A 57,671-nucleotide genomic window follows, 5' to 3' on the forward strand; every position below is an offset into this window, starting at 1 on the left:
TGGATAATGGATAATGGATAATGGATAATGGATAATGGATAATGGATAATGGATAATGGATAATGGATAATGGATAATGGATAATGGAAAACTCTTTAGCTAATTATTTATTGTGTTAATTGTTAATTATCAATTGTTAATTATCAATTAGTTACTTGTTAATTAAATTGTTCAAAACAATTACTCTTTTTTCTCACAAAACAAACTAAGTTACCTACTTTTATTAAGGATAATTTTAAATATTAAAGCTATGCATTTGGAACACGAAGAAGAAGACTACAATTTATCCTTATCAAAATTTGAATCAATGTTGAAAACCAACAAGGTATTCTTTTTTGACTCAGAGGAATTTGAGGAAATTATTCTTCATTACCTCGATATGGGTAAAGCCAGCTTAGCAAAAAAAGCACTAAAATTAGGATTAGAACAACACCCAAAATCAACTGGACTTAAACTGGTTCAGGTTGAAATGTTAGTATACGATGACAAACTCGATATGGCTGAAAAATTGCTTAACGAATTGTATGCTATTGAACCGACTAACGAAGAAATTTTTATTCAAAAAGCCAATATTTATTCCAAACGAGACAATCACGAAAAAGCAGTAGAATTGCTTGAAGAAGCGTTAAAATTCACTGATGATTTTGCCGATGTCTACAATTTGATTGGAATGGAATACTTGTTCATGGACAACCTTGAAATGGCTAAAGAAAATTTCATCAAATGTTTGGAAGAAGACATTAACGATCAATCTGCCTTATATAATGTAGTGTATTGCTTTGAATTTTTAGATCAAAACGTTGAAGCAATTGAATACCTGAAAACCTATATCGACCGAAATCCCTACAGCGAAATTGCCTGGCATCAATCAGGTCGCTTGTATTACGGAATAAAAGATTACGAAAACGCGGTTCGAGCATTTGAGTTTTCAACGTACATCGACGAGTATTTTTTAGGTGCGTTTATGGAAAAAGGCAAAGCACTAGAAAGACTAAAACGCTACGAAGATGCTATTGAAAGCTACAACAGAACCATCGAGTTGGATGACCCAACTTCGTATGCATTGTTGCGTATTGGTAAATGTTATGAAAAATTAGGCAATAAAGCCGAAGCACTAAAATACTTCAACAAAACCGTTCATGAAGATCCGCTTTTAGACAAAGGCTGGATTGCCATAACCGATTTTTATGTTCGCCAAAAGAACTTCCAAAAAGCGTTGTTTTACGTTAACAAAGCCATTGCCATTGACGACCAAAATCGTGCGTATTGGAAACGCTATGCAACCATCAACAAAGCAATGAATTTCTTTGAAGAAGCCGAACATGGTTACCGTAAAGCCGTTGAGTTTGGGGATGGAAATTTAGACACTTGGCTATTTTGGGTGGATATTTTACAATTCCTTGGAGAATTTGAAAGTGCTATACAAACCTTACTACAAGCTTCTGAATTTTTCCCAGAAGAGTACCAAATCGAATACCGTTTGGCAGGTTTGTATTTTACTCAATCCGACGATAAAAAAGGAACGTTTCATTTGAGTAATGCCTTGCGCTTGAACTTCAACAATCGTTTTATTGTTGAAGAACTTTATCCTGCAGTTTGGAGTAGAAAAAAAGTGCAGAATTACATCAAAAAATACGAGAATTAATGGAACAAAAAAGCCTAAAACGTTTTGGTTTGATAGGCAGAAACATTTCCTATTCGTTTTCAAAAAAATATTTTAAAGAAAAATTTTCTGCCGAACTTTTTAACGATTGTACCTACGAAAATTTCGACATTGAATCAATCGAATCATTTCCTGATATCATCAAAAAAAAATCCGATTTAAAGGGATTGAATGTCACTATTCCTTACAAAGAAACCATCATTCCGTATTTGGATAAATTGTCTAAAAAAGCCACTTTGATTGGTGCTGTAAACGTCATTCGTTTTACCAAAAAAGGAAAATTAAAGGGCTACAATTCAGATTATTATGGCTTTAAAAAATCCATCGAACCTTTACTAGAACCTCACCATAAAAAAGCCTTGATTCTAGGAACCGGAGGCGCTGCTAAAGCCGTTGCATTTGCCTTAGAAGAACTGGACATTTTCTACACTTTTGTATCGCGAGAAGCAGGTGAAAACAGCATCGATTACAATCGGGTAAACATTACTTCATTTGATAATTATCAAATCATTATCAATTGCACTCCATTGGGAACTAAACCCAACACTAAAGACTTTCCTCCTATTCCTTACGAGTATTTTACTCCACAGCATTTGGCGTACGATTTGATTTACAATCCCGCCGAAAGTCAATTTCTAAAAAAAGCTAAGAAAAAAGGTGCTGTTATAAAAAACGGCTACGAAATGTTGGTTTTACAAGCCGAAAAAGCTTGGAATATTTGGAATAAATAATTCAATCTTTTTTTGAAACACTCTTTTTTAACGTTATGAATCTTAAAAAGTTTCGAGAAACCGTTGATTTTCTTTGAATTTTCGTAGGTGTTTACTATCTTTCGCCCTCAAAAATTGTATAACCTTACACATTTTATAATGTTAGAAGAAAAGAATGATAACCTGCCTGTGAACGAAAATGAGGCAGACGGAAATGCAAACAACGAAACTCAAGAAACAATTTCTACTGAAAACCAAGAAGTTGAAGCAGTTTCTAATACTGTTGAAGCTACAGAAAATTTAGTTCCTGACACAGAAGTAGAAGCTCCATTAACCGAAGAAACGGAAGTTCAGGCGCAACCTGAAATCGAAGATTTGGTTGGTGAAGAGATTGAAAGTGGCACTGAAACCGAAGTACTTGATGAAGTTATTGCTGAAACTACTGCAGAAACGTCAGAAGAAGTTAAAGAAGAAACTCCAACTGTGGAAGCAGAAGCTGAAAATGTAATCGAACTTACTGACGAAGAAGTAGCTGACGACAGTGTGGTTTACGAAAGTGAATCGGATGTGGTGATGAACGCCATTTCGAACGTAAACGCAGAAGAAAGCGAAGATGAAACCTTGAAAGATCGTCATGATATTCCGATGGAAGATTATGAGGCAATGTCGATGGAAAAACTTGTTGATGAATTAGAGAAGTTGGTTGCTGTTGAAAAAGTAATGTCAGTAAAAGACCATGTTGAAGAAGTAAGAAAATCATTCTTAGAAAAATACCATCATTTTATTGATGAGAAAAAGGATGAATTTCACGCAGAAAATCCAGACACAACTGAAGATTTCCACTATCATTTGCCATTAAAAACCAATTTTGATAATTTATACAATCAATACCGAACCAAAAAAGCGGCTCATTTCAAATCACTTCAAAGTAATTTGGAAGCCAATTTGAAAAACCGTTTGGATTTGGTAGAAGAATTGAAAAATCTAGTGAACAATCCAACTGGAAATATCGCTAATTCGTTGAAACAATTGAACGACATTAGAGAACGCTGGAAAAACGCCGGACCAATTCCGAAAGACAAATACAACCACGTTTGGAACAATTACCATTTTCACATTGAAAACTTTTACGACTTTTTACACTTAGACCGTGAAGCACGTGATTTGGACTTCAAACACAATTTAGAACAAAAACAAAAAATCATTGCTCGTGTTGAAGAATTGTTGCACGAAAGTGATATCAATAAAGCGTTCAGAGAATTACAAGATTTACACCGCATTTGGAAAGAAGAAATCGGACCTGTTTCTCGTGATCAACGTGAAGCAATTTGGGTTCAGTTTAGCGACTTAACCAAACAAATGCACGACAAACGCGAAGCTTTCTATGAAGGTTTCCGTGAAAAAGAGAACGAAAATTTAGCTAAGAAAAAAGAAATCATTGCTCAAATTGAAGTTTTAGCTACTGAAAAAGTAGATTCACATGCTGCTTGGCAAGCGCAAATGGAGAAAGTAGAAGCATTACGCAATACGTTCTTCGCTGCAGGAAAAGTTCCGAGTGAAGTGAACGAACAAACGTGGGCCGAATTCAAAAAAGCTGTTAAAGATTTTAATGTGCTTAAAAATTCGTTTTACAAAGAAATCAAAAAAGATCAAAACGATAATTTAAGCAAGAAACAAGCCTTGGTTGCTAAAGCCAATGAATTGAAAGACAGCGAAGATTTTGCTGCCACTACTCCAATCATGAAACAAATTCAGGAAGAATGGAGAACCGTTGGTCATGTTCCAAGGAAATTTTCGGATAAGTTATGGGGCGAATTCAAAGCGGCTTGTAATCATTATTTTGAACGTTTGAAAGACAGTAAAAAAGAAGAAAATGCCGAAGAAGTAGCTGCTTTTGAAAAGAAAAAAGAATACTTAGAAACCTTGAAATCATTCGAATTAGTTGGTGATCACAAAACTGATTTGGATGCCATCAAAGCACATATCGAAGCATGGAAATCAATCGGACGCGTTCCATTCAACAGAAGACATATTGAAGGAAAGTTCAATAAAATTCTGGATGCCTTGTTTGAAAAATTAAGTTCAAGCAAAAAAGAAGGCGAAATGATGCGTTTTGCCAATCGCTTGGATCAATTGTCAAGTTCAGACGATAGCAGAAAATTGGATAACGAAAAAATCTTCATGATGCGTAAGATTGACGAGATTCAAGGAGAGATTTTCCAATTGGAAAACAACATTCAGTTTTTTGCCAATGCCAAGGCAGACAATCCGATGGTGAAAGAAGTTCGCAAAAACATCGAACGCCAAAAAGAGGAATTGCAAGTATGGAAAGACAAATTGAAACAATTGAGAAATCTCAATAAAGAACAATAACCAACCAACCTTTAAAAGCTCTTCTTCGGAAGGGCTTTTTTAGTAAAATAAATTACCTTTGCAAAAAATTTCATCAATGTCAAATGTATACATCGGATACCATTTTAAAGTGGAACCAAAAGAATTAGGAACGGAAATATTAATTGCCGAATTAGGTGAAAAACCCTTCGAAAGTTTTATTGAAACCGAAGAAGGATTTTCGGCTTACATTCAAAAAGAATTTTGGACTGAGGATGTACTAGAAGATGTATACCTTCTGAGTTCACCTGAATTTACTATTTCGTATGCATTTGAAGAAATCGAACAAGTGAATTGGAACGAAGAATGGGAAAAGAACTTCGAACCGATTGATGTAGATGGGAAATGCCATGTTCGCGCTCCATTTCACCCAAAAACTTCGGCTGAATTTGACATTGTAATCGAACCAAAAATGAGTTTCGGAACGGGTCATCACGAAACGACACACATGATGATACAACATTTATTGGATATGGATGTTGCTGACATGAAAACTCTGGATATGGGTTGCGGAACGGCAATTTTGGCCATTTTAGCCGAAATGAAAGGTGCTCATCCGATAGATGCCATCGATATCGATAATTGGTGTTATCTGAATTCTATTGAAAATGCTGAACGTAACAATTGCCATCAGATTTCGGTTTACGAAGGCGATGCTGCATTGTTAAAAGGAAAAAAATACGACTTAATCATTGCCAACATCAATAGAAATATTTTGTTGAACGATATGCAACAGTATGTAGATTGCATGAATCCGAATGGCGTTTTGCTTTTAAGTGGATTTTACAATGAAGACATTCCGTTTATCGATGCATCATGTACCGAAAAAGGGTTGACATTTGTTAAAAAATTAGAACGGAATAATTGGGTTTCTCTAAAATATGTAAATTAGTACCATTATTTTTTCAAATTCATTATGAGCACGATAGAGAAAGTAAAAGAAGAAGTACTTGTTGAAGAATTAACTGGAATCAACAATGAAATTGTTTTGTATAACGACGACGTGAATACGTTTGACCACGTAATTGACACACTTATTCGCGTTTGCAAACACACTTCAGAACAAGCAGAGCAATGCGCAATACTAGTTCATTACACTGGAAAGTGTACTGTAAAAACTGGCCATTTTGATGAATTAAAACCGCAATGCACCCAACTTTTAGAAGCGGGTTTGAGCGCCGAAATCATTTAATTAACTCATTCTTCCAATAGCACAACTTACAAACGATTTGGCTTTCGTTCCAAACGGATTGGCTTCACCTACTTGAGGATAACCATTTAATTTTAATGTTTCTTTGGCATTGAGTAAAGCCAACTCATCAGTGTAATCAAAAGTTACCGAACCGTTTTCTACATCCACTACTACATTTGAAACATTGATTAAATCGGATAGTTTATTGGTGATTGTGTTGGCACAACCGTTGCATTTTACGTTTTGAATTTGTAATGAAATAGTTTTCATAATCGAATCATTTATCTGACTACAAAATTAATTCAATCGCAAGAAACAGAATGTGACAAATGTCACACAAAAATGATTAGTGAGGTAAATAATCTTTTATTACTCCGTAAATAAAGGTTCCCAAAAGTGCGCCAATAAAAACCAAAAATACAGTAGAAAAACCAGCACCAATTAAGATAAAAATGGGGCCAGGACAAGCGCCAACTAACGCCCAACCCAACCCAAAAATCATTCCGCCAATCCAATAACGAAACGTTCCTTTTTCTTTATCTTGAATGACGATCGGAAGACCTTTGATGTCTTTTAATTTATTTCTTTTGATGATTTGAATTCCGATCAAACCCGTTGCAATCGCCACCATAATAATCCCGTACATATGAAACGACTGAAATTGAAACATTTCATAAATGCGGTACCATGACACTGCTTCACTTTTGGTTAAAACAACACCAAATACAAATCCGACTAGTAAATATTTAAGTAAATTCATGATTTAGAACAATAAGGGTAAAACAAAATGCGACATGATTAATCCACCAATAAAAAATCCGATTACCGCTTTTAATGATGGTTTTTGAAGATTACTCAAACCTGATATAGCGTGTCCTGAAGTACATCCGCCAGCATAACGCGAACCGAATCCGATTAAAAATCCACCAAAAATTAGGATAAAAATCAATTTTGCAGAAGACCAAACCGAAGAACCAAAAAGTGCTTCGGGAAGTAATTTACCATTCGGACTTTCGATTCCCATTTGATTTAATTGCTCAATAGTATCCGGATTTATACTAACATTTGAAGCATCGGATAAAAAGTGAACGGCAAAATAACCGCCGAGCATTGCTCCGAAAACTACCGTCAAATTCCACCGTTGCGCTTTCCAATCCCAATCAAAAAAAGGAATGCGTTTACCAATTCCGGTCATCGAACACAAACTTCGAAGATTGGAAGACATTCCGAAATTTTTACCGAAATACGTCAATAGTAATAAAACCATCCCGATTAAAAATCCTGATATTGACCAATGCCATGTATTTTTTAATAATTCCATTTAATTAGGTTTTGGTTACAAAAATAAATATCCAAATCTAAACATTTCCCAAAATCCTGTTATAATAATTAAGAAAAATATCTAAAATGGCAGTATTTTTGTACTCATCATAATAAAAAACAGCATGAAAAAAATTATAGTATTAGGATTGGTTTGTTTTACATTATTCTCGTGTGTAAGTACTAAGTTGACCATCAAAAACATAGACGATACAGCGGTCAAACCCGCTATTAAGAACAATCGATTTGTGATTACCGAATACAGTTCGGATAAAAAATACGGTTATGATCCTGACTATCCTATTAATTTAGGTTTTAATAAAGAAAGTGAAGGTCCGAAGAACATTCAGTATTTCTTTAATGCATTATTAGGAGAAAAAAAAGAAAAATTCACTTTTGTTAAAATTGAAACTTGTTGTCCATTTCCATCCAAAAAATCAGTTATGGGCGCAGGAACATTAGATATTTATGAAGTCACTTTTGAACCATCTGGAAAAAAGGTTCAATTATATTTTAATGTATTCGAAAAAGGAAAAGTTATGTGTCCTAAAGGATTTGAAATCAACACTTCTGACAATTAAGCTTAAATTTCAATTAATTAACTTTTTACTAAGGTTTTCTCATTCGTTTTAGCCGTATTTCTTATTATCTTTGCACGGCAAATAAAAAGCTCATTATGAACATACAATCTATTCCACAGATACAACATACTTCAAGCGGAAACTTCTTTATTTTAGCCGGTCCATGCGCCATTGAAGGAGAAGAAATGGCAATGAAAATTGCTGAACGATTATTAGAAATCACCAACAAATTGGAGATTCCTTTCGTTTTTAAAGGATCATTCAAAAAAGCCAATCGTTCTCGAATTGATAGTTTTTCTGGAATTGGAGATGAAAAAGCCTTGAAAATTCTGAGAAAGGTTTCTGAAACATTTAAAGTTCCAACGATTACTGACATTCACACTAATGAGGATGCGGCAATGGCTGCCGAATATGTAGATGTGCTTCAAATTCCGGCTTTTTTGGTTCGTCAAACCGATTTGGTGGTAGCTGCGGCTAATACTGGAAAAACGGTAAATTTGAAAAAAGGACAATTCATGAGTCCGGAAAGCATGAAACACGCAGTGCAGAAAGTTTTGGATTGCAACAATCAAAATGTGATGGTTACTGATAGAGGAACCATGTTTGGTTATCAGGATATGATTGTTGATTTCAGAGGAATTCCAACCATGCAAAATTACGCTACAACTGTTTTGGATGTTACCCATTCGCTTCAACAGCCTAACCAAACGGCAGGCGTTACAGGCGGAAGACCTGATATGATCGAAACGATTGCCAAAGCAGGAATTGCAGTGGGTGTTGACGGATTATTCATTGAAACCCATTTTGATCCCGCCAATGCCAAAAGTGATGGTGCTAACATGCTTCATTTGGATTATTTTGAAGATTTAATGACCAAATTAGTTGCCATCAGAAAAACAATTAATCAATTTTAAAACACATAATAGCACTATTGGTTTAAATTATCTTTTTAGCTCTTACCTTTTATTATCTAAATAAGTTTTCTACACCAATCCGATTTTATACAACTATCACAAATGAAAGTTCATTATTTACTTCCGCTCTTATTTTTAAATTTTGCTTTTTCACAAGAAAATCCAATTTCAAAAGACAGATATACTGCTCACAACAAAGGGAAATTTTACTTTTTTTGGGGCGGAAACAGAGAAAGTTTCTCCGATTCAGACATTACATTTAAAGGAGAAAACTACAACTTTACAGTTGAAAATGCACAAGCAGAAGACAAACCAAAAGGCTGGCATATTGATTATGTTAATCCGAAACGAATAACCATTCCGCAAACCAACTTCAGAATGGGATATTTTATTAGTGACAAATACAATGTTTCTATCGGTCTAGATCATATGAAATATGTGATGACCCAAACTCAAACAGCAATTGTAAATGGATATGTTAATCTTCCATCTTCTGACCCAGGTTCAATTTACAACGGAACTTACACGAATACTCCAGTAAACTTTCTGACTAATTTTGATGAAAATGATCAAGGGCCATTACCTCCTTTTTTAACTTTTGAGCACACTGATGGTTTAAATTACATCAATACTGAATTTTGCCGATTTGATGATGTTTCAAAAATTTTCAAAATAAATAATACCGATAAAGTCCAATTTAATATAACGGAAGGAATTGGTGCTGGAATTTTATATCCTAAAACCAATGCAAAAGTTTTAGGAAAAGAGCGCCATGATGAATTTCATGTTTCTGGATATGGTATTTCGGCCAAAGTAGGATTGAATGTAACGTTATATAAACATTTCTTTTTTCAAGCTGAATTAAAAGGAGGTTACATTAATATGAATGATATTCAAACTACTAGCTCATCAAGTGATTCTGCGCAACAAAGTTTTTACTTTTTACAGAGAATAATTGCATTTGGTGGAATTTTCAAAATTTAATAATTAAAATGTAATTTTTTTTTCTATTTTTGGTATTCTTTAGTTAATCGAATCAAACAAAACTATATTACCATTTTTATGAAAAAAAAATTTCTACTCTCATTTTTTTCATTGCTTTCATTTTTAGGCTACTCTCAATTAGCACTAGAAGGCTTTGAAGGTCCTACTTTCCCACCAACAGATTGGGCTGTTTTTGACATCGGTGTTGGAGGTGCTGTCAATTGGTCAACCAACCTTACCAATCAATGTCAAGGCACTACTGCAGCCTACATGAATAGGCAAAACATTGCTCAAGGTGTTACTTCTGAAGAGTATTTGGCAACAAAATCGTTCCAAGTTCCAATTAATGGACAACTCCGATTTTTTTCAAGAACCTTCACTGCAGGAAATCAAGGAACTCTTTATCAGGTTAAAATAGCTCCTGCTTCGTCACCTCAAAATGTACCTGGCTCTTATACTCTTCTTCAACAGTATACTGAAGATGAATTATCAGCCGTTTTTAATATTTGTGATGAGAAAGTAATTGATTTATCGGCTTATGCTGGAACCAATGTATACATTGCGTTTGTAATGGTTTACACACAACCAGGAACTGCTTTAAGTGGTGATAGATGGATTTTAGATAATGTTCAGGCAATTGAGCGCTGTCTTGACCCAACTGGCTTAGCTGCCGCTCCATTGGCTACAGGCGCAACATTGAGTTGGACTGGTTCAGCTACAACTTTTGAGATAGAAAACATTTTAGGTACTGGTACTCCAACAGGAGTTGCTACAGGCACTTCAACAACTACTTCATTCAGTCAAACTGGTTTAACTCCAAACACAAATTATTGTTACTATGTTAGAGCAGTATGTGAATTTTCTTCTAGTGCATGGGTTGGGCCATTTTGTTACACTACAACTACTTTACCTCCAGTTTGTGGTGGTAATTATGTAGATAGTGGTGGTACAACGGCCAATTATCCTAACAATGCCAACGATACAGTAACAATTTGTCCGGACGTTCCAGGTGATGTTGTAACGGTTTCGTTTACTAATTTTAATACAGAGGCTTTTTGGGATGGTATGTATGTATATAATGGTAGCGTAATATCAGGAGCTACTCAAATTGCCAGTAATAACCCTGCTGGTAACGGACCTTTAACAACTCCAGGAGCTTTTTGGGGTAACACACTTCCAGGTCCGTTCACATCTTCAAGTCCTGATGGATGTTTGACTTTTGTATTTTTAAGTGATGCTTTTTTCAATAATCCAGGTTGGATTGCCAATGTAACTTGTGGTCTTCCTCCTACTTGTCCAAATCCAAACGGATTGAGTGTTAACGGAGTAACATCAAATTCTGCTACTGCTACTTGGACATCAAACAGTTCAGCTACTACTTTCAATCTAATAGCATTACCATGTGGATCGACACCTCCAAACGCGTCAACTACAGGCTATCAAACATCTGCAACCAATATTGGCGCATTATTAACAGGATTAGACCCTGATACGTGCTACGATATATATGTAAGAGATGAATGTGGCCCTAGTGATTTTAGTATTTGGATTGGTGTTACTAATGTAATCACTCAACCTATTCCACCAGCTTGTGGCGGTATATTTACTGATCCAGGAGGTTCAAATGGAGATTATGCAGGTAGTACTGATTATACAGTTACTATTTGCCCAGATGTTCCTGGTGAAGTGGTTACTGTAACTTTTACTGAATTTGACACAGAAACCAACTGGGATGGTTTATATGTATTTAATGGAAATGTTTCGGGTGCAAACCAAATTTCAAGTGGTAATCCGGCAAATAATGTACCTGGCGGAGTTCCAGGTGCTTTCTGGGGTAACACAATACCTGGTCCATTTACATCTTCAACTCCAGACGGTTGTTTAACATTCCGCTTTAGAAGTGACTTTTCAGTTAATTTTTCAGGATGGATTGCTAATGTAACTTGTGGATTACCACCAACCTGTCCAACTCCTAACAGCTTAACTGCATCTACTATTACATCAAATTCAGTTACTTTAAACTGGACTTCGAACAGTACTGCTACAACATTTAACATGATAGCATTACCTTGTGGATCTACCGCTCCTGATGCAACGACTACTGGATACCAAACATCTGCAACCAATATTGACGCATTATTAACAGGATTAGATCCTGATACTTGCTACGACATCTATATTAGAGATGAGTGTGGTCCAAATGATTTCAGTTTATGGATTGGTCCAAGAACAATTACAACTCAAATCGCACCCCCAGTATGTGGAGGATTATTTACAGATTTAGGTGGTTCATTCAATAACTACACTAGTAATACTGACTATATTGTAACCATTTGCCCTGATGTTCCTGGCGAAATAGTTACTGTAACTTTTACAGAATTTGATACAGAAACCAACTGGGATGGATTGTATGTGTTTGACGGAAACTCTATAGGAGCTCCTCAAATTGCAAGTAACAACCCAGCAAACAATGTCCCTGGTGGACTTCCTGGATCATTTTGGGGAAATACTATACCCGGTCCATTTTCTTCATCAAGTGCTGACGGATGTTTAACTTTCAGATTTAGAAGTGATGGTTCGGTTAACTTCTCAGGTTGGATTGCCAATGTGACTTGCGGTCCACCACCATCATGTAGAAAACCAAATGCTTTAACCAATTCAGATATAACTTTAACTACTGCGACGTTTAACTGGAACCAATTACCAAATCCTGATAGTTCAACAGCTACCGCATGGCAAGTTTTAATTTTACCTGCAGGTTCTCCAGCTCCAGATGCTACAACACCAGGCTGGGTAGATGCAACATCTACTACATTTAACGCAACAGGACTAACAGAAGCAACATGTTACGATTATTATGTAAGAGCTGTATGTAGTCCTTCTGATTCAAGTTTATGGGCTGGTCCTTCAAGTTTCTGTACGCTAATTCCAAATGACGACTGTGATGGAGCTATTGATGTTTTAACAAATCCTGATCAATCATGTACCAATTTTGCAAATGGTTCATTGATTGGCTCTACTCCGTCAAGTCAGGCTAATGCTTGTGCGGGTCAACCCGTTGATGATGTTTGGTTTGAATTCACTGCAACATCTGCCAATCATTCGGTAAACTTGAATAATATTGTTGGAAACCAGTTTAACTTAGGATTTGCTGTTTACTCAGGCGATTGTAATAATTTAACTGAGATTGGCTGTTTCTTTGATATTGATGGAACTTTGCCCGGTTTAATAATTGGTCAAACATACTTTATAAGAGTATTCTTAGATTCTTTTGCAACAAACCAAAACATTACTTTTGAGGTTTGTGTTGGAACAATTCCTCCTCCAATTATTACAAATGACACTCAATATACAAACGTTGAACTTGTAGAAGATGTATTATTCAACTCTACTTGTGCCTCTGTAACCAACGTAACAACTTCAACGGGAACAAACTTTGGAAGTGTTAACGGTATAGGTTATTTCAACAGAAATGGATCTACTTTCCCTTTTGAAGATGGTGTGATTTTGTCAACGGGAGATAATTCTCGCGCTCCAGGACCGAATACAGAAGGTTTAAGTGATGGCGCATTTGGATGGCCTGGTGATGCACAGTTATTCAATTACATACAAGGCTTAGGTATCGATCCTAACTTACAGGATTATAATAATGCCTCTATTTTAGAGTTTGATTTCATTCCTCTAATTGATAATATTAGTTTTGATTTTATCTTTGCTTCAGAAGAGTACGGTACGTTCCAATGTGATTTCTCTGATGCCTTTGCTTTCTTCCTGACAAATAACAGCACTGGTGTAACTACCAACTTAGCAATTGTTCCTAATACAACAACTCCAATTTCGGTTATTACGATTAGAGACAATACTTATAACGCAGGTTGTGCTTCTGTTAATCCACAATATTTTGATGAATTTTATCAATTGCCTGCTGGTGTAAACCCACTTGGCGCTCCAATTGATTATAATGGTGTTACTGTGCCTTTAACAGCGACATCACCAGTTATCCCTGGTCAGCAATACCATATTAAATTGGTTATTGCAGATAGAAATGATACTGCTTTTGACTCTGCTGTATTCCTTGAAGGAGGTAGTTTCAACTTTGGGTTAGAATTAGGAATTGATTTCCTAATCGAAACTGGAAATGCACTTTGTGCTGGAAATACAAATCAGTTAACAAGTGATTTAGATCCTAATCAATATACTTTTGTTTGGTCAAATCAAAATGGCGTAATCGATGGTGAAACTGGACCAAACTTATTGATTAATCAATCTGGTACCTATACTTTAACAGCTACATTAAATAATACTCAATGTAGTGCAACTGATACAATTACAGTTGAATACTACGATCCAATTGTACTATCAACTCCAAATAACCTAACAGCATGTAACAGTAGTGGCTTTGCTCAATTTACATTAAGCAACAACAATGCTTCAGTATTAGGAACATATCCTGCTGCTCAGCACACTGTAACTTATCACTTAACTCAAGCTGATGCTACTGCTGGTGTGAACCCATTACCTAACTTATATACCAACGTAACACAGTTTACTCAAACTATTTATGCTAGAGTAACAAATGTAGCGGGTTGTTTCGGAACTTCTCAATTTGACTTAATAGTTCAAGATTTGACTCCACAGTTCACTCTTACACCTGAGACTACAATTTGTTCTGGTTCAAGTGGAACTCTATCTGTTACACCTGGTAACTTTAATGTTAATGATGTTACTTACACATGGACATTCAACGGAGGTCCTTTTGGTGGAAATACTAGTTCAATTACTGTATCTCAAGCAGGAACGTATGGTGTAACCGTTAATAATTCAGGTTGTACAGCTTCAGCAACTACCACTGTAATTGTAAATGTTTGTGAAATCAGCATATACGCTTCTGCAGTTTGGATGCAAGATTGTACTACTGAAAATGATGGTAAATTCTTTAATACATCAGGAACTGGTGCAGACTTAATTAATCAAGATGGCAGTACATTTGCTATGAATTACGGGATACACGTTCAAAATTCTAATACCTTGATTATGCGAGGCGCAGAGTTAAAAACTCAAAAAACCGCTTCAAGTAATGTTTGTGACGCTACAATGAATTACCGCGTTTTCCCAACTGGCAATACTCCTGGCGTATTTACCGAATGGCCATTACCATTCTTTAGTGATTGTAATACTGGAACTGGAACTTTTGATGTTGGCGGTGGTCCATGTACAACGGGTCAACAAAAATGGCAATGTGTATCTCAAGCTGGATGTACTCCTCCATTAGATTTAACAACATTACCTCCAGGTAATTATACAATTCAAGTATATTATGACATTAACGGTAGCTTTAACACAAGCACTGGTTGTGCCGACAACTTAACATTAGACAACGGTGGAAATTATTATGTTGCTAACTTTACCATTCAAGCTCCTGCTGCCATAACAAGCACAGATCCTTTGAGCTGTAATGGTAATAATGGAACAATAACAATTAGTAATTTAGTACCGAATCAAGCGTACTCTGTAACGTATACAGATGATACTGCTCCAGTTGGTCCAACAACATTAACTTCAAATGCTAATGGGGAAATTGTAATCAGTGGATTAAATGCTGGTGTTTACGCTAATTTCAACTTTAATGTTAATAGTTGTAATACTCTATTAAGTCCTTCTGTAACTCTAGTTGACCCAGGAGCTCCTGTAGTGACAGTAAACAATCCTGTAATTTGCCAAGGTGGATCTGCAACTGTAACAGCAACTCCAGTAGTTCCAGGAAATTACAATTACGTATGGACCGTTCCTGTTGGATTCCCTGATCCAGGAAACGTAGCTAGTTTTACTACTTCAATTCCTGGTGACTATACAGTAGTCATAACCGGTACAAACGGAGTCAATGCATGTAATTTAGATTTTGAAAGTCCAACTGTGACCGGTCAATTCCCATCATTGATAAATGAAAACACGGTTTCGTGTTGGGGAACAAGTGCGTCAGATGGAATAATGGAATTCTGGCCTTCTCCAAATTATGAAAATGTACCGGCTTACTCAGGAACCCAATTCCTTGAAATGAATGCTAACTTTACTTCAACCATTTCACAAGATTTCACCGTTGAGCCAGGTTCGACACTAAATATCGGATTTGCACATAGAGGACGTCAAGGAAATGACACAGTTGCAGTAGAAGTAGGACCAGTTGGTGGACCTTATACAAATTTAGGTCAATTTACAGATGGAAATACAGCATGGGTGCTACATAATTTGAGTTACTTGGTTCCTAATAATGCAGGTAATAATTATACTCTTCGTTTTGTTTCAATATCTAGTGCTGGTGGAAGTCCATCAGTAGGAAACTATCTTGACGCAGTATCAGTATCTTCTGTAGCATGTAGTTCTGAACCAACAACCGGAACAGTAAGTTTATTACCAAGTGTTACCTTAGCATTAACATCTGGAAGTGCTGAGCAAAATATTTGTATCAATACTCCTATTGAAACTATTGTTTACACTTCAGTTAATGCAACTGATGTTACCGTGACCGGATTGCCAAGTGGTGTTACTGGAACTTATGCTGATGGTGTTCTTACCATTAGCGGATCTCCAACTGAATCTGGAACCTTTAACTACACAGTAACCACTGTTGGTGGTTGTAATGTAGTAACTTTAGGTGGTTCAATCATAGTGAATCCAGATTCAACATTGAACTTAACTTCTGGTAACAATACACAAACGGTTTGTATAAACACTCCTATTTCGGATATTACCTACAGTTCAACTAATGCAACTGACGTTACTGTGACTGACTTGCCAAGTGGTGTAACTGCAACTTATGCGAGTGGTACACTAACTATCAGTGGAACTCCAACTGAATCAGGTGTATTTACATATACAGTAACTACAACTAGTAGTTGTGCAAGTGTAAGTTTAACTGGAACTATCACAGTTAATCCAAATGTCACTCTTACGTTGACATCTGCAAATGAAAACCAAACGGTTTGTATCAATACAGCAATTGCTTCAATAACTTATTTAGCGACTGACGCAACTAATGTTACTGTTTCTGGCTTACCAAATGGAGTAACTGGAACATACAATGCTGGTACATTCACCATCAGTGGCACTCCTACTGAAACGGGAACATTCAACTATACTGTTTCTACAGTGAGTACTTGTGGTAGTGCAACTTTAACTGGAACATTAGTGGTAAATCCAAATGTTACACTGGCTCTTTCTAGTGGAGATGATACACAGACATTGTGTGTTAATACGGCAATTACTAGTATTGTTTATCAATCAGCTAATGGTGCAACTGGAATTACTGTTACAGGTTTACCAACTGGTGTAACCGGATCGTTAGCAGGTGACTTATTAACCATCAGTGGAACACCAACTGTAACAGGTACATTCAACTATACAGTTACAACAACTGGCGGATGTAGTAGTGCTTCATTAACAGGAACAATTGTTGTAAATGCATTGACTACACCAACTTTCAGTTTTGGAACAAGTATCACATTGTGTCCTGGTGCTACTCCACCATCATTACCAACATCATCATCTACAGGTATAACTGGTTCATGGTCACCAAGCACAATAAGCACTTCTGTGAGTGGAACTTACACCTTTACTCCTGATGCTGGTCAATGTGCTACAACAACAACTCTAACGGTTACTCTACAAAGTGCCTTTAGTTTTGCAATAGACGGTGCATGTCAAGGAAATGCTTTCATCTTAGAACCATTTGCTACTGAGAATAGTTTTGATGAAAACACCTCATCGTATAGCTGGGTGTATAATGGTACCATAGTTGGAACTGATTTTGATTTCAATGCAACTGAATACTTATCTGATAATACTTCTGTAACTCTACCAATGGTTGTAACATTAACAATTACAACAGCAGATGGCTGTTCAAATACTGCTATCTACACGGTTACTAGAGTATTCTGTGATATTCAAAATGGTATCTCTCCAAACAATGATGGTAAAAACGAATTCTTCGATTTACGCTTATTGAATGTAAGAAACCTTAACATCTACAACCGTTACGGTACTGTTGTTTACAGCAAAGGTAATTACACTAACGAATGGAAAGGTCAATCAGACAAAGGTGAGGAATTACCTGACGGTACTTACTACTATGTAATTGAGTTTAATGATAATCAAGCTGCTAAAACAGGCTGGATTTACATTAACAGAGAAAACTAATTTTAAAATTAGTATATAAATAAAAAGGAGGTTGAAATTCAACCTCCTTTTTTATTACAGTAATTTAGCCTCTTTTATAATTTCTCTCAGCACTTTATCTTCAACAGAATCTATTTTGAAATAACGAAGTGACTTAACCGTATTTCGATTTTCATCTACTAAAATATCCTGATGTAATTTCAATTGAAAACCTTTTGCAAATCCAACATCTACAAAACTTCTTCTTTTATTGGGAGCTAAATAACAAAATGGCTTTTTTTTATAATAAAAATAAGGAACACCCCATTTCAACAACAATTCTGCTTCGGGTAACTCTTGTTCAACAACTGTAATTACATAAAAAAGTATTTGTTGAAATTCTTCTGATTGTCGAAGTATGTATTCTTCGGTTGGTTTCATGATTTAATTAATTCCATATTTATCAAACAAATACATTAGTGAAGCCATAGCTGCCGCACCTAATTCTAATTCTCTTTTATTAACCGAATCAAAAGTATCGTTGGCGGCATGATGATAATCAAAATAACGTTGTGAATCGGGTTGTAAACCTACTTTAACAATTTTCTCTGATTGAAGCGGACCAATATCAACACCAGTGTGTCCTTTACTCCTTCTAAAAATATGAATCAGATAAGGTTCAAATAATGCTTTCCACGAAAGAATCTTATCATAATTGGCATCATCACAATCTATTGAAAAACCTCTCGGTGTAAATCCGCCAGCATCACTTTCTAGAGCGAAAATATGGTTCTCTCCTTTCCTATTTGACTCTTTCTCGTATTGCAAACCACCACGAACACCATTTTCTTCGTTCATAAACAAAACAACTCTAATGGTATTTTTAGGCTTATAATTAATCTTTCTGAACAACTCTAAAACGGCCATACTTTGCACACAGCCCGCACCGTCGTCTTGAGAACCATCGCCTAAATCCCACGAGTCCAAATGCCCGCCTACAATCATAATCCGATCGGGATGCTCTGAACCTGTAATTTCTCCCACCACATTATACGACACAACATCAGGAAAAACTTGACACGATTGTTTAAAATACAATTTTGAATTAGGATCTTCTTTCAATAATTTACTTAATAATTCGGCACCATTAGTACTAATAGCAGCGGCTGGAATTTTTTGATAATCCGAAATGTCTCCATAATTAGTAGAACCAGTATGTGGAAAATCATCCAAACGCAAATTCATAGAACGCACAATCACGCCGATTGCACCTAGTTTTCCAGCTTCTCTTGCTCCAGACGAACGCTGATCGACACATCCACCATAAGCGTGAAAGGTTTCAATATGCTCCGGATTCATAGGTCGATTAAAAAAAATAATTTTCCCCCGAACTTTTTCTTCTCCCAAAGCTTTCAATTCATCTATCGATTTTACCTCAATTACTTGGGCAGTCAACCCATTCTTTTGAGTTGGAACTGACATACCTAATGCGCAAATCGGAAAACTAAATTTCTTTTTCCCCACTTGCAAATAAGCAATCTCTTTCTCGCCTCTCACCCATTTTGGTACCATAACTTCCTGCAAATACACTTTATCCAAACCCAATGATTCCATTTTTTGCTTAGTATAAACAACTGCTTTTTCGGCACCTTCTGAACCTGATAAGCGCGAACCAATTGTATTGGACAAATCATCCAACCAATAGTAACTCTGACTTTCTGTCAACACCGATTTGTACAATTGTTTTAAAATCTCTTCATCAGATGTCTGAGAAAATAGTGAAAATGAGGATAACAAAGCGATGCATAAAGACTTCTTCATAGAATTGAATTTTCATCAAAAATAATTCAAAAAACATTTGGTTACGCAAAATTAATTTATTTACTTTGCAATTCAAAGTACTTTAATATGGAAGAAAAAGATTATTTGAAAGACATCCAAGACATTCGGTCTATGATGGCACAATCGTCACAATTTATTTCGTTGAGCGGTTTATCTGGGATATTAGCTGGAATTTATGCGTTAATTGGTGCATTTTTAGCTTACTATTTGATTACAAATGATCAATCGTATTACATTACTTATGAAAGTACAACCTTTCAATTATTACTTCTCATTGCTGCAGTTGTGTTGCTTCTATCCATCGTGACAGCTTATCTCTTGACGGTTCGTAAAGCAAAAAAAGTGGGAGAAAAAGTGTGGAATCCTACTTCAAGAAGACTCATTGTCAATTTTAGTATTCCATTAGTAACGGGTGGTATATTTACTTTATTACTACTGAAAAGTGGCTACTTTCTTATCATTGCTCCAATAACCTTAATTTTTTACGGATTAGCTTGCGTGAATGCTAGTAAATATACTTTACGAGATGTACGTTATTTGGGCATAACTCAAATTGTTTTGGGGCTGATTGCAACCGAATTCCCAGGATATGGATTGCATTTTTGGGCAGTTGGTTTCGGAATTTGCCATATAGTGTATGGCAGTGTAATGCATTACAAATACGATAGAAACTAATCCAAATGACACAACATAGAAAAATACTTCTACTATTCTGCCTTGCAATCATTGGTGCTTTCATTTTTTTGAGCACAACCCAATCATCTGTTCTTGATTCAATTACCAAAACGCAAAGCAATTTTAAAAACGGTGACATTATCTTTCAAACCTCACAATCAGAGCAATGTGAAGCGGTTCGAATAGCTACTAATTCAAAGTTTTCTCATTGCGGAATTATTTTCATTGAAAACGGAAAAACCTATGTCTATGAAGCCGTTCAGCCCGTAAAAATGACACTGCTATCTGATTGGATTCAACACGGCGAAGGCAATAAATACGTTGTAAAACGACTTCAAAATGCTGATAAAGTATTGAACAACGACGTGATTCAGAAAATGAAATCCTACGGAGAAACACTGAATAATAAAGACTATGACATTTATTTTGAATGGTCAAATGATAAAATTTACTGTTCAGAATTAGTATGGAAAATATACAAAGAAGGAGCCAATATTGAACTGTGTAATCTTCAAAAACTGAAAGAATTCAACCTTGAACATCCATTGGTAAAAACGATTTTAAACGAACGTTACGGAAATGCTGTTCCGCTTGATGAAGAAGTAGTTGCTCCATCTCAAATTGTAGATTCAGACAAACTAATAACTATTTTTGACAATTATTAATCGTGAAAAACATCATTCAAAATATCAATAAAGCCTTTGATCACAGGATTCGTCTTGGGATTATGTCGATATTGATGGTGAATGAAAGTGCCGATTTTAATATGCTTAAAGAACTTTTGGGAGTAACTGACGGTAATCTGGCCTCGCATGCCAAAGCCTTAGAAACCGAAAATTACATCCAAATTGAAAAACAATTCATCGGAAAAAAACCGAACACGCGCTATATCGCCACCAAAGAAGGAAAAAAAGCCTTCAAAGATCATATTGACGCTCTTGAAAAATTAATATCCAAAAGTTAACGCTATTTTTTTATCTATTAACTTTGAAAAACAAAGTACTTTTAAAATGAAAAAAATTAAATTATCTTATTTACTGGTTAGTATAGCATTGTTTATCACAGAGATCATGATTGCTATTTATGCCAAAGATGACTTCATCCGACCCCTATTAGGTGATTATCTAGCAGTTATTCTGCTCTATTATCTATTGGCTACTTTTTTTGCCGTTTCTAAAACAAAAATCGCACTACTTGCTCTTGCAATAAGCTACGTAATCGAAGGATTGCAATACCTCAACATTTTGAAACTACTACGTTTGGAAGACTACTCCATTCTTAGAATCGTATTGGGAACTTCCTTTTCATGGACCGATATGCTGGCTTATACATTAGGAATAGTAACGGTTCTGTTCATTCACAACTTTAAGAAAATTAAATCATGAAGTACTTTGTTGACGAAAAATCTATTGTAAGACACATCTGGAAAAATACCGATTGTGTGCTATTAATTTTTGCAGGTTCGGCAGCCGAATTTGCACTGAATAAAGCCGTTGATTGGTTGTATTTCACGGGGAAAATTCCATCACAACCCTTAGAGCGTTTATTCTCGACTGTTGAATACGCTCAAAAAATAGTTTTTGCCGAAAATGATCACGCCTTAGCGACTATTGATTCCATTACCAAAATTCATCAAAATGTTGAAAAAAGTCGCGGACAATCCATACCCGATTGGGCGTATCGAGACGTACTTTATATGCTCATTGATTATTCCATTCGTTCTTATGAATTAATGGAACGAAAATTAGAAATCCATGAAAAAGAAGAAATTTTTGATGTTTTCAATCGATTGGGATTACGAATGGGATTGAAAAACCTACCCAATAATTTCAATGACTGGAGCATTGATCGCAAACGTCATTTAGAAAATGATTTGCAGAAAGGAAATTTTACCGTTCATCTTTTTGAACAATATAAAGTTCATTTGGGAAGTACACGCTATTTTATTTTACTACACATTCAACGACTACTAGTACCAAAATTCGTCTACAATCAACTTTTCAAACGCTCCTTTTTTCCGACCCTTTTCATTCTACAACTTTATAAAAAAGGAAGAGCAATCCAATTAGACCAATTGGTAAAATCATTAATTCTGCCTGAAAAATATAAAGACGAACTATCAAAAATTGGAAAATTCGAAAAAATACCAACTCAATTATCGCACTACTAATGAAAGACTTAATCATCGAAAAAATGTACGAACTGACTAAAAAACCGTACCAGCGTTTCTTCAAAAGAAACAAAGCATGGGAAGTTGGAATTCCCGATCTTATTCAGTATCCACAAGATAGCTTAGGATTTCATTTGGGTTGCTTTTTACTCAAATACAACTTCGAAATGCAACCTAAATTGGAAGACCACGACATCATTCACGTTTTAACCAATACCGGAATTTCAGTTCCAGAAGAAATCGGCATGCAGTATTATCTTATGGGAAATGGTAAAAAAAGTCTGTACTTATTTTTAGTTGTACTCACAGGAACACTCTTTTATCCTACTCGCTTTGATTATTTCCTACAACAGTATCAACGTGGATTGCAAGCGCACATCATTCATAATTTGGAATACCAAAAAATGCTCTCCATTCCGGTTACCACTCTTCGAGAAACCTTTAATATTAGATAATAATGAGAACAATCCTTCAGCTAATTTATCTCAATAAAAGAATAAACTACACCATTCTTGCGCTTTCAGTGTATTGCTTCGGATTATTGATAGTAAGAGCCAAAGTTACGCAATCAGTGTATCTATTCTTTTTAATTTGGAACTTGGCTTTAGCTGTAATTCCCTATCTGATAAGCTCTTTAGCACTATTACATTTTACAAAATTTAAAAACTGGCACATGGGAATCATTGTGCTGATGTGGTTAACATTTCTTCCCAATTCGTTTTACATTATAACCGACCTAGTTCACGTTGTCAAAAGTTCCGGAAATCTTTTCTATTATGATTTAATACTCATAAGTTCTTTTGCAATAGCAGGTTTTTTTCTGGGCTTATCCTCTTTAATTCAAATTGAGCAAGTTGTTGAAAAATTAAATTTCAAGGCTAAAACAATACATTACAGTTTACTTCTCATTTGTTTGTTGAGTGGTTTTGGAATATACGTCGGACGAGTACTACGGTTTAATAGTTGGGACATCATTTCTAATCCAATCGATTTATTTTCAACTCTTTTCAGTGAACTTTTCACAAAAGAAACCATTCTCTTTTCACTTCATTTCGGAGTGTTCATTTATTTGATTCTACTTCTTTATAAAAATACCATTTCAAATGCATTAAAAAATGACACGAGAACAATATAAATCAGCAACGGGAATCTTTTCTACTCAATTGGCAGTAGGTTCATTCATCATTGGCACTCTTTTACTCATCATTCATCTGATTCATCCTACGGGCGAATTATTTGCTGCTGGATTCTTCTATTTAGCATCAGCAACTATCATCAACTTGATTGTTTTACTCAAACTATGGTTTCTGTACTTCACACAAAAAAACCATCGCGAGTATTATACCATCAAAATTCTAATTCTACTCTCTAACATTCCTATTGTTTTTGTGTATTTAAAAATAGTAGGCGAAACCTGGAAATAACGTAATCAATAACTCTAAATAAAAACAATTATGGAACATCAAGAAGAAACAGAAACTAAAGGTTTCCTTCAATCAACAACCGCAAAAATGATCATGGTGGGCTTACTATCGCTCGTACTACTTATTCCGCTCTTTTTTGTGCAAGATTTGATACTCGAACGCAGTCAGCGTCAAAAAGAAATGGTCGTCGAAACTACATCCAAATGGGGAGAAGCGATTTTTATTAATGGTCCAATCATCCGAATTCCGTACAAAGACACTTTGAGTAAAAAAGTGTACTATGCTTATTTTTTCCCAGAAAATTTAACCGGAAACGTAGACGCTAAAATGCAAAAGGCTCTTGAACGCAGCATTTACAAATCGAATGTGTTTTCTACGGCGATGAAATTCAGCGGAAGCTATACCAATCCCGACTTTACTAAGAAAAACATTCCCGATGAGAATGTCTATTGGAACTTGGCCAAAGTCATCATCCAAACCAAAAATTTAAAGAGTTTGAAAGACGAGGTGCAAATGAAGTTGGGCAACCAAAACTTAACATTCGAACCGATTAATTCCAACGATGGCATTGCTGGTTTGGAATCACAAACGTTTGATTATAAAGCTTTCACTGGCTCAACTTCATTTACACTTAACATTAATGCCAACGGAAGCAATGAAATTAAAATCATCCCAATAGGAAAAACCACAAGTGTGGCCATGAACTCCGATTGGAATTCGCCCAGTTTCAACGGATTTGTGGCTCCAACTACACGAAACGTAACCGCAACCGGATTTACAGCCGACTGGAAAGTACTGCATTTCAATCGACCATTTGCGCAACAGTACTTTGAGCATTTTCCTAACTTGAGTTCGTATGCATTAGAAACCGATTTCATCACTCCAGTAGATGAATACCAACAAAACGAACGCGCTTCCAAATACGGCTTTTTAGTCATTGGCTTAACGTTCCTAATTTTCTTCCTCATTCAATCCATTAGCAAAATCAACATTCATATCTTTCAGTACACCATGATCGGAATAGCTTTGGTGATGTTCTACACGCTATTAATTTCGATTACAGAGCACAGTAGCTTCAGTTTGGCGTATTCCATCGCTGGAAGTTCGGTTGTGGCTTTAATCACGCTCTATTCGATTTCTATTTTAAAGAACAGGAAATTCCCTCTCTTCATCGGAATCGCCTTGACGGTTTTGTATACGTTCATCTACGTCATAATCCAACTCGAAGATTATGCCTTGTTAGTAGGAAGCATCGGCTTGTTCTGCATCTTAGCAGCCGTAATGTATTTCTCGCGAAAAATTGAATGGAAATAGTTTTGTTTTTGAAGCGAATAGCTTGGTCTGTGTCAGCAATCCCTATTCCCGCTTTTCGTTGCAATTCCGCTGCGCTACATTTTCCCTGCAATCGGGGCTAAAAAACAAACTTTTCGCCTACTTGTAACCCAAAAAAACTCCGAAAGAAAAATAGATTTCTTTCGGAGTTTTATAATTTAGTACAATTGACTATCGCTTCAGCGTAAAATGTGATCGGAACGATTTTAGTTCATCGTTAGCACTGTTCAATTGATACTCAATAACAAACCAGTAATCGTCTGCAGGCAATTGACGTTCCTGATGATTTCCATCCCAACTCCTATTTTTCTCATCAATGGTATACAGCAGCTTTCCGTATCGATCGTAAATAAATAGTTTGTATGAATACAAATCACTCGTATTAATGCTCCACACATCGTTAAAACCATCACCATTGGGTGTAAAATACTTAGGATATCCTAAAACAATAAAGTCTTTGGATTTTGCTATACAATTGTCTTGATCAACCACCGTTACTGTATGAGAACCAGGAGCAACATTGAAAAATTGGTTTGATTCTTGAAAAGTTCCATTGTCTAATTGATAGAAAAACGGACCAACACCACCATCGATTAATTGAACAATTACAGTAGTATCACTAAACTCATTCTCGAGCGCAACCATAAGTTCCACATCAAGACTTACAGTAGTTACTACAGCTGTATCACTATCAAAACATCCGGTTTGAGTATCCGTTACAACAACTGTGTAATTTCCGGTTTCGTTAGCAGAATAGGATGCTGATGTAGCATTTGAAATTGAATTAGTATTTAAAAACCATTGGTATGCATAATTCGAATTATTCAATTCTGTATTTAATTCATAAGGCCGAACCACTGCTCCGCTTTCATTCAAACAGATTCTTCCATCCACTATATCTACTTCTGGAGCAGAGCGAATTTCCACAGTTGTCAGTGCTTGAACTATATCGCAACCGTTGGTAAAAACCAAGGTATAAAAAACAGTATAACTACCTATATTACTCTGACTTGGATCTATAGTTCCATTAGAACTTATTGATAAACCACCCGGAATGGCAGTAAACAAACCATTTTGGTACGGTCCTGAACCCGTAATTTGAACTGGCTGAATGGGCTGACTGACACAAAAAACGGGACTTGAATAACTAATTGCAACAGTAGCTGCTTCAATTATTCTGATGGTTGTTGTGGCAGGTGTCATGCTACATCCAAAAGTATTGGGATTTAAATAGGTTATGGTATAAAAACCAGGCTGACTCAAACTCGGAAAAATATCTCCCGTTGCACTATCAATGTTTAAACCTGCTGGAGCAGAAAAAATCCCTCCTTCATACAAACCGACTCCATTGAGCAAAACGGGTTGAGCTTCGACATAATCCGTACAAAATAAATCAGAACTGTAGGAGATTAATGCCATTGGAATTTCATAAACAGTAATTGGTTTTGTTATCGAATTAACACAACCCAAGCTGTTTGTTATGGTAAAACTAACGATATAGGTGCCAGGAACTGCATAACTATGCGTTGGATTGAGCAACGTAGATGTGGTTCCGTCTCCAAAATCCCATAAAAAAGTATCAAAATTCAATGCACTGTTATAGCTTGTATTATTGAAAACTGCATTAGTATAACAGGTATTAGACAACGTAAAATCGGCTTCTGGATACTGAAAATTAATTACTGTAGAAATGGTAACCTGACAACCTGTAACAGAGGTCAGCAAACAACTAAAAGCATCGCCATTTTGAGCATTTTGAACGAATATGGATTGGGTTGTTTCGCCTGTACTCCATAAATACTCAAATCCGATTGGAGCAGTAAGTTGCGTTGTGGTAGAATCAACACAATAAGCCGTTGCTATATCCAAATTGGAGCAGTAAGCATCAATATACGCATAACCAAAATGACCTCCTAAACTACAATCGCCTGTAGCAAATTCAACCGTAATTTCCTGTCCGATATAATCGGAAAGGTTTAAACCGACCGTTGTCCAATCTTTGAAGAGAATATCATCTAAACAGCTTTGAAATCCGGGAATATTGATATCAGCTACCACCATATATACTCCACAATTAGTGTCAATCACATCGCCGTTGCTGTCAATAACTGAAACAGTAAAACGAGGTTGCTCCTCTGGCAAATGTCCTGGTTCTTGCATTACGATGGCGTATTTGTATATAAACAAAACATTCGACTCAGTAATGGTCATTACATACCTTAATTTTTCTCCTTTCCCGCCAGTATCGTCATTACCCAAACGAGCTGAAAAAGTACTTCCGGGAGCAACAACAGTTAGTGCACCACAAGTATTAACATCAGTTCCATTTCCTGTCATTATGGTATGAACTCCCGGAGTTATCGGTGACGGATAGGTTTCAAGTGGACAGCAATTACCCATTTCCGCTTGCCATCCATTGAAATTTCCTTGTTCAAAATTCAGGTTAGAGCAGGTGGTGTTTTGACTGAATGAAAAATGAATTGGAATAAATAATACCCAGAAAAATATACTCCAAAAAAGTATTTTTTTGGTTCTCTCTTCTCTTAAACTAGTATTTATATTATGCATATCTATTCCTAAAAACTGCACTAATTTACAAATAACATACAACTTTTCTTATATATAGTTCTTTTTTAACACAAACACATTTTAAAAAAAACTCCGAAAGAAATTAGATTTCCTTCGGAGTTTTTGTAATATTTCTGAACATTAATTAATGCCCGCCACTTACTTTTTTATCAAAGTTAATACCTTGGTTTTTCAAAATTCCACTTACTTTCCATGCATAAAAAGCCAAATAAGCAAAACACAACACACCCACAACATAACTCGCATGAATAGAAGTAACATCGGCTACATAACCTTGTAACCAACTGATGATTCCTCCTCCCATAATCATCATGATTAAGAAACTACTTCCTTGGCTAGTATGTTTTCCTAATCCGCTAATTGCCAAAGTAAAAATACATGGCCATAACGTACTACAGAACAAACCAACACTTGTGAAGGCGTAAACGCTCACCATTCCGGTAGTAGACATTCCGATTAATAGAGCTAAAATTCCCAACACCGAAAAAATAAATAACATTCGCGCCGGATTTCCTTTACTCGCAAAATCAGCAGCAATTAATATTAAAATTATTCGAGCGTATACATAGAATGGAGTCAAATCATGATTCATTAATTTATTCACTAATAAAAACACTCCAAAAGCCAAATAAGGCGCGATGAAACGAAGAATTTTCTGCTTATTCAGATTATCAGTAAATGCTTCAACAGCTCCAGTCCAACGACCAATCATCAAACTTGCCCAATACAATGAAATATAAGGTGCGATGTCTTTGGTTAAAAATCCTAAATCTTTTTCCATGTAGGCTGGTAAATTACTTGCTGTAGAAACCTCAACACCAACATAAACAAAAATACCAATCATCCCTAAAATCAATTGTGGATATTTTAAAGCAGAACTTCTAGAATTGTTCGTATCAAATTCTGATTCAACAACTGCAGCAGGCTTATCTGGCAAGGATGAAAATTTAAGTAAAACTGCTACCAATAAAAAGGCGGCTCCTAAAACTAAATAAGGAACTTTTACACTTTCTATGCTCATGTTCGTATTACTTGATGTGGCGGAACCGAAAATGGCAAAACTTACAATTAATGGTCCAATGGTAGTTCCTAAGTTATTAATTCCACCCGCCATAGTCAATCGTTGCGAACCTGTTGTAATTGGTCCGAGTGCAATAGCTAGCGGATTGGCAACTGTTTGTTGCAATGAAAATCCTAAAGCTACTATGAATAATCCAGACAACATTAACGTAAACGAGCCAGTATTAGCCGCAGGATAGAACAACAATGTTCCTAAAGCCGAAATCACAAGGCCTAATGCTAAGGAATTTTTGTAACCAATTCGGTTGATTAAATCACCTTTGGTTAAATAAGAAATAATCATATAAATTATAGATCCAACCGTGTAGGCCACATAAAAAGCTACAGAAACCAGCTGACTTTGTCCTTGTGTTAAATCGAATGCTTTTTTGAAAACGGGAATTAAAATATCGTTACTTGCCGCTACAAATCCCCAGAAGAAGAACACGGTAACTAACGGAATGAATTGTGCCCAATTGGTTTTAATTTCTTTTGTACTCATAATTAGTTGATTGGTTTTTGGTTAATTGTTAATTCTGAATTATTTAGCCTAAAAAATACTAATGTGGCAAAAATAAAGTCCGAATTTTTTCATAAATATACATTTATATCATTTTGTTGAACTTGAAATGTGCAATTAGTTATCAACGAAATCGATTTCATAAAGCTTTAGTTAAGGTGATTTTACCCAATATACAACGTTTGCGTAAATCAATCATCAACCACTATTCCACTTTGATTACTTCGGTTCTTTTACTAATTCCGTTGGCATTGAACGCTTCAATTTGGAAATAATAGGCGTCAGTGCGGTCCATTCCGGTAAAGAAATAATCATTTTTTCCGTATACCATAATACTTCCGTATAATTTATCAGGTGATTTTCCGAAGTAAATAACATAACCATCGGCTTCGTTATTTTGTTGCCAACGAATCCACGAACTTCTTCGCTCACCAAACTTCTTGGGATCGGCACGTAAAACCATAAAATTCTGAACCATTTCAGGCGCTTTTCCTGCTCCTTTTCCAAAAACTCTGAAACCACTTAAGGCAAATTTACCTGAAGGAATTGTACCGTTTTCAATTTTCAAATAACGCGTTTGAACCGGTTTATCGAGTTCGATATAATCGTGAGGAACATCTGTTTTATTATTGGATTTATCTATAAGAGTGGTCCATTTCTTTCCGTCATTTGACATTAGAATTTTATACTGGTGGAATTTATCGAGCGTTTTTCCCATAAACGCTACATCTTGATCGGCATAATTAATTTGTATCGCATTTACAGTAGCAACTTCACCCAAATCCGTTTGAAACCATTCATTTTTTCCGCCTGATCTGGCACTCCAATAGGTTTTTAGGTCTTCATCGACAGCAAAATTCGGTTGAAAACCACCTAATGTAGATGAAACTTGTACTGGTTTGTTGTAATTGAGCAACATCCATCCTGTAAATAAACCTTTGATGTGATTGGCATTTTTCTGAGGTAAAAACGTAGGATAATCGCCATAAGCGGTGTTGCAATAGAGAACATCATCTTGATCAAAACCGGCCGGCCAGATTCCGATTCTGCGTTCAAAATTGTTTTTTTGTCCTAAAATCACGGTTGAAACGTGCCACCAGTTTCCAAAATTATCCTGATACGTTGCACCATGGCCTGCGCCGCGAGCAAATCCGCCTGGTTTGTATGAAAACGGATTGTGCGATTGGTAAGCGAAACCGTCCAAAGGATCTTTACTCACAAAAACACCATCGGCATACCCTGAAAACTCGGTCGCAGGTGCACCGTATTGTAAATAATATTTGTTGTTGTATTTGGTTACCCAAGCACCTTCCATAAAAGGCTGCAAAAAAGCATTGTCATTGTATTCACCAAAGCGTTCCCAGCCGTGATCTTCTGGATGTAGTGAAATCAAGGGTTTCACATAGCCATCAGACTGTAATGTTTTAGTATTAATTTCAGTTCCTAAGATTGGAAATTCATTACTCGAACCCCAATATAAAAACAATTTATCCTTTTCTTCATCGTATAAAAATCCCGGATCCCATGCGCCTACTTTTAAGTTATCTACGGCTATTTCCCAATCGTCTTTGGTTCCGTCTTTGGTTTTATACAAAGCAAAATTCGGTCCGTGCGTCGAGCCAATTAAATACAATTCGCCTTTCATTACAAAAGCGGCCGGAGCACACAATTCATCGTATACTTTAGAGTCTGATTTTAAAAATTTTCTGTAAACAAAATTCCAATTGAGCATATTATCACTCCACCAATAACCCCATTGATTGGTTGAAAAAAGAAAGTATTTCCCTTTAAAATTTACGATTACTGGATCGGCGGTTGCGCGATGCTTGCCTTGTGTTACAAAGTTGGGTATCGGGCAATAGCCATAGTCCACATTAATTGGATTACAGTATGTTTTTTGTTGTGCAATACCATTCGCTACAACAAATAGGAAAAAAGCTGAAAGTAGTAGATTTTTTAATTTCATAAATAAACTATTACACTTTACTCACTCACAAATTAGGGAGCAATAATTTGTGAGTTTCGTAAAATGATTTTAAACCAAACATGAATTTAATTTTAATTTTTTAAAGTGGTTGGAAACTGATTGCTGTTCCTCCACCTTTAGCCAAATTGAGCTGAATGAAATCTTTACTAGTAACTATTTGGGTTTTGATTTCATAGCTGATTGGGTTTTCTTTCCAATCGGCAGTTTTGCTGTCTTGGTAGATAATGGCTTTGTATTTTTTTCCAGGTGTTAAAAAATCGAGGCTAATTTTGCTTTTACGAGCATTTTCATCGGTAATTGCGCCTAAAAACCAATTCTCCGATTTTTTGTCTTTTCGAGCAACTGTCAAATAATCTCCGGGTTCAGCTTCTAAATATTTTGATTCTTGCCAATCGACTGCAACGTCTTTAATGAATTGAAAAGCATCTGGATATTTCTCGTAATTTTCTGGTAAATCAGCTGCCATTTGCAATGGTGAATACATGGTTACATACAAGGCCAATTGCTTCGCTAACGTAGTATGAACCTGTTCTTTTTTGGTCGGATCGTAAATACTCATTTTGATTTCGAAAATTCCTGGAGTATAATCCATTGGTCCTCCCAGCAAACGAGTAAAAGGTAGAATAGTTTCGTGCATTGGTGGATTACCATTACTCCATGCATTGAATTCATTTCCGCGTGCTGCTTCGGCTGCAATGTAATTAGGATACGTACGACCAAAACCCGTTGGACGAGAACTTTCGTGTGAATTGACCATCATTTTATAATCGGCAAAACGCTGAGCTACAAAATTAAAATGGTTGACCATAGTTTGACCATCATGGAATTCGCCACGTGGAATGATTCGGCCTACATAACCCGATTTAGCTGCAGGATAGCCGTAGTCTTTCATTAGATTTAACGCGCGGTCTAAATGACGCTCATAATTCGCTACCGAACCCGAAGTTTCATGGTGCATGATCATTTTCACCCCTTTTGATTTGGCGTAATCGTTGATTTCTTTCAAATCATAATCGGGATAAGGAGTAACAAAATCGAATACATTTTCTTTCCAATTGCCAAACCAATCTTCCCAACCTACGTTCCAGCCTTCCACCAAAACACCATCAAAACCATGCTTTGCGGCAAAGTCGATGTAACGTTTAGTATTGGCAGTCGTAGCACCGTGTTTACCTGAAGGAATTAAATCTTGAGTCGCTGCATTTTGTGCATTCTGTGAACCCGCGTAATCCCATGTAGATTTCCCAACGTGCATTTCCCACCAAATCCCAACGTATTTCATTGGTTTGATGAACGAAGTATCGTCAATTTTACAAGGTTCGTTTAAGTTTAAAATCATTTTTGAACCCACAATATCGCGAGCATCATCACTAACCATTATGGTTCTCCAAGGCGATACACATGGCGCTTGCAAATAGGCTTTATCACCAATAGCATTGGGAACTAAATGAGACGATAGTTTATAATCAGTTGGAATCAAATCAAGATGCATCACAGGATAATTTACCACTGCTGCTTCAAAAATATTGAGGTACATTCCGTCTTCTGATTTCATCATCAAAGGCGACTGAATTCGGTATTTGTCTTTAATGGTTTTGAGCCCAATTCCGTTATTCATGTCCAAATTATTTGAATTCACTTCAGATAGTTTGGTTTCAGAATAAACGTATTCTTGACTATCATAATCACCCGGAATCCAAAACGTTTTATGATCTCCTGTTAAGTTAAACTCCGTTTTTTCATCTGAAATGATGAAATAATTTAATTTCTCTTGTTTCGGAAATTCGTAACGAAAAGCGACGCCTTCATCGTACACTTTGAAAATAATATTCAGCTTGCGTTTGGTTTCTTTTTGCACCAAATAAAAAGTAATCTGATTGTATTTGTTCTGGATGGTAGATTGTTCACCAAGAACTGGATTCCATGGTTCATTAACTGATTTTGCTTCTTGATTAAGTAGTGTAAACCCTTTATCTAAATCGTCTGTATCCTTTAAATCGATTCCTAAAAAACTAGGATTAAGCACTCTTTTTGTTTTGTAATAAACCGAATAATAAGGCTTTCCACTATCATTAAGTTTAAAATCTAAACTAATGTTTTTGGAAGGTGATTGAACGCTTTGTGCTTGGATAAGCGAGGCTACAAGAAGGAATAAAAGTGTGATGTTTTTTCTCATTATGATAATTTTTGCTAAAGATAAAATTTAAAAATTAGTTTTTTAGAAAAAACCCTTTAGTAAAAACACTAAAGGGTTTCCTTCGAAGTGCATGTAAACAATTTATTTAACTAACTCAAACTCTTCTTTATTTTTGGTGTCGGAATTAGTTCCGACAAAAACTTCAAATTTTCCTGGTTCGGCTACGAAATCCAAATTTTGATTGTAGAATTTCAAATCTTCTTCAGAAAGAGTAAACGTTATGGTTTTTGTTTCCCCTTTTTTAATCTCTATTTTTTGAAATCCTTTTAATTCCTTTACAGGACGAGTAATGGATCCAACCAAGTCTCTGGTATACAATTGAACGATTTCTTTTCCATCATAATTACCCGAATTTTTTACATCTACAGAAACCGTAATGGAACCATTTTTTGTCAATTGATTAGAAGATAATTTTAAATTACTGTACTCAAATTGAGTATAGCTCAATCCATAGCCAAAAGAATACAAAGGTTCGTTGCGCTCGTCTATGTAATTGGATTTGAATTTTTCAAACTTACCTTCAGAATTTCCAAGTGGTCGGCCTGTGTTTTTGTGACTGTAATAAATTGGAATTTGCCCGACGCTTCTTGGCCAAGTAGAGGTTAATTTGCCCGATGGAACTACATCGCCAAAAAGCACGTCAGAAATGGCTAAACCTGCTTCACTTCCGGGAAACCAAACATTTAAAATAGCGGGAACTGATTTGTTTTCTTCTACTAACACCAAAGGTCTTCCAGTGAACAAAACTAACACTACTGGTTTTCCTGTCTTGAGTAATTCGTTGAGTAAATCCTTTTGAGACTGCGGAATTTCAAGATTAGTTCGGCTACTGCATTCACCACTCATTTCGGCACTTTCACCTAAAACGGCAAGAATAACATCGGCGTTTTTAGAAACATCTAGGGCTTCATTTATCATTTCTTTTGAACTTCTATTATCGCGTTGTAGACCTTTGTCAAACATGGTTGCTTTGGCTTCAAATTCGGCATCGTAATCTAAATTACTTCCTTTGGCAAAAACCACTTTTGCTTTTTCTCCAACTACCGTTTTTAATCCTTCTAAAAATGAATTGGAACGATCTTGTTTGGTTGCAACACTCCAAGTTCCACCCATGTTTTCTCTTGAATTGGCGAGCGGACCAACCACAGCAATTGTTCCTGATTTTTTCAAGGGCAATAGTTGATTATCGTTTTTCAAAAGCACCATGGATTCGGCAGCAACCTTACGGGCAAAAGCTTTACTTTCTGGAGTATAAATTTCGGTTTTTGCTCTTTTTTCGTCGCAATTTTTATACGGATTATGAAATAAACCCAAATCGTATTTTGCTTCAAGAATCAGTCGAACCGCATTGTCTATTTGTTGCATCGGTACTTTGCCTTCATCAACTGATTTTTTTAGTGTGTTGAGAAAACCTTCGCTCACCATATCCATTTCTATACCAGCGTTCATCGCTAAAGCAGAAACGGCCTGCATATCGCCCATTCCGTGTTCGGACATTTCCATGATTCCGGTGTAATCGGTGACTACAAAACCTCTGAATCCCCATTGTTTTCTTAGCAAATCAGTCATCAACCATTTATTTCCTGTAGCGGGAACACCATCAATTTCGTTGAACGAAGCCATAACCGAACCAACACCTGCATCGACAGCGGCTTTGTATGGTGGAAAATACTCGTTGTACATTTTGAGTTTACTCATATCAACTGTATTGTAATCTCTACCCGCTTCGGGTGCGCCGTATAATGCAAAATGTTTGACGCATGACATCATTGAAGTCGTTTGCGTTAAATCATTGTTTTGGTAACCGTTTACCATCGCTTTAGAAATTGCACTTCCCAGATATGGATCTTCGCCACCGCCTTCTGCTACTCTTCCCCATCTTGGATCACGAGAAATATCAACCATTGGCGAAAATGTCCAGTTAATACCATCAGCAGTTGCTTCAGTTGCAGCAACTCGAGCTGTTTTTTCTATCATTGGCATATCCCAAGAACTCGATAAGCCTAAAGGAATTGGGAAAGTGGTTTCATAGCCGTGAATGACATCCATACCAAAAATCAAAGGTATCTTAAGACGGCTTTTTTCAACTGCTACTCTTTGAACTTCTTTGATTTTAGCAACCGATTTTATATTGAATAAACCACCTACTTTTCCTTCCTCGATTTTCTTCCCGATGTCGCTGCTTTGAGCTTGCCCGGTAGTGATATCACCTGCACCAGGCAGATTTAATTGTCCTAGTTTTTCTTCTAAAGTCATTTTCGACATTAGTTCATTGATGAACACGTCTTTTGGAGGCAATGCTTTGGTGTTTTTCTTTTGTGCAAAAGAAGAAACTGTAATTAATAAGGCAAATATGAGTATGCTATTTTTCATTCGTACTGTAATTATTTTCTAAAATCCGTGTTGTGTTGATGAGAAACCTAAGTTTTGTAATCCTGTTTTAATTTCGGGTGCTTGCATGAATAAATTCCATAGCAAACCTGTTCTATAATTTTCAATCATAGGAGTAATTGTTCCTTGATCAATGGCTAAGTAACGCTGTGTAACCCAACTGTAATGAGGTGAAAACGCATCGTAAGGTCCGGCCAGACCAATTGTATTTTGTTTTTCTTCGTATAAATATCTCAAAAATTTCATAGACTCTACTGGTGTATAAGGAAAAGAAGACAGTGCTGCTGTAGGTGTAATGACTCCTGTATCATTATTAGGTTGATGTGCTGTATAACCAGTAGTGCCATCAGAATTTCGAGTATAACTTGCTGTTAATCCCCAACATTTTTCAGAATAACCATTCCAATTGAGTGGATTAGTGATGCAGTATTTATTAATGATTTTTGAATGATTTTGATTGAGTGTCCAATAATTGGCATATTGATCGGAAAGTCCTCTTGGATCGAGTCCTAAATACGAATAATGGGACCAAAACAATGGTCCAACAGTCCCAGTAGCACCGTTATGATTGAGCACAACTGGAAATCCATATTGAGAACCACCATGCACAATAGCTCCGTTACGAGCCCATGCTTGATGATAAGCTGCATTTGAAACCGGATGTGTTGGTGAAGCGGCTGCCATTACATAAGTGATTAAACATTCGTTGTATCCTTCCAATTTAAAATTCATTTGCCACTCGTAGTTGGGTGACCAATGCCAATATAAAGCGTTTTCTCCTTTGGTATACCAATCCCATTCAACACCTTTCCAAAGATTATCGGCTTTGAGTGATAGTGCTTGTTCTTGTGAATTACCATTCTTAAAATACTCTCTAACGGTAATTAAACCTTGACATAGAAAGGCAGTTTCAACTAAATCGCCGCCATTATCAACGGTTCCAAACGGAATTACATCTCCTGTATTTCCATTCATCCAATGTGGCCAAGCTCCGTGAAAACGATCTGCATTTTCAAGAAAATTGAGCGCTGTAGTTAATCTAGAAACAGCTTCTGCTCTTGGAACAAAACCTCTTTCTATACCAACAACAATAGTCATTAGCCCAAAACCCGAACCACCTGTAGTTACTATATTAGCATCAAAATTTGGATCATCAATATGATATCGTTCACGAGCCAATTTAGAATTTGGATGCGCTAAGTCCCAAAAGTATTTAAACGAATCCATTTGCACCTTATCCATCAACTCATTATCAGTAAGAGGATTAGATTGCTGCTGTTGAGTGGATGAACTACTATCACAACGTACAAAAAATAACATTGTGAAAAAGGCACTAATTAGTATTTTCATAGCATTAAAAATAAACCTACCAGATAAAAGTTTTATCTGGCAGGTTTACTGTTTTTTTTTATTTATGATTGGTATATAAATCTTGAACTTCAGCCGCAGTTAATGCAATATCATACAATCTGAACTGATCTAAACCACCTTTCCAGGTAGATCTAAGCCAATCATCTGCACCATCATTATTAACTGTTTTTGGTCCAGCTCCAATTCTGAAAGCAGTAGCTGTGTCATTATTCATATTAATATCGCCATGAGTTCCCCAAGATGGTTGTAAAGAATTAGCTACACCGTTTAAATACAAAGTCATTTTACTAGTACCTGCATCATAAACTAACGCACAGTGTCTCCAGGTATTATCTGCAATTCCCGGAATTGCATTACTTCCTTCCCATACAAACCAAGTATCTGCCATGTTTGCATCAACCACTGGAAACTTAATTTGTGTTCCTGTACCATTCGTTTCAAAAAATAACATGCCTTGTGAGCCAGACCAATGGCCATTAGACGAAGGAATACTAAAAATATATTCTGGTCCATTTCCACCGTTGTTATTTTTGGTTTGTCCATCCAATTTAAACCAAAACGCCACTGTAAAGCTCTCAGAAGTGGAAATCCACTCATTTGGTTTGGCATAATTAACATATTTCAAACTTGAACCCTGCATTGCGTTTCCGGTTATACCAGTTGTGATTTCTGTAGTGTTATTTTGAGGAAAATTAGCCCTGATTTGGTCAACAGCATTTCTCAAAGAATTACTCGATGAACCATCAAAAGGCACATAAAATTTAAGTGGTCCTCCAGGAGGATTTTCATCTACTTGATACTCACCCAAAGCTGGCCTGTCCATCTCTTGACAGCCAATAAAAGCAAGAGATGCAAAAATCATCAGACTTACTTTTGTAATTGTTTCTCTAATTTTTTTCATAACTTATGTTGTTTAAATTAAATTTGGAATAGTTAGTGTTTGAATACTAACTATTCCATCATTATTAATAATTTGGATTTTGAATTAATATTCCACCGGACTGATCAATAGCCGTTTGAGGGATAGGATACAATGCATTTTTAGGTTGATAACCTAATCCACCTAGTACTGAACTAGCATCTCCCCAACGAACTAAATCGTAGAAACGTTCGCCTTCCAATGCAAACTCTATTCTTCTTTCATGTTTAATAGCTGTTCTAATTGAAGCTTGATCACTGGTAGTTACGTCAGGTAAGACACTATTATTACCGCCTCTTGCTCTTGCTCTGACCATATTAAGATAGCTCAATGCAAGAGAAGAATTTCCTGTTTCATTAGCTGCTTCGGCTGCTATAAGCAATACGTCTGCGTATCTAATTAATTTAATACCAGACCAATGGTTTTTATTTTCTCCATAGGACGCTCTTTCAGCTGGGTCAGTAAACGCTTTTTTGTTCCAATACATTTGATCTAAAGGAGGACTTCCAGGAAGCGTATTACCGAAACCATCATTTTGACCTGAAGTTAATATTGTAGCATTATATCTAGGATCATTTGGTTCATAAGCACTTAATAAATTTGATGTTGGCACGTTAAATCCCCAACCTAAATCCCAAGTACCACTTCCTCTAACTCCTTGAGATTCCCAGTAATTACTAGAATAATTGATTCCACCAGTTCTTAAAAATTGAATTTCAAAAACAGACTCAGAAGAATTATTTCCATCTTGAGTAAAGATTTTAGAATAAGAAGGAAGTAATGAGTATTGTCCTGAGCTAATAACTTCTTGACTTTTTGCCAAAGCATTAGTCCAATTACCTTGGTAAAGGTATAATTTCGCGAGTAACGTGTTTGCGAAACCTTTTGTTGCTCTACCGGGATAGGATGGCCATGCCATTGGTAAATGTTCTGCTGCATATGTCAAATCACTAATAATTTGTTCATCAACTTGAGCTATTGTTGATTTTGCTTTGATACCATCGCTTGGAACTACTACTCTATTTAAAACTAAAGGAACTTCTCCGTAGTCTCTACGCAAGTCAAAATAGGCAAAAGCTCTTATTGCCATTGCTTCTGCTTTATTTGTCAATGTACCTGCATCAGTTGCTCCAGATTCATCAACTTGGGCAATAACATCGTTACAAGCAAAAATTAACTTGTAGTGACCATTCCAGTTTGCAGTGGGAATTCCTTCAGAGGCTGAATAATTGAAAGCATCCATGACATTCCCCATTGTAGCTTGGTCAGTAGAAGAACTTCCTTTTGCTGCATCATCAGAACGAATACTTTGAAACCAATATCTAACCCAGTTGGTTACACCATCTTCTGTTCGCATTTGTCCATATAAACCAAACACTTGTGATTCAAACCCACCTTGTTCACCAACGGTGGTTATTCCTAATGGTTTTATATCGATAAACTCTTCGTCATTACACGATACTAAACCTAACAAAAGAAAAGTTGTTAATACCGTAATTTTACTAAAAATTTTATTTCTATTCATAATATTATTTTTTTTAAAAGCTAACATTTAATCCAAGTGTTGTAATTGAAGGTACTGGATATCCTCCATTATCTCTTCCGAAAGAAATTGGGCTACCTCCAGCTTCAGGAGTAAAACCTGAATTATTTTTCCATGTTATTAAATTTTGAGAACTTACAAATAGTCTTAGACTTTGAATGTTAATTTTTGATAATAATTTACTGTCAACATTATACCCAATTTGTAAATTTCTTAATCTTAAATAACTTCCATCTTCTATCATGTAAGAAGAATTAAGTTTATTATAACCTGTAGCGTCATTTAATTGTGGCTCCCAGTTTGAGGTTCCTGGACCATTCCATCTATCTAAACGATCAGTTCTATAATTGAATTGTGCAAAAGTAGATCCATTACCCCAATCTCTCCATACTTCATTTCCGTATACACCTTGAAAATCAGCAGAAAGCGACCAGTTTTTATACGTAACATTTGCAGAAAAACCATAGGTAAAATCAGGTGTTGGATTACCAATTACTGTTCTGTCTTCCGGAGTAATAACACCATCACCATTTATATCTCTGTATTTTAAATCACCTGGACCATATGAACCCAAAGTACTTGGTGGTGATGCCAATACATCAGCATATGACTGGTATACACCTTCAACTTCATATCCGTAGAAAGCACCAATTGGAGCACCAGCAGTTAAAATTGAAGGTCCGTCAAAAACTTGGAATCCATCTAAGTAAACAGAATTAACTGTATTATCTAAAGTAGTAAGATTTGCATTAAATGAATAAGTAAAATCGTCTTTAATTTTATCGTTCCATCCAGCAGATAGTTCTAATCCTTTACTTTCGATTTCACCAGCATTGGTATAGAATCTTTCGCTACCTAAATCAACAAAAGTCAGTAAGTCTTTTGTAGTTTTTGTATAATATGCAGCTTCAACTCTCAATCTATTTTTTAGTGTTGCCATCTCAATTCCGACTTCACTAGAACTAACTGTTTCCCATTTCAAATTGGCATCATTACGATAAGCCAAAACGTAGGCTGGAACTAAACTTGATCCAAATACAGCTGAAGAACCTGTAGTAAAACTTGGGTAAGTAGGATAAGGAACAGATGAGTATTGATTTCCTAATTGTCCGAAAGATGTCTTAATTTTTAATAAATCAAATGTTTTTTGATCTTGCATAAAGCCTTCTTTTGTAATTTCCCAAGCGGCACCAAATGACCAAAAGTTTTGAAATTTATTTACTGACGAAGATCCGTCTCTTCTGAATGATGCATTAAGAACGTACTTACCATCATAATTGTACAATGCTCTACCCAAATAAGAAACATTTCTAGTTTCCCATTGGTCTGAATTTGATAATCGTGTTGATGCAACACCAAATGAATTATTCAAATACCACCATCTAGGATCGTTGGGAATTGGGTTATCAGCAGTAGCACTAACTGTTCCGCTTACCGATTCGAAACCTACAGTATAACGAGTATAACCGCCTAAAAGAGTTAAATTGTGTTTATCAAAACTTTTGGTATACGTTAGCAATAAGTCTTGTTGTGTTTTTTGGTAATCATTTTTGTACTGATTCACCGAAGTAAGTTGATTGCCTCCATAAATGGTTGTATCATCTACCTCAGCAGCATATACATCAAAAACTGGTCGGTAACCTCTTCCTTTATTATAGCCCAAATCAGCCAAATAAGCTGCTCTGAATTTTAAGTCTTTCAACAATTTAATTTCAGCAAATACATTACCTACAAAACGAGTTTCTCTGTTTAACTGAGTAAATTTTTTGCCTTCAACATCCAAAAGTGGATTTCCAATTTGAGCTGCACCTAAATCACTTGGAAGTTGGTTGTAAATCCCTAATGAAGAATTGAAAGGAGCAACAATTGGAGTAGCTGAAATAGCCGATCCGAATGAGTGCAACTGTGGTAGTCGTGCATCATAGCCATTCAATCCAACACCAACTTTAATTGAATTAGAAACCTCTAACTCGTCATTGATATTAAAAGTAAATTTTTTGTACTCTTCATAATCAATCAACCCTTCATCCGTAGTAAAACCAGCACTTGCGTAAAATTTATTTTTATCAGACCCATTTGAAACACTGATATTATTAATAGTCATTACCGCATTGTCATTAGATATTTCATCAATCCAATCGGTATCAGCAGTAAATAAATTGTAATAAGGATATGGTGCTGCACCTTGATTTGCTCTTTGCTCATCATACAACATTTTGAACTCAGCGGCATTGGTTAAATCAGGTTTACCAGTAATCTTTTTAATCGCTAAGGAAGAATTATAATTTATTGATGTTTTACCACTTTTGGCTTTTTTAGTAGTAATAATGATAACACCATTTGCGCCTCTAACACCAAAAATAGCAAGAGAAGATGCATCTTTTAGAATTTCCATTGATTCGATGTCATTTGGATTTACGAAATTGATATTATCGTTTAAAATTCCATCAATAACATACAAAGGTTTAGTTTGGTATCTACTAACAGTACCTCTGATTCGGATATCTGGTTCTTCTCCAGGCTTACCTGAATTAACTACCGTTAAACCAGTTACTTTACCTTGCAACGATGCAATTGGGTTCTGATTAGGTCTGTCTACAATTTCTTTTCCAGAAACCTTAACAATTGAACCTGTTAGATCTCTCTTTTTAGCAGTACCATAACCAATCACCACTACATCTGAGAGAATTGTTGATGATTCGACTAATACTACCGTAACAAAAGAACTGTTTGAATTTACAACTTTGGTTTCAAAACCAATCATTGTAAATTGTACGTCATCGTCTTTGTCAACCTTAAGAGAGAAATTTCCATCTAAATCTGAAATTGTAGATGTTTTTGAATTTACTCCACTAATGTTAACTCCCGATAACGGTAAACCATTTTTGTCGACCACTTTTCCTGAGACAACTTGAGCTTGAATCAGAAATGGAAAAAGGACTAACAAAATTAAAATAATTTTTTTCATACTAAATATTTTGTTGTTTAAGTTAATTAGTACGAATGTAGCGATTACATCGTTATAGTAGGATTAATGGTGTACACTACAAAAACACATCAAAAGTAAAAAAAAATATTTTAAATATCTGTTTATCAATATTTTAAAATGTTAATAAAAAATAAAAAACTTATCAATAAAAAAATGAAATGATGTAGTAGTGATGAATAGTCTAAAATGTCATTTTGGCAAAAAAAAGCGCTTTAAATGATAATCTATTTTTTTAAGTAGATCAATTATATATTATTGATAAAATTAGAAAGACTTACGTCTTGGTTCAATCCTATTTTTTTTCGAAGTCGGTAACGATGAAGTTCAACACCTCTATAGGAAATATTCATCAATGGAGCAATTTCTTTTGATGATAAACTCATTTTCAAATAGATACAAAGCTTAATATCTTTGGATGATAATTTGGAATATTGAGTTGTAATTCGCTTGATGAAATCTTCATGGCTTTTGAACAAATTACTTTCAAATGTTTCCCATTCCTTCTTATTAATTGAGTTGAGTTTAATCGCTTTTTTGATATTTCCTTTTAAAGTTGATAAATCATTTTCTTTTTCAAGTAATTTCTGAATGGTCTCTATCATTTCGGTCTGTTTTGCAATAGAAAGCGACTTTCCTGCTACTTCAGATGCTTTGGTTTGCACTTGAATTTCTAAGATGTGTTTTTCGTACTCTTGAATTTTTAGTTTATTCTCAGCATCTAATTCTAATTGATAAATGGCTTTTTGATGTTTTAACTCTTCTTCTTTCAATTTAATTTTTTCGATGTAACGAATCTTATTCCATCGATAGTATAAAAATAAACCACCACCCAAAATCAAAATATACAACAGTACCATCCAAAATGAGAAATACCAAGGTTTTGATACATTAAAACTGTAATCTGCTACTTTTATATAGTTGGTTCCATTTCGATAATAAACAACCACTTCTTTCCAACCATTATCCAAATTATTCAAAACAATTTTACCATTTTCAACGGGTAAGTAATTATCGTCATCATTGTAGGTATAAAATAAATTGGCTTTATTATAACCAAAATAAGGTGTAATTACATTTAATTCAACAGATTGATTGTAATTAATTGAAGTATCATCCGTTATCATTTTCGAATTATAAAATCCTTCAATGGTTATTTTTTGATCATCCAACTGCTTTTCTTTCATCTCAAATACAAAAAAACCGTCATCCAGATTAACGACTAATTGGTTTCCTTGCTTTATAACTTTGGTATCTTCTCCAATACTTTTTCCGTCATAGTATTTTTTGGGAATTAAATTCCATTGAAATTGATTGTCTTTATAATAAATTACATAAAAAAATCCGTCTTTTATAACCAAGAAGCTTTCTTCATCAATAGGATTAATACCTGAAATATCTTTAAAATGCTCATTGAATTGCTTTGACAATTCTAATTTAGAAGTAATTGGATTATAGGTGTACCATGAATTATTAATATAAAAAAACACCTCATTTTTGAAATTAATCAGTTTTACATTGAAATCATTTTTAAAACCATTACTCTTGGTCACATTGACCACTTTTTTGGTTTTCAATTGATCGTCAAACTCAATTCGGTATAAACTTTTGTAATTGTCAACCGCCCATAATTCGTTTTTATTCTTTTGAGCGAGATTGCGAATAGGTTTTGTAAGTTGGCTAACTTTGGTAAAATTCTTGAAATTATCATCAGCATAAATTACCACACCCGAATAATACGCCTGAAAATACGATGAATTGTAATTGTTTTTAAGCACTTTCCATCCACCATTAATTGAATTCAATTTTTGAAATGAACCATTGTATAGAAATGTACCATCATTGTGACCAATAATGTAATTGTCATTGATTTTATCAATTTGCCATACTTGTCCTTGTGACCCTTCAATAAAAGTCAATTCTTTATTTTCGTGTTTAAAAACTCCGTGATTGGTTCCTAAAAGATAACCACTATTAGTTGGAGCAATCGAATAAACAGTTCCTAAAATACCAGTATTATCTACAAAATTTTTATAAGGTGAATTGATTTCAATATGCACAATTCCGTTATCCATTCCCAACCACAAATCGTTTTCTTTATCCAGACCGATGCTCAAAACCGAATTGTTTTTTAACGCATTATTTCGGTTGATGTTGACATGAGAATTATTTTTCATATCAATGATGTATATTCCTTTAAACGCAGTTCCAATGGCTAATCGATCATTACTTAAAAACCGAGCCGTATTGATTAACTCCGATTTCAAACTTCCGTTCAAGGGTGAATTCCAAGGTTGCACAACACCATTTTCCTCAACAAAAACACCATTTTTTCTAGTAAAAAAGTAGGTTTTATTATTGTATTTATCAATCGAATGGATAATGCTATTATTGAGTATAGGCCAGTTATTTTCTTTGGTGAATTTTTTACTATTCAGGTAATAGATTCCGTTATTTACTGTGGCAACATACAATAGATCATCAATTGGAAAACAGTACGATATTTGACTTGGCAAGTTCAGTTTTTCGACATTTTTACCGTTATAAATAAAAATCTGATTGAACGATTGAAAGTAAATGGTTCCCTTGAATTTGAATATTTTCCAGACCTCTTCATTGACCGATTCACCAAAAAATAATTTTTTATTGGACAACGAATAGTACTTCATAGTTCCAGACACTCTTTTCCAATAGCCCAGTTCATTATAGGAACCTGTATAAATCCGATCGCCATCGGCAAAAACAGAACGAATAATTGTTTTATTTGGAAGTGTGTATTTTTCCCAGTTCACTCCATTATACCGTAGAAAAAAATGATTGTTGGCAAAATACATGGCATTGTCATTTCCTTGCGCAACACTCCAAACTTGATTATCTCCGTTGTAGTTGGCTTTGGTAATGTTTTCTACAAACGGAAGTAAATCTTGCGCACTTAATTCAACACTCAAGCAGAAAAACAATAGGAAAGAAAGCAAATATTTGTTCATTTTTAAAGCTAATTTCATCTCAAATATAGGCATTTTTATGAAACAAAAAATCCCGATACAATCGGGAGTTTATTTGATTTGATGAGGCTTATTTTCCTTCGACATACTCTTGCAAATAGGCAAAACGCGGAGTCAATTTACCGTTTTCTGTGATTTTGGCGCGTTGGAGAATACCGTCTTTATCACCATTAAAAAAAGCTGGAATAACATGTTGCATGAACATTTCACCAAAACCTTCGCTGGCATCTTTGGGCAATTCACAAGGCAAATTATCAACCGACATCACCATAATTGAACCTGGATGTGTATAAGGAACTTCTTTATTTTCAAAAGGCAAATACCCAAAAAACGGATCCGCAATGGTAGATGCTTTAATTGTGCAAGCAATTGGACCGTCTACATCGCAAGAAATATCGGCAACGACTTTAATTTTGCAATCGGCAGCCATTAGCATTTCTCGTGTTAGGATGTCGGGCGCACCATTTCCGTGAAAATGTCCCGCCATGTACATATCGGCCACTTTGGTAAATCGTTCAAAATCGGAAGTATATTCGTGTGGATTTTTATAAAAATCTTGATTGTCCAACACTTTTCCATCCAAGCGTCTGTTATAATCTAAAACATCTATTTGAGTGTAAACAGGTTGAGTGTAGACTTTATTCAGAAAATCATCAACAGAAACTTCTTTGATTTTTATTCCGTCTAAAATTTCCTTTGCTCCCATTCCAACTTTTCCGTGACCAGAAAGCACAATTTTGATGTTCGGTAACGTTTGTCGTTTCAATCGCGCAATCAATTCGTCTTTTCCACTCAAAGTTTCTGCTTTAGCTAGATGAAACAAGTCGTATTTGATTCCGAATCCTCTGAAACCATTGTATGCACCCACAATTCCGGCGTATCTTCCAAAACCAATCAAACGTCGGTTTTGAGCATCCACAATCGTTTCGTGATCGAACAATTCGATGTTTTTTTCTAAAATCACTTGAAGTAATTTGCGGTTGTGGACTTGCTTTTTAATAGTATGCGAAAAGAAAAAGTATTTTTTATTCGGAATTAAGGCATCAACTGGAATTTCTTTTACGCCAAAAAGCACATCACAATCGATCATATCGGTGGCTATCTCAATTCCTAATTTACTGTAGTCTTCATCAGGAAAAACTCTGATATCAGAACTTTCAACTTTAACTTGTGCTTCGGGATGTTCGGTTTGTAAGCGAACTAATTCTTCTGGGGTAAAAACAACTCTTCTATCGGGTGGATTTTTTCTTTCTTTGATGATTCCGAACTTCATTTGTAACTATTTTTTTGGTGCGTCAAAAGTAGTAGTAACGAAATCGTTTTCAAAACTTTTTAATCGAAAAAACAATCGCACTACTAATTGATAAATAAGCACTTAGAAAAATGTTTAAAAACTCTTAATAACTCAGCCCTTTTTTTGGGAATAATTTAGCAACTCGTTGGTTATATTTGCTTTTTAAGATTGAAAAAATGCTCCGACTAAAATATACTTTTTGCTTAGTACTTCTCACTTCTCTTTTTTTAAGTTGCGATAAAGACAAACGCGGTTCTTCTGACGATGAAAATGTGGCTAAATTGCCGTATTCGATGCTTCCTCCAATGAAGGAATTACCAAAATTATCGGAGAAATACATCCAACAAAAGCACAACGAAATCGCTAACTTTTTTACCGAAAATTACGGGAACGACTTTGAAAACGTAAGTTTTTTAGTGGCACAAAACGGCCAAATTATTTACGAAAAATACAACGGTTACGCTGATAAAGAAAATAACATCTTGAATTCGGCTGACACGCCATTGCACATTGCGTCTGTGAGTAAAGTACTGACAGCAGCAGCAGTTTTGAAATTGGTCGAAGCTGGAAAAATCGAATTGGATCAAAAATTAACCACTATTTTTAAAGGCTTTCCTTATCCGGAAGTTACCATACGAACGCTTTTAAATCACCGTAGCGGTATTAAAAAATACGGTTATTTTACTGAAGACAATAAAGTTTGGGACAAGTCAAAAACACTGACCAACAAAGACATTTTAAACCTGCTGATTACTCAGAAATTCCCACTCGATCATCCAACCGATACTCATTTTGTCTACAACAACACCAATTATGTTTTGTTGGCTTTGGTTATTGAAAAAATCACCGGAATGCGCTACAGCAAAGCGATGAAACTGATTATTTTTGATCCGTTAGGAATGAAAAACACCTTTGTTTTTGACGAAACAACGCCTTTAAGTAAAGCAACTCCATCGTACAAATGGAATTATGAAAAATATCCTTTTGATTATTTGGATGCTGTGTATGGTGACAAAAATATTTACTCTACACCACGTGATTTATTAAAATTTGACTCGTCTCGAAACGACATTAATTTCTTGAGTAAAGATTTGATTGAGCAAGTATTCAAAGGCTACAGTTATGAATCGAAAGGTGTGAAAAATTACGGTTTGGGAATTCGGATGCGCGAATGGGACAACGGAATCAAATACTTCTACCACAATGGTTGGTGGCACGGAAACACCTCATCGTTCATTAACCTAAGAAAAGAGAATGCCGTAATCATCGCTTTATCCAATAAATTCACCCGTAAAACCTATGAAGTAAAACGTTTGTCGGTTTTGTTTGGAGATTATCCTTTTACATTGAAAGACACAGCGGCAACAGATGAATAATTAACGACTAAAACGGTTCAACTTTTCAAACTTATTTGTATTTTTGACCAATCTTATAAAAAATGCAATTCAAACATCCAGAGTTTTTATATTTCCTTTTCTTATTGGTAATTCCAATTCTGGTGCATCTTTTTCAATTGCGAAAGTTCAAAAAAGAGCTTTTCACTAACGTAAAATTCCTTAAAGAACTCGCCATTCAAACCCGAAAGAGTTCGAAAATAAAAAAGTATTTATTACTTGCTACACGATTGTTATTGCTAACCGCATTAATTTTTGCATTTGCGCAACCTTTTTTCAAAGCCAAAGACACTAAAAATGCCACCAACGAAATGTACATCATTTTAGACAATTCGTTCAGCATGCAAGCCAAAGGCAAAAAAGGCGAATTACTCAAACGCGCGGTTCAAGATTTGTTGGAACACACACCTGAAAACATCAATTTTTCGTTGTTGACCAACTCTGATAACTACTACAACACCAACATCAAATCGATTCAGCAGGATTTGCAAAACATTCAATACAGTGCGACTCCGTTTCAAATTGACAATCTTTTAGCTAAAATCAATGCGCGAAAATCGGCCTTCAACAAAGACATTATTGTGATTACCGATGCGTTAGGATTGAAAGAAAATCAAGTAAAAAGCTTCAAAAAAGAAGATAATGTGTTTTTCTATTTACCCGAAGCAGAGCAAGAAAATAACGTTTCGGTTGATAGTGTATTCATCAATCAGACGTTGGATAATTTTTATGAAATTGGAGTAAAAGTCGATGCTTTTGGCGACAAAAATAGAGACGTTTCTGTAGCTTTATACAACAAGAACAAACTGGTTGCCAAAACCTTGGCCAACTTCGAAACAAATACAACCACGCTGAAATTCATGATTCCGAAAGAGAATTTTCACGGCTATGTTTCGGTTTCAGATAACGGTTTAGACTACGACAATACGTATTATTTCAGTTTATCAAAACCTGAAAAAAGCAATGTTATTAGTATTGGCGATGAAGAGAAAAGTAAATTTTTATCGCGTATTTACACGAGTGACGAGTTCAATTACATCAATTACACTTTAAACACACTTGATTATAATAGTATTGATAAACAAGATGCCATTGTGTTGAATGAATTGAATGATATTCCACAAGCCTTGCAAACTACCTTAAAATCGTTTGTTGAAAAAGGCGGAAATGTGGTTTTCATTCCGTCGCCAGAAAGTAACACTTCAAATGTAAATAGTTTTTTAGCGGCTTTTGGTTCGATTCAATTTCGATCATTGGTCAACGCCGAAAAAATGGTTACTAAAATCAATTTTAGTCATCCGTTGTACAGCAGTGTTTTTGAGAAAAAAGTCGATAATTTCCAATATCCAAATACCAAAACTTCGTTTGACGTTTCGTCGAATGCATCTATTATTTTAGGAAACAACGACCAATCAGCCTTTCTATCGGCTTTTCAAAATGGAGTCGCCTCAGTGTATGTGTTTTCGGCACCCATCAACAAAACCAACAGTAATTTCCAAAATTCACCTTTGATTGTTCCTACGTTTTACAACATGGCGCAAAATGCTCAGAAAAGCGGAATCAAATCGTTTGTAATAGGCAAAAATCAATCGACTGTTGTGGAAACTTTGCTATCAAAAGACGAAATTGTGAGTGTGAAAAACAGTCAGAATAATGCAAAAGGAAACTTTATTCCGGTGCAACAAATTCTGAATAATAAAGTCAAATTGACGTTCAATGATAATCCGAATACCGCCGGAAATTACGGTGTTTTCAATACGACAACTCTCATTGATAATTTGAGTTTTAACTACGATAGAACTGAAAGTAATTTATCGAATCCGAATACTAATGCGGCAGATGAATTTGAAGAAATAAGCGATTTAGAAACCATTTTCGACACCATACAAACCGACCGAACCGACAGTCAAATCTGGAAATGGTTCGTACTGCTCACCTTACTCTTTTTAGTGATTGAAATTCTCATTCAAAAATTGGTCAAATGAACATAATCATCCGACAAGCTACAATTGTTGACCCCAAAAGTCCGTTTCACAATCAAACTGTAGATGTGAAAATTAATAATGGTGTTTTTGAAAAAATAAGTCCAACGTTACCAAAAGAAAACGGTTTTCAAGAAATTGAAATTCCGAATCTACATCTTTCACAAGGTTGGTTTGACAGTAGTGTTTCGCTGGGTGAACCCGGATTTGAAGATCGAGAAACCATTGCCAACGGTTTGAAAGTCGCCGCCAAAAGCGGATTTACAGCTATCGCTTTACAACCCAATTCGTTTCCAGTAATTGACAATCAATCACAAGTGCATTTTGTGCAGCAAAAAGCCAATGGTTCTGCTACAAATTTATATCCGATTGGCGCTTTGACGAAAAACAGTGAAGGATTGGATTTGGCCGAATTATACGATATGAAAAACGCGGGTGCGATTGCCTTTGGTGATTACAACAAAAGTTTGTCCAATGCCAATTTGCTGAAAATTGGATTGCAATACGTGCAGGATTTTGATGGTTTGGTGATTGCTTTTTGTCAGGATGAAAAAATCAAAGGAAATGGCGTAGTCAATGAAGGAATTGTTTCCACTCGATTGGGTTTAAAAGGGATTCCGAATTTGGCAGAAGAAGTCATCGTAGCACGCAATTTATTTTTACTAGAATACACAGGAGGAAAATTACATATTCCAACCATTTCAACAGCAAAATCGGTTGATTTGATAAGAGAAGCCAAAGCCAAAGGTTTACATGTTACGTGTAGCGTTGCCGTTCATCATTTGGTGCTAACGGATGAAAAATTAGATAGTTTTGATTCGAGATACAAGGTAACTCCGCCTTTGCGTACCGAAACCGACAGAAAAGCATTACTGGATGGAATTTTGGACAACACCATTGACTGCATTACTTCAGATCACAACCCAATTGATATTGAACACAAGAAAATGGAGTTTGATACGGCCAAAAATGGCACGATTGGTTTAGAGTCGGCATTTGGAGCTTTACTAACGGTTTTGCCTTTGGAAAAAGTGGTTGAAAAATTAACTACTGGAAAGAACGTTTTCAATGTAGCTTCTTCAGAAATCAAAGAAGGAAACAGAGTAGAAATCAGTTTATTTTCTGTGGATACTGATTGGGAATTTTCAAAAGAAAATATACTTTCTAAATCGAAAAACTCGGCTTTTTTAGGTGTAAAAATGAAAGGAAAAGCCATCGGGATTTACAATAATAACACTTTAGTTGTATCATAATGGAATCGAACATCAAAGAAGGAAAAACAACTGCAATCATCAGTTATATCTTAATTTTTGGACCACTAATTGCCATTTCAATGAACAGTGAAAACAAGAATGCATATGCTTCATTTCACATTCGACAAGGATTAGGAATAACGTTGACTTTTATACTACTCGGACTTACCATAAGTCATTTTGAAAGCATCATGGTTGCTGCTCCAATGTGGGTTTTTATTTCAGTTTTATCCGTATACGGAATTTTTACTGCCGCAAGAGGTGAAACAAAACCGTTGCCACTTTTGGGTAGTTTTTTTCAGAAATGGTTGAAGTTTTTGTAATAGCAAAACCGTTTCTCATTAACCACATAGAACCATAGATTTTCTAACTCTTTTAAGTCATTTCACTTTATAGAGAATTATAGTCATCTCGAAAAATAGATATTTATTTTTAATACAATTCACATGAATACATCATTGCATTATTTAGTTAGAGAGCCGAAAATCGTTTTAGACAAAAATCCGCTGTTGCTTTTGTTACACGGATACGGAAGTAATGAAGAAGATTTGTTTTCGTTTGCTACTGAATTGCCCGATGAATATTATGTTGTTTCAGCTCGCGCTCCACACGATTTAATGTACAACAGTTATGCTTGGTATGCTATTAATTTTGATGCTGATGAGAATAAGTTTTCTGACATTGAACAAGGAAAGGAATCGCGTGATTTAATTGTGCAATTTATCGATGAGTTGATAGAAAAATATCCAATTGATGCGAATAAAATAACTTTAGTTGGATTCAGCCAAGGAAGTATTTTGAGTTATGCTGTAGCCTTATCTTATCCTCAAAAAATTCAGCGAGTAGTAGCCATGAGCGGTTATTTAAATACCGAAATGGCAATTGATAATTTTGAGAAAAACGACTTCAGTAACTTACGAATATTTGCTTCACACGGAACAGTCGATCAAGTAATTCCGGTAGATTGGGCACGAAAAACCGAACCTATTTTAAAACAATTAGGAATTGATATTGTATATAAAGAATATCCTGTTGGACACGGAGTAGCACCGCAAAATTTCTTTGACTTTAGAAATTGGTTGCAACAATAAGTTATCTTTTACTTGAACTCAAAGTCTTAGGCTCTTTAATAAAATCACTTATAAATGATTAATTACTATCAACTTTCAAAAAAAAATTTGTGAAATTTGTGTTGATTTTTATTCTTCTATAGGAAGTTCTTCCGTATCGTTGGTTCCGGTTACGTTAGTACCAATTTCTCCATCACCCGAATATACTAATTTACCTGCTTTTTTGAGTTGGTAACCGTTTAGTGGAATTAATTGCCAATCTCCATAAACCCAAGGTTTGTTTTTACCATCGCGTTCCAAAATAATTGACCCGTCAACATTCGGCAGAAATAATTCGGATTTGTTTCCTGATTCATCAAACAAAAGATAAGCACACAAAGTAGCATCATCTGTTGGTTCAATTGGCATTAATTGAATTCCGCTGAACGCTCTCACGCATTCTTTATTGAGTTTGGACCACGTATAACCTGCTGAAGCCAAACATCCATTTTCATCTTTATCACCGCCAAGAACCAAATCTTTTTTAGGAACTTTTGGAGCTTCTTCTTCATTTTTTTTGAAAAAATCACAGGAAGAAAAGAGAGAAAGCACTACAACTAATAAAGTTATTTTTTTCATATTAATTAAGTTCTGGTGAATAGAGATAAGACGAAATCGTTTCAAATTTAATAGTAGCATCTGGTTGAACAAGATACATCAAAAGCACTTCTCCCCATAAACTTCCATTACTATAATCTGCAATAATCCAACGGTGATTTAGGATTTTTATTTTATTAATAATAAATTTCTGATCTCCAATTTTAGATTGATCAACGTATTTGTTTCCTTCGGGATCAGAGTTGAATTCTAATAAATCTTCTTTGATTTTTGGAGCTAAAGCAATATAATCCAAATTACTTGCTGCTAAATAATTTTGTGCTCTGTTATTGTATTCTAAAGAAAAATAATCTGCTTCACCTACTCTGTTATTGATGGTTTGAATAGAATCATTAAACTTCTTACTCAGCGTTGTGTATTTATTTTGTGTAGAAGCCTCTTTTTTGCTAAAATACATGTAAGTGAAAACATTCATCAATAACGATAAAATAAAAAGATATAATAGAAATTGCCTTTTCATTTGGAGTGAGTATATTAAATGGTTAATTCTAAATTGTCGTACGCAAGATAAACATTATTAGGAAGTTTTTTTTGCACTTCGTCGTGAAATCCTAAAAGGTGACTAATGTGAGTAAAATAAGCTTTCTCAGGACGAATCAAATTTACAAAATCTAATGCTTCCTGCAAATTAAAATGCGAATGATGTGACTCTTCACGCAAAGCGTTAATAACCAACACTTTTAATCCTTTCAGTTTTTGAAGTTCTTCATCTTCAATTGATTTAACATCGGTTAAATAAGCAAATTCACCTATTCGATAACCAAAAACCTGAAGTGTCCCGTGCATTGCATTGATCGGAGTTACAACTTGATTATTTATCGAGAAGGGAACATTATTTACGACTTCTATCGGAATGACTGAGGGCGAACCTGGGTATTTGTTTTCCGTTTCAAAAATATATTCAAATCGTCTTTTTAAATTGCTTAAAACGCGTTCATGTGCGTAAATTGGCATTGGACCTTGTTTAAAATTAAACGGTCGAATATCATCCAAACCTGCTGTATGATCGGAATGTTCATGAGTAAATAAAATGGCATCTATTTGTTGGCACTTTGAAGTGAGCATTTGTTGCCTAAAATCAGGTCCACAATCAATAACTACCGAGAAAGTTTCGCTTTTAATCCACACCGAAACACGCAAACGTTTGTCATTAGGGTTTTCACTCAAACAAACCGAATGATTACTACCAATTACTGGAATTCCCTGCGAAGTACCGGTTCCTAAAAAATAAATTTTCATTTAGCACGATTTTTGATAATCACTTATCATTACGTAAAATAATAGCACAAAAATAGAATTAATTCGCTTTTAAAACTACAGGTATTTTACTAACTTTGCAGAGTATATAAACGACTATGGGAAATTACGGATTAGACATCAAATTAAAAGGAGATAAAGTTATTGAGCAAATTCCTTCCATAAAGGACAAGGCATTGCGCATTAACTTGAATGAAAATATTTATGGAACTTTTGCCGAAATTGGTGCTGGACAAGAAACTGTACGCCATTTTTTCCGCTCAGGTGGATCATCTGGAACCATTGCAAAAGCGATGTCGGCTTACGATAAAGATTTTAGTGACGCCATATATGGAATTGAAGATGATGGTCGTTATGTTACCGAAAGTAGATTGAAAAAAATGTTGACTCATGAAACGAATTTGATTGAGCAACGTTTGAACCGCGATAAACATCCGAATAAAATATTTTTTAGTTATGCCAATACGGTAGCAACTATTGATTTTGCAAAGCAATTTAAAGGTCATGGTTGGGTTGGAATCAAATACCAAGTTGAACCAGACGAAGATTATAACGAAATCATTCTTCACATTCGTTTTAAAGAAACGGATGCACGTTTGCAACAAGAAACCTTAGGTGTTTTGGGAGTAAATTTGATTTATGGTGCCTACTACAAGTACAATGATCCTAAAAAATTACTTCGTTATTTGTACGATCACTTAGACAAAGACCAACTCGAAATTGACACCATTAATTTTTCTGGACCTCGATTTGCTAATGTAGACAATCGTTTGATGAGTTTGCAATTGGTGAAAAATGGCATGACCGATGCAGTAATGTTCAGTCCAGACGGTCACAATATTTTACCTGCAGCGGTTTTGTACAAGAAAAATATTTTGGCTTTACGTGGAAGTTTCCGTCCAGTAACCAAAGTGAATATGGACATGTACCAGAAATCACTTGAAATGTTTGTTGAAGAAAACAAAGTAGACAAGGACAATACTTTTGTAATTTTTGAAATTACCTTATCCAATTTGCGTTCGGAAGGTGAAATTGACGAGCGCGATTTTATGGACAGAGCCGAATTGCTGTGTTCATTAGGTCAAACGGTAATGATTTCGAATTTTCAAGAATACTACAAAGTGGTGGAATACTTCTCAAGTTATACCAAAGCCAGAATGGGATTGGTTATGGGAGTAAATAATTTGGTGGATATTTTTGACGAAAAATACTACCGTCACTTGAGTGGTGGGATTTTGGAAGCCTTTGGAAAACTGTTCTACCGCGATTTAAAAGTGTATTTGTATCCGATGGAAGAAGATGGAGAAATCATTACTTCTCAAAACCTAAAAGTACATCCGCGTATGAAAGAATTGTATAAGTTCTTTGCCTACAACGGAAAAGTAGTTGACGTTCAGATTAACGACAAAGAAAATCTAAAAATCTTCTCTCGTGAAGTTTTAAAAATGATTAACAAAGGAATTCCGGGTTGGGAAAAAATGCTTCCAGAAGGAACGGCAGAGTTAATCAAACAACACCAATTATTTGGTTACGATCCGAATAGAGTGTTGGAAGAAGTGTAAAAAAATGATTCAATAAATATATATCCTCAATTGTGAAAACGGTTGAGGATTTTTTATATTTGATAACAACTATTATGAGTTTAATACATAAAGATTTTTTAACCACGAATTATCGAATGTAATTTTTGTAATTATTTGATTCTATTCGAATGTTCATCATAGATGAACAAATTTTGACATAAAACTTAGGCTAATTTGTGAATTACTTCGTCTGTTCGCTAAGTTCGAGTCGTGGCAAAAATTCATTTAAACTTAAATTAAAACATAGTGAATTATTTATAAGTGTTTTTATATATAATTTGAACTCATATTAACTAAATCTTCAGAAAATGACAGTCAGCAATAAAATTACTTTTCAATTCATAAGTGAACCAACGGATGTGAATTTTGGTGGAAAAGTACACGGTGGAATTGTAATGAAATGGATCGACCAAACGGCGTACACTTGCGCCCGAAGTTGGGCTGAAAACTATTGCGTTACGGTCTATGTAGGCGGAATTCGTTTTTACAAACCCATTAGTATTGGCGAAGTCATTAAGATCAATGCGTATGTGATTTATACTGGAAATACGAGTATTCACATAGCAGTTGATGTGTATTCACGTGATTTTAAAGAACAACAGTTTGAGAAAAAGACACACTGCGTCATTGTGTTTGTTTCGGTGGATGAAGCAGGAAACCCAATTCCGGTGAAGAAATGGAATCCGCAAACCGAAACCGAGAAACAATTGGCAGAATACGCAAAAAAACTAGTCGATTTACGTGAACAAATCAACAACGAAATGAAACCGTTTTTTGATGGGATTATAGACGAATAGAAATTCCGCCACAGATTCACAGATTCTATTTCTCAAATAATAATCTGTGAATCAGCGGCAAAACCTTACTTTAAAATCTGTGCTGAATGTGCTTTGGTTTCTACTTTAGAAATTACTTCTTCGCAGATTGTATAAATTCGAATAATAATCTGTGAATCAGCGGCAAAACCTTACTTTAAAATCTGAGCTGCGTGAGCTTTGGTTTCTACTTTAGCAATTACTTCTTCAATGATGCCGTTTTCGTCGATTACAAAAGTAGTTCTGTGAATGCCGTCGAATTCGCGTCCCATGAATTTTTTTGGACCCCAAACTCCGAATGCCTTAATAACTGACAAGTCTTCATCGGCTATCAACGGAAAGGGCAAATCAAATTTGTCTTTGAACTTGGCTTGTTTCTTGGCTGGATCAGCACTCACTCCTAAAAGTGCAAAATTATTGGCTTGAAAACGTTGGTAATTATCGCGCAAA

45 protein-coding genes (1 of these 45 running past the window's edge) are annotated in these 57,671 nt (G+C 35.4%); 25 read left to right on the forward strand and 20 right to left on the reverse strand.

The window, feature by feature from the left end:
- Positions 1-250 precede the first annotated feature (250 nt).
- The 5 genes from VK161_RS08670 (at position 251) to VK161_RS08690 (ending at position 5,956) form a co-directional block, all read left to right on the forward strand.
- Positions 251-1,645, forward strand: a complete 1,395-nt coding sequence (locus tag VK161_RS08670; protein WP_324214377.1) for a tetratricopeptide repeat protein — start codon at positions 251-253, stop codon at positions 1,643-1,645.
- Positions 1,645-2,394, forward strand: coding sequence for a shikimate dehydrogenase (aroE, locus tag VK161_RS08675; protein WP_324214378.1), 750 nt, complete (start codon positions 1,645-1,647; stop codon positions 2,392-2,394). The genes VK161_RS08670 and aroE overlap by 1 nt, the downstream gene beginning before the upstream one ends.
- 138 nt (positions 2,395-2,532) lie before the next feature.
- Positions 2,533-4,746, forward strand: coding sequence for a DUF349 domain-containing protein (locus VK161_RS08680; protein ID WP_324214379.1), 2,214 nt, complete (start codon positions 2,533-2,535; stop codon positions 4,744-4,746).
- 76 nt (positions 4,747-4,822) lie between these two features.
- Complete coding sequence (prmA, locus tag VK161_RS08685) at positions 4,823-5,656, forward strand: 50S ribosomal protein L11 methyltransferase (protein ID WP_324214380.1); 834 nt, start codon at positions 4,823-4,825, stop codon at positions 5,654-5,656.
- Between the two features lie 24 nt (positions 5,657-5,680).
- Positions 5,681-5,956 carry an ATP-dependent Clp protease adaptor ClpS gene (locus tag VK161_RS08690; protein ID WP_324214381.1) on the forward strand — a complete coding sequence of 92 codons (276 nt, stop codon included), beginning with the start codon at positions 5,681-5,683 and terminating at the stop codon, positions 5,954-5,956.
- Here VK161_RS08690 and VK161_RS08695 read toward each other — a convergent pair whose 3' ends face one another.
- The 3 genes from VK161_RS08695 to VK161_RS08705 all read right to left on the reverse strand — a co-directional run bounded on the left by VK161_RS08695 (position 5,957) and on the right by VK161_RS08705 (position 7,277).
- On the reverse strand, positions 5,957-6,226 hold the full coding sequence (locus tag VK161_RS08695; RefSeq protein WP_324214382.1) for a heavy-metal-associated domain-containing protein: 270 nt from the start codon (positions 6,224-6,226) through the stop codon (positions 5,957-5,959).
- 76 nt (positions 6,227-6,302) lie between these two features.
- The gene (locus VK161_RS08700; protein WP_324214383.1) at positions 6,303-6,716 is read right to left on the reverse strand and encodes a DUF6691 family protein; all 414 of its coding nucleotides are present in this window, start codon (positions 6,714-6,716) and stop codon (positions 6,303-6,305) included.
- Positions 6,717-6,719: 3 nt separating this feature from the next.
- Positions 6,720-7,277, reverse strand: a complete 558-nt coding sequence (locus tag VK161_RS08705; RefSeq protein ID WP_324214384.1) for a YeeE/YedE family protein — start codon at positions 7,275-7,277, stop codon at positions 6,720-6,722.
- Positions 7,278-7,401: 124 nt separating this feature from the next.
- Here VK161_RS08705 and VK161_RS08710 point away from each other — a divergent pair, with 124 nt between their 5' ends.
- The 4 genes from VK161_RS08710 (at position 7,402) to VK161_RS08725 (ending at position 17,948) form a co-directional block, all read left to right on the forward strand.
- Positions 7,402-7,857: a 2-dehydro-3-deoxyphosphooctonate aldolase gene (locus VK161_RS08710; protein ID WP_324214385.1), complete on the forward strand. Its 456-nt coding sequence runs from the start codon at positions 7,402-7,404 to the stop codon at positions 7,855-7,857.
- 95 nt (positions 7,858-7,952) lie between these two features.
- Positions 7,953-8,771 (forward strand): 3-deoxy-8-phosphooctulonate synthase, encoded by an 819-nt coding sequence (gene kdsA, locus VK161_RS08715; protein ID WP_324214386.1) that lies wholly within the window; start codon positions 7,953-7,955, stop codon positions 8,769-8,771.
- Between the two features lie 102 nt (positions 8,772-8,873).
- Entirely contained in the window at positions 8,874-9,755 is an 882-nt protein-coding gene (locus VK161_RS08720; RefSeq protein ID WP_324214387.1) for a hypothetical protein, read from the forward strand.
- Positions 9,756-9,833: 78 nt separating this feature from the next.
- Positions 9,834-17,948, forward strand: coding sequence for a choice-of-anchor L domain-containing protein (locus tag VK161_RS08725; RefSeq protein ID WP_324214388.1), 8,115 nt, complete (start codon positions 9,834-9,836; stop codon positions 17,946-17,948).
- A gap of 54 nt (positions 17,949-18,002) precedes the next feature.
- On the opposite strand, the gene VK161_RS08730 is transcribed toward VK161_RS08725, so the two are convergent.
- Together VK161_RS08730 and VK161_RS08735 are read right to left on the reverse strand one after the other, a co-directional pair.
- Positions 18,003-18,347, reverse strand: coding sequence for a DUF1801 domain-containing protein (locus VK161_RS08730; protein WP_324214389.1), 345 nt, complete (start codon positions 18,345-18,347; stop codon positions 18,003-18,005).
- A gap of 3 nt (positions 18,348-18,350) precedes the next feature.
- Positions 18,351-19,727, reverse strand: coding sequence for a M28 family peptidase (locus VK161_RS08735; protein WP_324214390.1), 1,377 nt, complete (start codon positions 19,725-19,727; stop codon positions 18,351-18,353).
- An 87-nt stretch (positions 19,728-19,814) separates the two neighbouring features.
- Here VK161_RS08735 and VK161_RS08740 point away from each other — a divergent pair, with 87 nt between their 5' ends.
- From VK161_RS08740 to creD, 9 genes are read left to right on the forward strand one after another with little or no spacing between them, the layout of a single operon-like run.
- A complete protein-coding gene (locus VK161_RS08740; protein WP_324214391.1) occupies positions 19,815-20,423 on the forward strand; it encodes a hypothetical protein in 609 nt (202 codons plus the stop codon).
- 5 nt (positions 20,424-20,428) lie between these two features.
- The gene (locus VK161_RS08745) at positions 20,429-21,088 is read left to right on the forward strand and encodes a YiiX family permuted papain-like enzyme (protein WP_324214392.1); all 660 of its coding nucleotides are present in this window, start codon (positions 20,429-20,431) and stop codon (positions 21,086-21,088) included.
- Between the two features lie 2 nt (positions 21,089-21,090).
- Complete coding sequence (locus VK161_RS08750; protein ID WP_324214393.1) at positions 21,091-21,387, forward strand: transcriptional regulator; 297 nt, start codon at positions 21,091-21,093, stop codon at positions 21,385-21,387.
- Positions 21,388-21,433: 46 nt separating this feature from the next.
- Entirely contained in the window at positions 21,434-21,808 is a 375-nt protein-coding gene (locus tag VK161_RS08755; protein WP_324214394.1) for a DUF2809 domain-containing protein, read from the forward strand.
- On the forward strand, positions 21,805-22,593 hold the full coding sequence (locus tag VK161_RS08760; protein WP_324214395.1) for an oxygenase MpaB family protein: 789 nt from the start codon (positions 21,805-21,807) through the stop codon (positions 22,591-22,593). The genes VK161_RS08755 and VK161_RS08760 overlap by 4 nt, the downstream gene beginning before the upstream one ends.
- Positions 22,593-23,048 (forward strand): Coq4 family protein, encoded by a 456-nt coding sequence (locus tag VK161_RS08765; protein ID WP_324214396.1) that lies wholly within the window; start codon positions 22,593-22,595, stop codon positions 23,046-23,048. The genes VK161_RS08760 and VK161_RS08765 overlap by 1 nt, the downstream gene beginning before the upstream one ends.
- Positions 23,049-23,050: 2 nt before the next feature.
- A complete protein-coding gene (locus VK161_RS08770; RefSeq protein ID WP_324214397.1) occupies positions 23,051-23,728 on the forward strand; it encodes a DUF1361 domain-containing protein in 678 nt (225 codons plus the stop codon).
- Positions 23,709-24,017, forward strand: coding sequence for a hypothetical protein (locus VK161_RS08775; protein WP_324214398.1), 309 nt, complete (start codon positions 23,709-23,711; stop codon positions 24,015-24,017). The genes VK161_RS08770 and VK161_RS08775 overlap by 20 nt, the downstream gene beginning before the upstream one ends.
- Positions 24,018-24,047: 30 nt before the next feature.
- Entirely contained in the window at positions 24,048-25,331 is a 1,284-nt protein-coding gene (creD, locus tag VK161_RS08780; RefSeq protein WP_324214399.1) for a cell envelope integrity protein CreD, read from the forward strand.
- A gap of 189 nt (positions 25,332-25,520) precedes the next feature.
- On the opposite strand, the gene VK161_RS08785 is transcribed toward creD, so the two are convergent.
- The 11 genes from VK161_RS08785 to VK161_RS08835 form a co-directional block, all read right to left on the reverse strand.
- Complete coding sequence (locus VK161_RS08785) at positions 25,521-27,917, reverse strand: T9SS type B sorting domain-containing protein (RefSeq protein ID WP_324214400.1); 2,397 nt, start codon at positions 27,915-27,917, stop codon at positions 25,521-25,523.
- A gap of 145 nt (positions 27,918-28,062) precedes the next feature.
- A complete protein-coding gene (locus tag VK161_RS08790; RefSeq protein ID WP_324214401.1) occupies positions 28,063-29,499 on the reverse strand; it encodes an MFS transporter in 1,437 nt (478 codons plus the stop codon).
- A gap of 223 nt (positions 29,500-29,722) precedes the next feature.
- Complete coding sequence (locus VK161_RS08795) at positions 29,723-31,483, reverse strand: discoidin domain-containing protein (protein ID WP_324214402.1); 1,761 nt, start codon at positions 31,481-31,483, stop codon at positions 29,723-29,725.
- A gap of 100 nt (positions 31,484-31,583) precedes the next feature.
- Complete coding sequence (locus VK161_RS08800) at positions 31,584-33,680, reverse strand: glycoside hydrolase family 97 protein (RefSeq protein WP_324214403.1); 2,097 nt, start codon at positions 33,678-33,680, stop codon at positions 31,584-31,586.
- A 102-nt stretch (positions 33,681-33,782) separates the two neighbouring features.
- A complete protein-coding gene (bglX, locus tag VK161_RS08805; RefSeq protein WP_324214404.1) occupies positions 33,783-36,074 on the reverse strand; it encodes a beta-glucosidase BglX in 2,292 nt (763 codons plus the stop codon).
- Positions 36,075-36,092: 18 nt separating this feature from the next.
- The gene (locus tag VK161_RS08810) at positions 36,093-37,442 is read right to left on the reverse strand and encodes a glucoamylase family protein (RefSeq protein ID WP_414655422.1); all 1,350 of its coding nucleotides are present in this window, start codon (positions 37,440-37,442) and stop codon (positions 36,093-36,095) included.
- Positions 37,443-37,500: 58 nt separating this feature from the next.
- Positions 37,501-38,325 (reverse strand): LamG domain-containing protein, encoded by an 825-nt coding sequence (locus VK161_RS08815; protein WP_324214405.1) that lies wholly within the window; start codon positions 38,323-38,325, stop codon positions 37,501-37,503.
- Between the two features lie 103 nt (positions 38,326-38,428).
- Positions 38,429-39,907, reverse strand: a complete 1,479-nt coding sequence (locus tag VK161_RS08820; protein WP_324214406.1) for a RagB/SusD family nutrient uptake outer membrane protein — start codon at positions 39,905-39,907, stop codon at positions 38,429-38,431.
- 13 nt (positions 39,908-39,920) lie between these two features.
- Complete coding sequence (locus VK161_RS08825) at positions 39,921-42,893, reverse strand: TonB-dependent receptor (RefSeq protein ID WP_324214407.1); 2,973 nt, start codon at positions 42,891-42,893, stop codon at positions 39,921-39,923.
- Between the two features lie 266 nt (positions 42,894-43,159).
- The gene (locus VK161_RS08830) at positions 43,160-45,898 is read right to left on the reverse strand and encodes a histidine kinase (protein WP_324214408.1); all 2,739 of its coding nucleotides are present in this window, start codon (positions 45,896-45,898) and stop codon (positions 43,160-43,162) included.
- An 88-nt stretch (positions 45,899-45,986) separates the two neighbouring features.
- Positions 45,987-47,189: an NAD(P)-dependent oxidoreductase gene (locus tag VK161_RS08835; protein ID WP_324214409.1), complete on the reverse strand. Its 1,203-nt coding sequence runs from the start codon at positions 47,187-47,189 to the stop codon at positions 45,987-45,989.
- A 197-nt stretch (positions 47,190-47,386) separates the two neighbouring features.
- Here VK161_RS08835 and VK161_RS08840 point away from each other — a divergent pair, with 197 nt between their 5' ends.
- The 5 genes from VK161_RS08840 (at position 47,387) to VK161_RS08860 (ending at position 52,930) form a co-directional block, all read left to right on the forward strand.
- Positions 47,387-48,586 (forward strand): serine hydrolase domain-containing protein, encoded by a 1,200-nt coding sequence (locus VK161_RS08840; protein ID WP_324214410.1) that lies wholly within the window; start codon positions 47,387-47,389, stop codon positions 48,584-48,586.
- A gap of 62 nt (positions 48,587-48,648) precedes the next feature.
- Positions 48,649-50,589, forward strand: coding sequence for a BatA and WFA domain-containing protein (locus VK161_RS08845; RefSeq protein WP_324214411.1), 1,941 nt, complete (start codon positions 48,649-48,651; stop codon positions 50,587-50,589).
- Positions 50,586-51,839, forward strand: coding sequence for a dihydroorotase (locus VK161_RS08850; protein WP_324214412.1), 1,254 nt, complete (start codon positions 50,586-50,588; stop codon positions 51,837-51,839). The genes VK161_RS08845 and VK161_RS08850 overlap by 4 nt, the downstream gene beginning before the upstream one ends.
- Positions 51,839-52,162 (forward strand): hypothetical protein, encoded by a 324-nt coding sequence (locus VK161_RS08855; RefSeq protein WP_324214413.1) that lies wholly within the window; start codon positions 51,839-51,841, stop codon positions 52,160-52,162. Before VK161_RS08850 ends, VK161_RS08855 begins: the two co-directional genes overlap by 1 nt.
- A gap of 123 nt (positions 52,163-52,285) precedes the next feature.
- Positions 52,286-52,930 (forward strand): alpha/beta hydrolase, encoded by a 645-nt coding sequence (locus VK161_RS08860; RefSeq protein ID WP_324214414.1) that lies wholly within the window; start codon positions 52,286-52,288, stop codon positions 52,928-52,930.
- Between the two features lie 108 nt (positions 52,931-53,038).
- Here the strand turns inward: VK161_RS08860 and VK161_RS08865 are convergent, their stop codons facing one another.
- Genes VK161_RS08865 through VK161_RS08875 form a run of 3 tightly spaced genes read right to left on the reverse strand, consistent with a single transcriptional unit; the run spans position 53,039 to position 54,805 of the window.
- Complete coding sequence (locus VK161_RS08865) at positions 53,039-53,527, reverse strand: hypothetical protein (protein WP_324214415.1); 489 nt, start codon at positions 53,525-53,527, stop codon at positions 53,039-53,041.
- Between the two features lies 1 nt (position 53,528).
- Positions 53,529-54,026 (reverse strand): hypothetical protein, encoded by a 498-nt coding sequence (locus VK161_RS08870; protein WP_324214416.1) that lies wholly within the window; start codon positions 54,024-54,026, stop codon positions 53,529-53,531.
- Positions 54,027-54,040: 14 nt separating this feature from the next.
- On the reverse strand, positions 54,041-54,805 hold the full coding sequence (locus VK161_RS08875) for an MBL fold metallo-hydrolase (RefSeq protein ID WP_324214417.1): 765 nt from the start codon (positions 54,803-54,805) through the stop codon (positions 54,041-54,043).
- A gap of 116 nt (positions 54,806-54,921) precedes the next feature.
- Between VK161_RS08875 and VK161_RS08880 the strand changes: the two genes are divergently transcribed.
- Together VK161_RS08880 and VK161_RS08885 are read left to right on the forward strand one after the other, a co-directional pair.
- Positions 54,922-56,385: a TonB-dependent receptor gene (locus VK161_RS08880; protein ID WP_324214418.1), complete on the forward strand. Its 1,464-nt coding sequence runs from the start codon at positions 54,922-54,924 to the stop codon at positions 56,383-56,385.
- A gap of 329 nt (positions 56,386-56,714) precedes the next feature.
- Positions 56,715-57,203 (forward strand): acyl-CoA thioesterase, encoded by a 489-nt coding sequence (locus VK161_RS08885; protein ID WP_324214419.1) that lies wholly within the window; start codon positions 56,715-56,717, stop codon positions 57,201-57,203.
- A 170-nt stretch (positions 57,204-57,373) separates the two neighbouring features.
- Here VK161_RS08885 and bcp read toward each other — a convergent pair whose 3' ends face one another.
- On the reverse strand, positions 57,374-57,671 hold the 3' portion of the coding sequence (gene bcp / locus VK161_RS08890; protein ID WP_324214420.1) for a thioredoxin-dependent thiol peroxidase. 155 nt of this gene lie beyond the right edge of the window; 298 of the gene's 453 nt are visible here — the last part of the coding sequence; its start codon lies beyond the right edge, outside the window — the gene reads right to left on this strand; it ends in the stop codon at positions 57,374-57,376.

Source organism: Flavobacterium sp. (genome assembly GCF_035299245.1).
In the GTDB taxonomy this organism is placed as follows: Bacteria; Bacteroidota; Bacteroidia; order Flavobacteriales; family Flavobacteriaceae; genus Flavobacterium.

Excerpts from the sequence above, each read along its gene's own strand:
- VK161_RS08670 (WP_324214377.1), top strand. The coding sequence starts at position 251 with ATGCATTTGGAACACGAAGAAGAAGACTACAATTTATCCTTATCAAAA.
- aroE (WP_324214378.1), top strand. The coding sequence starts at position 1,645 with ATGGAACAAAAAAGCCTAAAACGTTTTGGTTTGATAGGCAGAAACATT.
- VK161_RS08680 (WP_324214379.1), top strand. The coding sequence starts at position 2,533 with ATGTTAGAAGAAAAGAATGATAACCTGCCTGTGAACGAAAATGAGGCA.
- prmA (WP_324214380.1), top strand. The coding sequence starts at position 4,823 with ATGTCAAATGTATACATCGGATACCATTTTAAAGTGGAACCAAAAGAA.
- VK161_RS08690 (WP_324214381.1), top strand. The coding sequence starts at position 5,681 with ATGAGCACGATAGAGAAAGTAAAAGAAGAAGTACTTGTTGAAGAATTA.
- VK161_RS08695 (WP_324214382.1), bottom strand. The coding sequence starts at position 6,226 with ATGAAAACTATTTCATTACAAATTCAAAACGTAAAATGCAACGGTTGT.
- VK161_RS08700 (WP_324214383.1), bottom strand. The coding sequence starts at position 6,716 with ATGAATTTACTTAAATATTTACTAGTCGGATTTGTATTTGGTGTTGTT.
- VK161_RS08705 (WP_324214384.1), bottom strand. The coding sequence starts at position 7,277 with ATGGAATTATTAAAAAATACATGGCATTGGTCAATATCAGGATTTTTA.
- VK161_RS08710 (WP_324214385.1), top strand. The coding sequence starts at position 7,402 with ATGAAAAAAATTATAGTATTAGGATTGGTTTGTTTTACATTATTCTCG.
- kdsA (WP_324214386.1), top strand. The coding sequence starts at position 7,953 with ATGAACATACAATCTATTCCACAGATACAACATACTTCAAGCGGAAAC.
- VK161_RS08720 (WP_324214387.1), top strand. The coding sequence starts at position 8,874 with ATGAAAGTTCATTATTTACTTCCGCTCTTATTTTTAAATTTTGCTTTT.
- VK161_RS08725 (WP_324214388.1), top strand. The coding sequence starts at position 9,834 with ATGAAAAAAAAATTTCTACTCTCATTTTTTTCATTGCTTTCATTTTTA.
- VK161_RS08730 (WP_324214389.1), bottom strand. The coding sequence starts at position 18,347 with ATGAAACCAACCGAAGAATACATACTTCGACAATCAGAAGAATTTCAA.
- VK161_RS08735 (WP_324214390.1), bottom strand. The coding sequence starts at position 19,727 with ATGAAGAAGTCTTTATGCATCGCTTTGTTATCCTCATTTTCACTATTT.
- VK161_RS08740 (WP_324214391.1), top strand. The coding sequence starts at position 19,815 with ATGGAAGAAAAAGATTATTTGAAAGACATCCAAGACATTCGGTCTATG.
- VK161_RS08745 (WP_324214392.1), top strand. The coding sequence starts at position 20,429 with ATGACACAACATAGAAAAATACTTCTACTATTCTGCCTTGCAATCATT.
- VK161_RS08755 (WP_324214394.1), top strand. The coding sequence starts at position 21,434 with ATGAAAAAAATTAAATTATCTTATTTACTGGTTAGTATAGCATTGTTT.
- VK161_RS08760 (WP_324214395.1), top strand. The coding sequence starts at position 21,805 with ATGAAGTACTTTGTTGACGAAAAATCTATTGTAAGACACATCTGGAAA.
- VK161_RS08765 (WP_324214396.1), top strand. The coding sequence starts at position 22,593 with ATGAAAGACTTAATCATCGAAAAAATGTACGAACTGACTAAAAAACCG.
- VK161_RS08770 (WP_324214397.1), top strand. The coding sequence starts at position 23,051 with ATGAGAACAATCCTTCAGCTAATTTATCTCAATAAAAGAATAAACTAC.
- VK161_RS08775 (WP_324214398.1), top strand. The coding sequence starts at position 23,709 with ATGACACGAGAACAATATAAATCAGCAACGGGAATCTTTTCTACTCAA.
- creD (WP_324214399.1), top strand. The coding sequence starts at position 24,048 with ATGGAACATCAAGAAGAAACAGAAACTAAAGGTTTCCTTCAATCAACA.
- VK161_RS08785 (WP_324214400.1), bottom strand. The coding sequence starts at position 27,917 with ATGCATAATATAAATACTAGTTTAAGAGAAGAGAGAACCAAAAAAATA.
- VK161_RS08790 (WP_324214401.1), bottom strand. The coding sequence starts at position 29,499 with ATGAGTACAAAAGAAATTAAAACCAATTGGGCACAATTCATTCCGTTA.
- VK161_RS08795 (WP_324214402.1), bottom strand. The coding sequence starts at position 31,483 with ATGAAATTAAAAAATCTACTACTTTCAGCTTTTTTCCTATTTGTTGTA.
- VK161_RS08800 (WP_324214403.1), bottom strand. The coding sequence starts at position 33,680 with ATGAGAAAAAACATCACACTTTTATTCCTTCTTGTAGCCTCGCTTATC.
- bglX (WP_324214404.1), bottom strand. The coding sequence starts at position 36,074 with ATGAAAAATAGCATACTCATATTTGCCTTATTAATTACAGTTTCTTCT.
- VK161_RS08810 (WP_414655422.1), bottom strand. The coding sequence starts at position 37,442 with ATGAAAATACTAATTAGTGCCTTTTTCACAATGTTATTTTTTGTACGT.
- VK161_RS08815 (WP_324214405.1), bottom strand. The coding sequence starts at position 38,325 with ATGATTTTTGCATCTCTTGCTTTTATTGGCTGTCAAGAGATGGACAGG.
- VK161_RS08820 (WP_324214406.1), bottom strand. The coding sequence starts at position 39,907 with ATGAATAGAAATAAAATTTTTAGTAAAATTACGGTATTAACAACTTTT.
- VK161_RS08825 (WP_324214407.1), bottom strand. The coding sequence starts at position 42,893 with ATGAAAAAAATTATTTTAATTTTGTTAGTCCTTTTTCCATTTCTGATT.
- VK161_RS08830 (WP_324214408.1), bottom strand. The coding sequence starts at position 45,898 with ATGAACAAATATTTGCTTTCTTTCCTATTGTTTTTCTGCTTGAGTGTT.
- VK161_RS08835 (WP_324214409.1), bottom strand. The coding sequence starts at position 47,189 with ATGAAGTTCGGAATCATCAAAGAAAGAAAAAATCCACCCGATAGAAGA.
- VK161_RS08840 (WP_324214410.1), top strand. The coding sequence starts at position 47,387 with ATGCTCCGACTAAAATATACTTTTTGCTTAGTACTTCTCACTTCTCTT.
- VK161_RS08845 (WP_324214411.1), top strand. The coding sequence starts at position 48,649 with ATGCAATTCAAACATCCAGAGTTTTTATATTTCCTTTTCTTATTGGTA.
- VK161_RS08850 (WP_324214412.1), top strand. The coding sequence starts at position 50,586 with ATGAACATAATCATCCGACAAGCTACAATTGTTGACCCCAAAAGTCCG.
- VK161_RS08855 (WP_324214413.1), top strand. The coding sequence starts at position 51,839 with ATGGAATCGAACATCAAAGAAGGAAAAACAACTGCAATCATCAGTTAT.
- VK161_RS08860 (WP_324214414.1), top strand. The coding sequence starts at position 52,286 with ATGAATACATCATTGCATTATTTAGTTAGAGAGCCGAAAATCGTTTTA.
- VK161_RS08865 (WP_324214415.1), bottom strand. The coding sequence starts at position 53,527 with ATGAAAAAAATAACTTTATTAGTTGTAGTGCTTTCTCTCTTTTCTTCC.
- VK161_RS08870 (WP_324214416.1), bottom strand. The coding sequence starts at position 54,026 with ATGAAAAGGCAATTTCTATTATATCTTTTTATTTTATCGTTATTGATG.
- VK161_RS08875 (WP_324214417.1), bottom strand. The coding sequence starts at position 54,805 with ATGAAAATTTATTTTTTAGGAACCGGTACTTCGCAGGGAATTCCAGTA.
- VK161_RS08880 (WP_324214418.1), top strand. The coding sequence starts at position 54,922 with ATGGGAAATTACGGATTAGACATCAAATTAAAAGGAGATAAAGTTATT.
- VK161_RS08885 (WP_324214419.1), top strand. The coding sequence starts at position 56,715 with ATGACAGTCAGCAATAAAATTACTTTTCAATTCATAAGTGAACCAACG.